Genomic DNA, 57,671 nt, shown 5'->3' on the forward strand with positions numbered 1-57,671 from the left:
AATATCAAGGAACAATTTAATCTATTCAGTAACAATAAACTATAAACGCATCAGTAATAATAAGGAATCTATATCATCACAATTAAAAATATTTTCTAATATACATAAAGTGTCATTTTCAAAAGATAAAGTAAGAGTTCTATATTTACTCTCATAAATAAACCTCCTAATAGAAATTTTTTTTGTGGATGAACAAGAAACCAAAATTAAAAGCCCAATAAGCAAGATTTTTTTCATATTATTCTCTATAATAGTTAGGATTAGTTGCTGGGGCTGGATATGTAAGTGTTTGTTTTTTACTTTCAGGTATACGATACCTAATCAGAAACATTATCTTATTTCCATTTTTTGATTATTTCGTTAATACAACTTTTAATACCGATGTAGTATTGGTTTCGTTTAAATTCAGGAATTACTTTTTCTGAAATTATTTTATTCGTTTGAGATTGTGATATTCCTTTAACTCCTGCACCCAATGTTAAAGCTATCTTTCTTTTTTCTCTACTAAATACTATCAGGATTGTCCTGCCATTGTTATTTTCATCTATATGCCATTTCTTTCCCAATTGTGATACATAATCTTGAAAACTTACATTTTCATTATACGATTTAACAGTAAGAAGTACAATTTTGTTTTGGCTTGTTGAATCAAATTTTACTAAAATTGTATTTAACTCACTAGTCTGTTCCGCTGTGAATAATCTTTCATAGTCATTTACCAGATATTTTTGTACAGGATATTGGTTTTTTTGTTCTGTACTTTTACCCGAAAGATTGTCATAATACTTTTTATAATCTAACCTGATAGTTTTGCCGTCAGGTTTATATACTGTTATAAAATATTTTCCCTTATGTTTAGAAATCGAATCTCCAACTGAAATTTTATCCCAAAACTTATTTACAATAGATACCGATGTATTAGATAGCTTTAGCATAGGTGTGTTGTGATTTGAGGAATCTATATATTTTTTAGTTACTACACCCGAATATTCGCCATCTTTGCTGTAGCTCAACATGTCAGAGTAAAAGTCTTTGTCAACTTCCAGCGTATTTCGTAAATAGAAAAACAAGCCAATAAATAAGACTATGCTAATTATTTGAAATTTATTGTTCTTTGAAAATCCCATACACCAATTTTAGTTTTATTATATGCTGCCCTCTACACTCAGTTTTATTCATTTCTTTGGTGATTTAAGTTTGTTTTTCGCTTTCCGGTGTATGTACCTAATCAGAAGCTTTACCTAAATCTTCCTTAGAGAAGCCTGCTTTCAATATTTCTGTCGTATCTGTTACTTCTTCATTGAGCATAGGTCGTATAACACCGACGTATTTGTCAGAATATTTGATTTTATAAAATTTACCTATATTCTTTGAAAACTCTTTGGGTAGCCTACCACCATTAACTCTGTATTTTAAACCTTTCATGAAGTATATAAAGAAATTATCATTGGTTTTTGGATAATTTTTTCGAGACACATATTTACCAATAGTGACTTTACCATTCTTTTCAAGTTCTCTATCGAAGTTCCATGCTCTAATGTTTGCAAAAATTATTAGGCAAACTATCCCTAAGACAACCGTAATTGGAATAACTTTTGGCTTCTTATTTGTCATATTTAAGCTAAAATAACTTTTAAATTAACACAATACCATAAATTCTATTTTTCATTTTACTATTTTTAGGTTCCTTCAATAGCTTTGGAGCCACATTAGAAGCTGTTTAAATGTAAAATTACTTTTTGATTTAAGCTTTTTTTGCTTTCCGGTGTACGATACCTGAGTGAAAGATTGCTAATTTATATCTCCTTCTCCCCAAAGGATTTTCTTAATCTTGCCATTGCTTTTGTTTATGAATACTATAGGGGTTAAACCTGCAAATTCAGCTATATCTACAGACTTTACCTCCCATGTTTTATTTGAGTTAGTCAGCTTGGCTTTAAACGGGCGCATGGATTCAAATTCTGCCACATCCATTACTTTTTTCAGTGTGTCTTCTGCTTTCTTTATGGCCGAGGCTTCATCAGGAATTGCGTCAACTTTTACCGTTTTACAAAATGTGAGTGATAGCGCTAAATAAATGTATATAAATTTTTTCATGTCTTTTCATGTTGGTTTGGCGGTTTTAGGGATACTGTGTGTTTACCTAACACATCAAAATCACACTGCCGAAAGATAGCTGTATAACGATGTGCTGTCGGGCAGGCCCAGCTTTTGGGCAATACGCTCCTTACGCTTACGGGTAGCATCGGGTGATATGTTCAGCATTACCGAAATTTCCTTCGCGTTAAGGTTCATATATACGTAGCAAATGAAGCGGATATCGTTAGCGTTCAGGTCGGGGTGGGCGGCTTTAAGGCGCGACAGGAATCCCTGGTTGACCTCCTCAAAATGCACCAGGAAGTTATCCCACTCATTATCGTTGCGCAGCGAATCGCGCAAAAAACGGATGTGTTTTTTTATGGCGGGTATACGTACCAGCTCCGGCTCACCCGAAAGTAATTTAATAACGTCCTCTATCATTTGGTACTTGCCCGATGTGTGCAGCGCCTGCGACGATAGTTTGCGGTTTTTGTATTCTATTTCGTTTTTCAGCTGTTCCTGTTCCAGCAGTATGCGGTGCTGTTCTTCGCGGTGGTGCTGTTCGGCAAGCAGGGCGTCGCTTTCGCTGCGCGCCAGTTGCAGTTGCAGTTGCTGGTTGCTGTTTTCGGCTTCCAGTTCGCGCTGTTTGTGCCTCATGGAGCGGTTTCTCAGTATAAAAAACACCAATAATAACCCGGCGGTAAGGCAGCCTGCCAGCGCATAGAACAATCGGCGTTCCTGGGTTATAGTGGCCTCCTTTATGGCTATCTGGTTGCGGTAGTCCTGCAGTTCAAATTTTACGCGGTTGTTTTCAAAAATGCGCCCGTTCTTAATATTGTTCAGGCGGTTTTGTATGCTAAAAATGCTGTCTTTAAATGCTATAGCCTGCGCATAGCTGCCTTTTTTCTGTGCTATTTCAGATAGTAATTCAAAGATAGAAAGACGCACAGAAAGATCGGTATTGCATTGCAGCGCCAGGTTAGCGTATTTTTCTGCAACGGCAAAGTTTTGCAGGTACAGGTAGTTTTTAGAAATAATCATGTGCAGCGTTACCACATCGTTATTGCCCTTTTCGTTTGGCATACTGTTTAGCAGGTCGTTTGCCATTTTTAGTGAAGCAGCGGTGTGGTGCAGCATCATTTCATCTTCGGCAAAGGCTATCTGTACCAGCGTGTATGTTGCAGGGTACTTTTTGGCCATTGGCAGCGCCTTTTCCAGGTAGGAAACGGATTCTTTTATATCGCCCAGTTTGTTCTTTACCAGGGCAAGGTTAAGCAGGTACACCGCAGTAGATTCGTCGTTTTTAGACTCGCGCGATATGTTGTAGGCTTTATTAAAATACTCAAAAGCCTTGTCGTACTGTTCTTCCTGTCCGTACAGTATGGCTATGTCGTTTAGGGCGGCCATTTCCAGTTCGGTATCCTTTATTTTTACCGATGCGTTGTATGCCTCCAGATGGTATTTTAGCGCGGTGCCATAATCCAGCATTTCGGCGTAGCATACCCCTATAATGTTTGTGGCGTTTATAAATTGTTTTGGCAGGTTGTTCTTTTCGGCTATCTGCTGGGCACGAAGCATAATTTCTATGGCTTCGTGGTATTTTCTGCGGTTTGTTTTTTCCTTACCTACCCCTATAAGCGAATCACAATAATGCACAACGTCCTGTGCGTGTACAAGCGAGCAGGCAAGCAGCATTATGTAAAGCAGTGTGGTTTTCATTCGGTGTTTATTTTAAGGGTGTTAGGGGATAAACGCCAAATATAGCCATACTAAACCTTTGAGCAAATAAAAAGCCCTTAAAATTGTAATTTGTAGGTTTTTATTTAAAAAAGCGGGCTGCCCATGGGCAGCCCGCTTCGGTTGTGGGGATTAATAACAGCCGGTATAAACTTAGTTGATGCTTCCTATAAGGGTGCCTACGGCAAAATCGCTCTGGCTGCAACCATCGGTGCCGAAAAGGCCGTCGCTGCCCTTACAGGCGGCATAATTCCAAAATGCTCTGTCGCGGAATAGTGGGCCTTTCCCCGGGCTACCCCAGTTACCATTAAAGTTGAACTCTGTTTTCTCGCAGCTTATAGGCTGCAGGTTGTTCCATGTGCTGGCTTCGTCGCTGGCGTCTGCCGGGTTACGATAGTCGCCATAATAGGTACACGCATAACCGATGAAGCTAATGCTGTTGCCAAAATGGTACATACCGTGGGCATATTTACCCACATAAGCCACCGGGCGTGTGCCTGTGGCTACATTTCGCCAGTCTTTAGTATACCAGCCTGCATGCTGAAAGTACGTAACCGTAAGTATTTTGTTTGTTGATTTTTTAAACTGTACCACTATGTGTTCCAGGTCGTAGTCGTGGCCGCCCTGCCCGGCCGAACATGGTTCCTGGCGCTTGTATATAAACCAGTATTCTACAAATGCCTTATCGCTGTCGGTAGGGTGGTTTTGCACATCGTAATATGTAGGGAAGTTAAGGCTGGTAGGTGCAGTGGCATTGGTCAGTGCCAGGGTGCCGCCACAGGTAATGCTTGCAGGGTTAGTGCTTGCCCAAATGTCTTCTACAGAGGTGGGATAATCGGGTGCTGCCTGGTCAAATTTTACCAGTGGTGCAAAGGCAGCGGCGTAGTTAGCGGCAGTACTGCCTGTTATCTTGGTGCTGCTTTCGGTACAGCCACAGTTAAGAAAAGTGTTAGTGTTTACCACGGCGTTTGTGGTGTACTTGTCTACAATCACGCTGTCTGAATCGGGGGTAGAGCACGCAACAAACACAGCCAGGTCGATAACAGCCAGCAGTACAAAAGGTTGTTTTTTCATTTTAAGATGTTTAGTTAATGAATGATATTGTGTTGTGGATGTGGCCGCGCGACCTGTTACAAAGAAACTTTATAAGGGCAAAAAAGCTGTTTCGTAATAGTTTTGAAAACATGAAAAAGGCTTTACGGAATTACTGCCTGTGTTGTGGCAGGGTTATGCCAGTGTAGTCAAATTTACTACAGTACTTTACATAAGAGGAAAGTGGTTAAAAATGCGGCGATTGGTTTTTTGTTTTTAAGTCGAATCAGAGCTTTGGATTGTTGGATTTTTAGAAGGTTAGACTTTTAGATTCTTGTATTCCCGCGATATAACTGAGGAAACGTAAAATCATGATAACCGGCGGGTAAATTTACGAAATGCCGTATTTTTTAAAGATATTGATTAAGTTTAAGTTGTTGCAAATCAGTTTTTTAGTAAATTAGGGTTCTTTTTTGGTATTATCATTACAAGTTTAAAAATCAATTAAAATATAATATTTATGAGCACATTAAAACTAAAAGACGGAACAGAGATTTTTTACAAAGACCAGGGACAGGGACCGGTACTAATGTTTCACCACGGGTGGCCGCTATCGTCTGACGACTGGGATGCACAGGTAATTTTCTTCCTGCAAAAAGGCTTCAGGGTTATAGCCCACGACAGGAGGGGACACGGCCGTTCGAGCCAGGATATTTACAACCACACCATTGAGCAGTATGCTTCAGATGCGGCTGAACTGGTAGAATTCCTTGGCTTGACCGATGTTATCCATATTGGACACTCTACAGGTGGTGGCGAGGTTATCCGCTATGTAAACAAATATGCTAACGGCAGGGCGAAAAAAGCGGTACTTATCAGCGCGGTTCCGCCAATTATGGTACAAAGCGAAAACAACCCAGATGGTGTTCCTCTTGAAGTTTTTGATGGCATAAGGGAGCAGACCCTAAACAACAGGCAGCAGTTTTACATTGACCTAACAGTTCCGTTTTACGGTTATAACAGGGAAGGTGCCGATATAAAAGAAGGCATACAAAGGAACTGGTGGAGACAGGGAATGATGGGCGGAATCGTGGCGCATTATGACGGTATCAAGGCGTTTTCTGAAACTGATTTTACAGAAGACTTAAAAGCGGCTGATATACCGGTGTTGCTTCTTCACGGAGAAGATGACCAGATTGTGCCTATAGCCAATTCGGCTTTAAAATCTGCCAAGCTTCTTAAAAACGGTAAGCTTATTACCTATCCGGGCTTCTCTCACGGTATGCCTACTGTAAATGCAGCAACCATTAACAAAGACCTTTTAGACTTTATAAACGAATAAATTACCAGGTCGAAACCTTTTTTATTATCCCATAACAAACCCGTTGTACGCTCTTCATTAAAACCATGGAAGTGTACAGCGGGTTATTTGTATTTGTAATAACTATTTTGTGCAACATACCCCTAACTCCTCTCAAGACTATCGTGTGGACACAAATCGCTTTGTGAACTTTTTTGCTTTCCAAAGGAAAGCCTTCGTGTTCGTATTAAGCATAATTTAGGTCTTTTGTGCCCTTTGTGAAAAACTTTGTGCCCCTTGTGGTAAAAAATTCCTCGCAAAGCCGCTAAGTCGCAAAGATGTCTTCACACGATAGCTCTCAAGAGGGGAATAGCTTCACTCTTGCCTATTAAAGCGACTATTTTTTACGCCCGAGTAAGCACACCTCTTAAAAGGGGGTAGGGGTGTGTCTTCAAAATCAAGACATTTTAAAAGATTTGGCTAGATCTAAAAATCCAAAGATCCAGTCATCCAATTATCTAAAAAATCAATACCCTTTTAAATCTAAAATATTGTATTACCTTTGCGCCGTCTCAAAGGGGTGCCCTAAATGTTCGGGCTGAGATCATACCCAATGAACCTGGGCGGGTAATGCTGCCAAGGGAACAGGCAATAAGCGGAGTGCACGCCGCCGTGCCGAGAAATTCATTACTAATTATTAAACCAAAAGAATAATTGCCCCTTTTATTCGTAAATATTATTTTACGGATGAAAAACTATTTTTCTAAAACTTCCGAGCGGCTGAGCTTCTTAGCTCCTAAGCAACTGCTTTTCTTACTTCCGGCAGCGGCTTTTGCACAGCAGCCTGCCACTACACAAAAAGATTCTACATCTACTAAGCTCGATGAGGTGCTGGTACAGGCGGTTCGCGCTAACAATGGCAGCCCGGTAACCTTTAGCAACGTAACAAAAGAAGAACTTGCCCCGCGAAACCTGGGACAGGACATTCCGCTATTGCTAAACTACCTGCCCAGCGTGGTAACCACTACCGATGCCGGTAACGGTATAGGCTACACCGGTATACGTGTGCGTGGTGCCGATGCCAGCCGCATTAACGTTACCCTGAACGGTATACCGTATAACGATGCCGAATCGCATGGTACATACTGGGTAAACATGGGCGACTTTGCCTCATCTGCCGAGAGTATTCAGTTGCAACGCGGTGTAGGTACCAGTACAAACGGTGCGGGTGCGTTTGGTGCCAGCCTTAACGTACTTACCGATGCTTATAAAGAACACGCGGGTGGCGAAATAGCCAACTCATTTGGTAGTTACAATTCGCGTAAGCATACTGTTAAGTTCAGTACCGGTTTGCTAAACGATCATTTCGAACTTGCCGGAAGGCTGTCAAACATAGAAAGCGATGGCTATATAGACCGTGCTTCCAGCAGCCTGAAGTCGTTCTTTTTACAGGGAACGTATGTAAACGGCGGTACACTTATTAAGGGTATTGCTTTTGGCGGAAGCGAAAAAACCTACCAGGCATGGAACGGTATTGATGCAGCTACAATGGCGTCGAGCCGTACCTATAACTATTCGGGGTACTATATTGATGCCGACGGAAACCAGCGTTTCTACAAAAATGAAACCGACAACTACTGGCAAGACCAGTACCAACTACACTGGAACGAGCGCTGGAGTGACAACTGGAGTACTAACCTTGCGGTATTCTATACTATGGGTAAGGGCTACTATGAAAACTACCGCGATGATGCTACCTTACCGGCTTACGGCATACAACCGCTTATCGTAGGTAGCGAAACCATAGGTGTTTCGGATGTTATAACGCAAAAATGGCTGGATAACGACTTTTTTGGTACTACGTTTTCTACCAATTATAAGAAAGACAACTTCAGCGCTACCCTGGGCGGCGGCTGGAACAAGTACGAAGGTGCGCACTTTGGTAAAGCCATTTGGGCGCAGTACACACAAAACACGGTGCCCGATGACCGTTACTACGACAACAACGCTACCAAAACCGACTTTAACGTGTTTGCCAAGGCAAACTATACACTGGGTGGCAGCTTCAGCCTGTTTGGCGACCTGCAATACCGTACCGTGCATTACAAAGCCGATAACGTAACCGAGGATAACGAGTATGTAATTCCGGCAGATGATACCTTTAACTTCTTTAATCCGAAGGCCGGTATTACCTATGCGGTAAATAACGATAACAGCCTGTACTTTAGCTACGGCCGTGGTAATAAGGAACCGCGCCGCAGCGACTACGAAAACGGCAGCACCAAGCCCGAAAGCCTTAACGATTTTGAGTTGGGTTGGCGCTTTAAGAAAAACCGTAGCAGCATAAACATTAATGGCTACTACATGCGCTATAAAGACCAATTGGTGCTTACCGGAGCCATTAACGATGTGGGTTCGCCTATTTATGCCAATAGTGGCGACAGCTACCGTGCAGGTATTGAGGCTGAGGCTACCATATATGCTGCAAAATGGTTTGTAATAAAACCAAACATTGCGGTAAGCTCTAATAAGAATATTGATTTTTATAACGAAGGCGATGCCGGGGTACAAAACCTGGGCAATACACAGATAGCCTTTTCGCCATCGGTAATAGCGGGTAACCAGCTGGTGTTTGTACCGTTTAAAAACTTCCAGGCGGCGCTGCTTTCTAAATATGTGGGCGAGCAGTACATGGATAACCTGGAATCGGCTAACGCAAAGCTGCCGTCGTATTTTATAAACGATATTAACGTGGCATACGAGTTAAAGCTGAAATCGGTATTTAAGTCGATAATGTTTAGCGCACTTATAAACAACGTACTGAATAAGGAATATGTGTCTAACGGTTATATGTGGGGCGACCCATACTATTACCCTCAGGCCACGCGTAATTTCCTTGTGGGCGTAAACATTAAGTTTTAACCGCAGTAACGTTGTTTATATACAACCGAAAACCCTTTTTAGCCAGCTAAAAAGGGTTTTCGAGTATTATGTCAAAAGCAATATAGTTGGCATCCATAACATCGTGGCCGGTGCCTACAAGGTCGTTCATGTAGCCCAGGTCAAACACTACGGGTAACGACTTTGGCTTTAAGGTATAATACAGGCAAAACCTGCTCTCTTTGTATTCATAGTTTCCCCAACCCGCCGCATCATCATAAGGAACCGAAAACAAGGCTTCGGCGCTGGCGGTAATACTGCTTGTTTTGCTGTTGTCTATGGTTGCGGTAAGCTGCGTTTTTAGTCGGGTGCGCAGTTGCAGGCTGTTTTCTATATCGCCAAATTCGGGGTTAAAAAACTTACGCAATTCCTGCCTCAGGGTATTCTTCCATTTAAAGTTGCCGAAGGTGTTGCTGTGGCTTACCCTGCCATACGTGCGGAATTCCTGGTGTATTTCGGCATCGTCCGGGTTGCCTATCAGCGCTGTGTAGTGGTACTGCCTGCGGTAGCTCAGGGCATAGCTGTATTGCCATGCGGTGTTTATCTTGTGGTATACTTCCTCGTTTACTACATAAATGGAGGGTTTGTCCAGCGGGTTTTCACCGTCGGGGCCGCTAATCCTCCCGGAGCCAATATAGGTGAGCGAGGTGTTTTTTTCGTTTATTTTTTGCCGAATCCCGGCAGCGTTCCAGTAAGCGGAGTTTGTGTCTCCCAGTCCGGGCGGACTCAGTTGTGCATGGCTATAGCTGCTGCAAACAATTGCAGCGGCAAATAGTAGTAATCTCATAAGCGTTTCGTGTCGTGTAATTTACAAAGGTCGGACTCTTTAATTTTCTTTTCTATTAAAGAAATATTAAAAAATGAAGGAAAGTTTTTGGATAAATGTTTTCATGATAAAAATCATATCTGTATAATTATTTGTAAACTTTTTGATGTCGATAAATTTTTAAATAGCTGTAAAACAATATTATGTAACTTTAAATTTGTAAACATTTTTAAAATAAGTTTTTTTAAAATGTTTTTCATTTTACTTTTGTAAAACAATTTCGACCTAAAGTTTTCATTTATGAGTACATCCAATATAAAAACAACGCCTGTTACCTATACTCAGGAAGAAGCTGTTAAGGCATCGCTTGAGTATTTTAAGGGCGATTCCCTTGCTGCTACAGTGTGGGTAAATAAGTATGCCTTAAAAGACAGCGACGGTAACATTTATGAGCGTACGCCCGATGATATGCACTGGCGTATAGCCCGCGAAGTGGCCCGTGTGGAAAAGAAATATAAAAACCCACTTACAGAACAGCAGGTGTTTGACCTGATTAAGGATTTTAAATACCTGGTGCCACAAGGCAGTCCTATGACCGGTATAGGCAACCCGTACCAGATAGCATCGTTAAGCAATTGTTTTGTTATTGGTAACGATAACGGCGACTCGTATGGCGGCATTATGAAAACCGACCAGGAGCAGGTGCAGCTTATGAAACGCCGTGGGGGTGTGGGGCACGACCTGAGCCACATTCGCCCGAAGGGTAGCCCGGTAAAAAACTCGGCACTTACCTCTACCGGCCTAGTGCCGTTTATGGAGCGTTTTAGTAACTCTACCCGCGAGGTGGCGCAAGACGGCCGCCGTGGTGCACTGATGCTTTCGGTGTCTATAAACCACCCCGATGCGGCTGATTTTATAGATGCCAAAATGGAGCAGGGCAAGGTAACCGGAGCAAACGTATCGGTGCGTATAGACGATGCATTTATGCGTGCAGTTAAGGCCGACGAAAACTACATTCAGAAATATCCGGTATTCAGTGCGGTGCCGGCGTATTCAAAAAATATCAATGCCAAGGCGCTTTGGGATAAAATCATCCATAATGCTTGGAAATCAGCGGAGCCGGGCATACTGTTTTGGGATACCATTATAAAGGAATCGCTGCCGGATTGTTATGCTGATTTGGGCTATAAAACCCTTTCTACTAACCCATGTGGTGAAATTCCGCTGTGTGCGTACGACTCATGCCGACTGTTAGCTATCAACCTGCTGAGCTATGTAGAACAGCCGTTTACCAAGCAGGCTTCGTTTAACTTTACGTTGTTTAAGGAGCACGTGGCTGCGGCACAACGCATTATGGACGATATTATTGACCTGGAACTTGAAAAAGTAGATGCTATCCTTGCTAAAATAGATGCAGATCCTGAAAGCGACGAAATAAAACTTGTAGAGAAAAACCTGTGGCTAAACATTCGTCATAAGGCATACGAAGGCCGCCGTACCGGTATAGGTATTACTGCCGAGGGCGATATGCTTGCGGCACTTGGCCTGCAATACGGCAGTGCCGAAGGTGTAGATTTCTCTGAAGAAATACACAAAACCCTGGCGCTTGAGGCGTACCGTGGTTCGGTAAACCTGGCTAAAGAGCGTGGTGCTTTTGGTATATACGACACCGAAAGGGAAAAGAATAACCCGTTTGTGCTGCGTATTAAAGAAGCCGATAGCCAACTGTACTATGAAATGGCTGAGCACGGCCGCAGGAACATTGCACTGCTTACCATAGCGCCTACAGGTACTACAAGTTTAATGACGCAAACCACCAGCGGTATAGAGCCGGTATTCCTGCCGGTGTATAAGCGCAGGAGGAAAGTAAACCCGAACGACAAGGACGTGCGTGTAGACTTTGTAGATGAGGTAGGCGACAGCTGGGAGGAATATGTGGTATTCCACCACCGTTTTAAGGAGTGGATGGAGGTAAACGGCATTGATACGTCTAAAAACTACACCCAGGAAGAATTAGACGAACTGGTTAAGGAATCGCCATACTATAAATCGACCAGTAACGATGTAGACTGGCTGAACAAAGTACGCATGCAGGGCCGTATACAAAAGTGGGTAGACCACTCTATATCGGTAACCATAAACGTACCAAACGATACCCCTGAAGAAATGGTAGCTAAGCTGTACATGGAGGCGTGGGAAGTAGGCTGTAAGGGTGTTACCGTGTACCGCGACGGTTCGCGTAGCGGCGTGCTTATTTCGGCTTCTGAAAAGAAAGAGGAAAAAGCTACTGAAACTGCCGACGGTCTTACGCCGTTCCCGTTAAAACGCCCGCAAACGCTGGATGCCGATGTGGTGCGTTTCCAGAATAGTAAAGAAAAATGGATTGCCTTTATCGGCTTGGTAGACGGCCGTCCGTACGAGATATTTACCGGTCTTGCCGATGACGAGGATGGTATAGCCATCCCGCGCTGGGTAAACGACGGGCTTATCATTAAAAACAAAAACGAAGACGGTACCAGCCGTTACGATTTCCAGTATAAAAATACCCGTGGCTACAAAACCACTATAGAGGGGCTTTCGCATAAATTTAACCCGGAGTACTGGAACTATGCCAAGCTTATTTCGGGCACGTTAAGGCACGGTATGCCTATAGAAAAAGCGGTAGACCTTATTAACAGCCTGCAGCTGGACAGCGAAAGTATAAACACCTGGAAAAACGGTGTGGCCCGTGCCCTGAAACGCTACATTGTAGACGGTACTACGGCGCATGGGCAAAAATGCAGCAACTGTAACAGTACTAACCTGATTTATCAGGAAGGCTGCCTTACCTGCAACGATTGTGGATCATCTAAGTGTGGTTAATTATTAATTATCTATCCGTTTTAATAGTAAAAGTCCGTTTCCTGTTATGGGAGGCGGATTTTTTGCTTTTGCTAAAGCCACGAATTACCCGAATTAAGCGAATTTTATGAGGGTTGGGGTTTTATTAAGGGTGAATTTGTGGGGATTTGTGAAATTAGTGGCAAAACGAATAAGTGCTTGCCAAAAGTTTTGCATCTTTGTAATGATACCATTTTTACGATATGCGAGGTTTGTTTTTTTATATTATAGTGTTGCTTTCGGTTACTGTTAAGGCTCAGACCAATGATTTAGTGGTGGGGAAGTCTAAAGACTCTATAGTGCCCGACCCGCATTATCGTGAAGACCAGTTTTATGCCTCTCTTACCTACGACCTTATGTACAAGGCGCCTAAGGGCTATTTGCAGTACTCGGTTCCGGTGGGGATTACGGTGGGTTTTTTGCGCGATTTTCCGGTAAACAAGGCGCGGAATAAAGCGATAGCCATAGGATTGGGGTATTCATACTCTAATACCAAGCATAATTTTGTGGTGCAGGAAACCGTCGGAAAGCCTGATTATAGCATTATTTCTAAAAGCGAATTCGATAAAAATAAGATGGTATTGCATTATCTGGAAATGCCGCTGGAACTGCGCTGGAGGACGAGTGACTCTATAAGCCACCAGTTTTGGAGGATATACACCGGGGTGAAGCTGAGCTACCTTGTGTCGGGTAAAACGCAGTATTATCCTTCGGGAGCGGCCGATGTTAAGATAACAAATGACCCGAACATGAATAAACTAATGGGCGGCGTGTACATAGCTGCCGGCTACAATACATGGAACTTTTATGCGTATTACGGTTTTACGCCATTGTATGATAATGCCTATATGGATACGGGAACCAAGATAAACATGCATCCCATAAAGCTGGGGCTGATGTTTTATATCCTATGATAAGACGTTTGTTTTAAGCCGGGCTTGCTAACTGTATAGCCATAAAAACCATAACCCCACCTGTGGTACTATACCCAATAGTGTGCCTATGATGAGTTCGGTGCCGGTATGGGCTTTTTCCTGCAATCTTGAAGTAGCTACATAACCACAGCAGATAACCATGGCGGCCACTACATATATCATTCTTACATGATAGTATATGGATAGGCTAATGATGAACATGGTGAAGGCAGCTATACCCATCATGTGCAGGCTTGCCTTTACATGGCGCAGTACAAGCGCAAGCGCACCAATAAAGCTGATGAGCAGCCCGATAAAGAAAAAGTACAACTCCTTAATGTGAAACTCCTTAAGGCTGTATTCTGCAAGCATAAGCAGCAGCATGCAGTTAATGGCAAGTGGTAGCCTGCGTTCTTTTTTGTCTGAAAGCATTTTTGTAGAAACCATGCCTAATGAGCGCAACAGGTAAAATATAGATACCGGGAGCAATACCGTAAGTATAAGCACCTGGATGAAAATCAGGTACAGCTCGTTGTTAGAAAAATACTTTCCGGCAAGCAGAAAGTAGAACAACGTAGCATACGAGGGTATGAACATGGGGTAAAACAGGTACGAAAAAAAACGGATGAATTTTTCCATACCTTATATTTTCTTGCGCATGCGTGCCACCGGAATATCCAGTTGCTCGCGGTATTTGGCTATAGTACGTCGGGCTATAGGGTAGCCGCGGTCTTTCAGTATATCGGCCAGTTTATCGTCGGGTAGCGGTTTGCGTTTGTCTTCTTCGGCAATAACCGTTTCCAGTATTTTCTTTATCTCAATAGTACTTACGTCTTCGCCCTGGTCGTTTTTCATGGCTTCGCTAAAAAACTCCTTAATCAGCTTGGTGCCATACGGGGTTTCTACGTACTTGCTGTTTGCCACACGGCTTACGGTACTAATATCCAGCCCTACCAGGTCGGCAATGTCTTTAAGGATCATGGGTCTCAGCTTGGCTTCGTCGCCATCCAAGAAGTATTCCTTTTGGTATTCCATAATTGCGTTCATGGTTACAAACAGGGTTTCCTGCCTCTGGCGAATGGCGTCTATAAACCACTTGGCGCTGTCCAGTTTTTGCTTAATAAACTGCACGGCATCTTTTTGCTGGGCGCTCTTTTGGCGGCTGTCCTTGTAGCTTTGCAGCATTTCCTGGTAGTCCTTGCTTACGTGTAGCTCCGGAGCATTACGCCCGTTAAGGGAAAGTTCCAGCTCGCCGTCTACTATTTTAATACCAAAATCGGGTACTACGTGTTCTATAGGTTTGGCGTTGCTTTCGTAAGCGCCTCCCGGTTTAGGGTTTAGTTTTTCAATTTCGTCTATGGCGCGACGCAGGTCATCCTGCTTAATGTCAAATTTTTGAAGCAGTTTGTCGTAGTGTTTTTTTGTAAATGCCTCAAACTGGTCTTCTATAATTTTAATGGCAAGCTCTATAGATGGGGTGGGAGTTTTGCTCTTAAGCTGTAGCAGCAAACACTCCTGTAAGTCGCGTGCACCCACACCTGCCGGGTCCAACTGGTGAATGTAGTGTAGTACGTGTTCTACCGTGGTTTCATCGGTATAAATGCCTTGGGTAAATGCCATATCGTCTACAATATCGGCCACGCTGCGGCGTATGTAACCCGTATCGTCTATGCTGCCCACAAGGAATTCGGCTATTTCGCGCTCGTCATCGGTAATAATAAACGTGTTTAGCTGATCCAGCAAGCTCTGGTGGAAACTTACCGTAGCGGCAAACGGCAGCGAGCGGTCGTCGTCATCGTCGCTGTAGTTGTTAGCCTGTAGTTTGTACCCCGGTATTTCGTCGTCGCTCAGGTATTCGTCTATGTTTATCTCGTCGGCATCTATGCGTTCGTTGTCATAGTCGTCGTACTCGTCATAGTCGTCGTTGCCGTATTCGTCCTGATCGTAATCGTACTCGTCTTCCTTACCGCCTTCCAGCGCAGGGTTTTCTACCATTTCCTCTTTCAGGCGTTGTTCAAAAGCCTGCGTAGGCAGCTGTATCAGCTTCATAAGCTGAATTTGCTGAGGTGAAAGTTTTTGCGATAATTTAAGCTGTAGGTTTTGCTTGAGCATAATAAAAACGGACTATTTGTATAGGATAAAGATACAAAAAACCGTTTTTGGCTACTGCGTTTTTTTAGAAAAAATTAATACGAAAAGGAATTGGGTATAATTTTTGAGGAGAGGGGTTTTGCTTGTATGGAATAAAATATTATTTATTCCGGTTGTCTACTATAATCTGTAAGCTGTCGCCTGTAGGTATACCTTCTTTACTGTTTATCTGCAAAAGGTGTTTTCCGGTTTTAGTTTCTGAAATCTTTAACAGGCGTTCTATTCCCGGCAGCGAGTCGATTAAGATGATTGTATCTGCTTCAACGTGGTAAATGCCGTCACTGAATTTTTGTGCAAAATAATTGCTTTCCGAAACGTAAACACCGCTTGTTTTAAAGTCGATGGTGTAGCTCTCGTTAGCATCTCCGCTATGTGCAACTTTAAATAATGTAGGTTGGTTTAATGCGTCTTTTTTTATTATTACAAAAAGTGTAGCGATAACAAAGCCCCCTGAAATAAAAAAAGTTGCCATTCGGTTGCTGTGCGGGAGGCGTTTTTTATATGCAATAGAGTCTGATGCAATGGCATAAATAAGCGCGATGGTAAATAAAGCAAAACAGAAAAGCACCATGTAGTTTTCTGCAAGGGGCAAAGGGTTTGCCGATTTAACAGCCAGCCTAATAAAAAAGCAGCTGAATACAATACAGGATAATAAACGTACAATGTGCATACTGCGTTGATTTATTTCAAAAATACATAAAAAAACCTCCCGAATAGGGAGGCTTCATATATCTTAAAACTCAGCGTTCTGCGGAGTCCTTGGGAACGGAATCACGTCGCGGATGTTACCCATGCCGGTAACAAACAGCACCAGGCGCTCAAAGCCCAGTCCGAAACCGGCGTGCGTAGCCGTACCGAAACGGCGGGTATCCAGGTACCACCATAGCTCTTTCTCGTCTATGCCCAGGTCGGCAATTTTTTGTTGCAGTACGTCAAGGCGTTCTTCCCTTTCAGATCCACCCACAATTTCACCAATACCCGGGAACAGGATGTCCATAGCGCGTACGGTTTGCCTGTCTTCGGCGGTGTTATCGTTCAGCCTCATGTAGAATGCCTTAATTTTCGCCGGGTAATCGTATAGGATTACAGGGCACTTAAAGTGCTTCTCTACAAGGAAACGCTCGTGTTCGCTCTGTAGGTCGGCGCCCCATTCTTCAATGATATAGCTAAATTTTTTGTTTTTGTTCGGCTTGCTCGCTTTCAGGATGTCTATAGCCTCCGTATAGCTCACACGCTTAAATTTATTTTCAAGAACAAAGTTCAGTTTTTCAAGCAGGCCAAGTTCACTGCGTTCTGCGGCAGGCTTGGTTTTTTCCTCGTCGGCAAGACGCTGGTTAAGGAATGCAAGGTCATCGGCACATTTATCAAGCGCGTACTTAATCACGTACTGAATAAAGTCCTCGGCAAGGTCCATGTTGTCGTCCAGGTTGTTAAACGCAACCTCAGGCTCTACCATCCAGAACTCGGCAAGGTGGCGGCTGGTGTTACTGTTCTCAGCACGGAACGTAGGCCCGAAGGTATAGATTTGACCCAATGCCATAGCAAAGGTTTCGCCCTCAAGCTGACCCGATACGGTAAGGTTGGTCTCCTTACCAAAAAAGTCTTGCTTGTAGTCTACTTTTCCTTCCTCGTTTAGCGGTGGGTTGCCCACAGGAAGCGATGTTACCTGGAACATTTCGCCTGCGCCTTCAGCATCAGAACCCGTGATAATAGGTGTGTTTACATACACAAAGCCCCTCTCCTGGAAGTACTGGTGAATGGCAAACGACAGTACCGAACGCACCCTCATAATAGCGCCAAACACGTTAGTACGCACACGCAGGTGGGCATTTTCGCGAAGGAACTCCAGTGAGTGTTTTTTAGGCTGCATCGGGAATTTTTCCGCGTCGCTGTCGCCCAGTATTTCAAGCTCTTTTACCTGAATTTCATACTTCTGGCCGGCACCCTGGCTGGGTACAAGCGCACCTTTTACCGCTACGGCGGCACCGGTGGTAAGGCGTTTAAGGGTTTCGGGTGCGGTGTTTTCAAAGTCAACTACCGCCTGTATATTATGAATTACAGACCCGTCATTTATAGCTAAGAACTGGTTATTCCTAAAGGTTCTTACCCATCCTTTTACAAGGACATCATCAATCGGCTTGGTGCTGTTCAGCAGGTCTTTAATCTTTGTCAGTTTCATTTTTGTTGTAAATTAATCCTCTTTGTTTAGAATTATGTGTTGCAAATGCCTGCAAATGTAGTAAAAAGCGGAAAATTTTTTAATGTAGCAATGTGGTAATTTATCAATTTACCCACTATGTTTTTTGCATTAACACCCTGAGCCTTTTAAAAGAAGTACCTTTGCGGGCTAAACATTAAATCTATGAACTGGATATTACTGGTTATAGCCGGCCTGTTTGAGGTAGGTTTTGCATCGTGCCTGGGTAAGGCCAACGAAAGTACGGGCATGGTAGCCAAGTACTGGATGGGCGGGTTTTTCCTGTGCCTTACCATAAGTATGGTGCTGCTGTATAAAGCCACGCAAACACTGCCCATAGGTACGGCATACGCAGTATGGACGGGCGTGGGTGCCGTGGGTACGGTACTGGTGGGTATTTTTGTGTTTAAAGAACCGTCGGATTTTTGGCGCCTGTTTTTCCTTACTACGCTAATTGCTTCAATAGTGGGGCTGAAGTTTGTATCGCATTAGGGCTTGAAAAGATTTGTAACAGTAGGCTTACCATTCAACATTCTCTGTGTAGGGTTTGTCTAAATAATCCTTGAAATTCCTTATTTTATTAATTGAAACAGGCTTGTGCGGTTTTTTTAGGTCAATAGTTAAATGCCAGATTGCCGATGCTTCATCCCAGGGGTCGGTCAGGATTTGGGTACTGTAGTCGTCTATAGCTCTTAATTCAAAAATGTGTTTTAAATCCTCTATAACCCTCAGAGTTTTATCAGTGTATGTTTTAAGAATTAAAACTTCTCCACCTACTAAGCACCAGTCGTTGTTTTTTCCAATGAGTCCACAAGTGGGGTCGCTGTAAAACTCGAAAATTCCAAATTCTTCTTGAGTGAGTTTATTAATGCAGTAGGAGTTTTCAAATATGTGACCCACTACCATAACAGTATTCTCAAATAATATTTTAAAGTTTTCGTGGTCTTTTAAGCGCCCGTTATACGGTTTCATATTTGTCTTGGTGTGTGTTTAATGTAAAAACAACATATCAGTAAATTTATAGTCTCACTTGTGAAACTCTTTAGTTACCTCAATCTTCCCGATAATATTGTTGTTGAATTCTTCAAGGTCTTCGGCAGGAACCCAAAGTTCATTGTGTTCTATGTTGCCTACGTTTTCAACCTTATATTTCTTTAGATACTCCGTGTTTACGGCAAACCTCAGTACATAGCCGCTGCCGTAGTGGGGTACATTCCAGTCTCTTGAAATCTGAATGGCATATTCTTCATTCAGCACGGGGTAAAATATAGGCTGTTCCGGTAACCTTGGTGGAAATTTTTTCCAGCCTGATTGTTCAATCAGGTCTAACTCAAATTTATTGACCGGTCTGTATAGGTAGGTGGTTGAATCGGTGTTTGTAATGTTCATGATTTTATATTGTAATGATTGCTTTAATTGTAGAGACTGAAGGTAGCGTTGAATTTTGGGGCAAACTGATGTAATTTGTTATTATCTTGTTTTTATTGTTAATCTTTCGTCATTAAGCCAGTCGTTCAGATGCTTAAAATATTGGTGTCTTGGAACATATATTATTAATACTTGTTTGTGAGTTATCCGGTTTAAAGCTTGTATAATAAACTCGTAAAAAGCACTAATGTTATAGATGTTACCTATATTGAGAATTATCTCTTTTTTGTCTAAAGGGATAAGATTAACTAAATGTCTTACATTTTCTCTGCCAAATATATTTTTTAAGTCGATATTCAATTCAAAATATAAATCATCTTCAATATTTAATATTGTTTCATCAACAGTAAATTCCAGTATATTAAATCCTCCTGATTTGATGTGCGAGGCGGTCATTTTTGGGAACTCATCTAAAAAAGTTTTAAGAATAAAAGACCCAATATTATTTTTTGCATTAGCTTTAGAGGCGTCTAATTGTGATAATGGATTAAAAAGTTCACCATTATCAATGAGTAATATTTTATTCTTCTCTATTTTTATTTCATAACTAGTTGCTTTACCGTATTGATAAGCATTATCCATTAATTCGTATACCGCAGGCATTAAATAGCTCTTAAACTTTTTTGAAAGTCTTTCATTAAGTTTAGGCCTTGAAAAGAATGCATGGAAATGATCTTTTGATGAAAATCTCGTTAGTTTAACAGAATCAAAATCTATTTCTGGAACGAATGTTCCAGAATAAAAATGCTTTAAGATTGCTGGCCTGAAGGCTATCTCGCTTTCAATGTCATTCCATGACCATACACTTATTGAAAATGGTAAATTCTTAGCATCGTTCAATGTGCGACAATACTCCTGTATGTTATTATCTCTTGAAGCAGTTGTGGCTATTGTAAAGTGATTAATTTTTGGATTAAAATTTATAGCTTTATTGCATTCTGATAATAATTCGTTAGGAGCCAGCACTGAACCGAGCCGACTATCTTTATCTTTGCATTGTACGGCATGATATCTTTTATCATATATGGGTCTGCCAAAAATATCCACTCCATTTTGGGCTTGTCCTTGTCTTCCGTTTTTTTGAGTTTCATTATCGTTCCATATATCCATCCACAATCTATGACATATTGCTTCGAAATCTTGCCAGTTAGAAGGTATAGGTAGTCTTAAATCCATAAATTTTATAGTATGTTGAAATTAAATAGAGTAATCATAATTTATAAATATACGTTATATTTAGTGTTATAATCCTACAAAAAAATCCTCAATAAAATAACGGGAAAAACCCTAAAACAAATTCAGCACATACGACACCTTAATCGATACGTTTTTATCAAAATGCGGCAGTTGGTAAGGGCCATAGCGGTAAAATGCGTTGAAGCCCAAGCCTTTAAAAATTTCGTTTAGTTCCATGCCGCTTTCGTAGTAGCCTTTTTCCAGGGTGTTAAAGGGCAGCCCCAGGTGGTCTTGCTTGTTTTCCATATTTCCCCACGCAAAGCGCGTTACCAGCATGGGCGACAGCTTAAGGCTGCGGTATACCGTAAAGCGCGTAAAACCGTGCTTCAGCTGGGCAGTAATGTAGCGGCTGCTAAAAAACTCGTTAAAGTACATGGTTTCAAAACTGTTTTTTCCGGCAAAGGTTATACGTTCCAGTATGCCGTCTTTCAGCAGGCTGTTTGGCGATGTGCTGTACAGGTGCGTCAGTGGGGTGTTGCCGCTGGCAAGCCCGGTTTGTACCAGTGCGGTGGTTATTTGCCCGTTCAGGTACTTCTTTTGCACATCCATGCGCAGGTCTATTTTGTTAAAGCTGAAATCGCCATCCCATATCCCCTTAAACGCCTTGGTGTACTGAAACGCAAACTTAGGGTAGCGCTTATCGGTTTCCATGCGTCCGTCGGGGGTTTGCATAAAATCGCTAAACGGGTTCCATTGCAACGACACCGATGCTGTGGTAAGGTTAAACCGCGTAAACGGGTAGCCGTTGTGCATGTATACGTAGTCAAATTTTGGGTCTATGCTGCTGTGGGTTATCTGCCACATGCTTTCGGTATACGGTATCAGCTTGGTTTCTATATACCCCTGCCAGGTTTTGTGGTTGTAAAACGTGGAAATGTTTATGGGGCGCGGGTCGTATATTTTAAACACGCGCTTGTCTGTAGCAAAAGAGGTGCTACCTATTTCGCGTATGTCGTTAGTGTACGAGCCGCCTATCCAGGTATTGGTAAACTTGTCTACACGCAGGGCGCTGCCCCCGCTGTATTTAAACTGCCCGTCCTTGGTGCCGTATGCACCATACCCGCTAATGCGGAAGGTTTCGGCAAAACGGTTGTTTGTAATGCCACCCAGCCCCAGCCTGAAGCCTTCGTAGTTGTTGTATTTTACAATCTGCCTCAGGTCGGCGTCAACAAAGCCCAACGGCAGGTAGCCGTTAATAATGCGCCTGCCCAGCACAATGCGCTGTTCCCAGTTTTCGCTGGCTACAAGGCTGTCCAGCGCGGTGTAGGTGGTAACGCTGCGGCTGTCCAGGGTATCGTTCCGGAAACGGTTCCAGTAGTCGTCGGGGCGGTTTATGGCCTCTTCCTGTATTTCGGTTTGTACCTCCCGGCGCCGTATGGCTATGGGTATGTTAAATTCCTTGTCGAAATTGTCTGCCTCAGAGTATACGTACAGGTAGTCTGTAGGTTCTTTTTTCCGGTTAGGATCCTGGTTGTCTGCGTTGTCAAATTTTATGGTTTCGCCCAGTATCTTTATGTCGCGGTTGTTGTTGCCTTTGCTTATTTTCAAGGTTTTACGCTCCGGGAACCACAACTCCTGCCCGGGCTCAAATTCAAAGTAATGGGTAGAGGTTATGTCCAGTACATTTTTTACGCGCAGTATGGCCTTGGCTATGCCATAGGTGCTGCGGTCTATGTACAGTACGCCTTTTAGTTTCTTTTTTCCGCTGCGTTTTGCGTCAAAGTAAATCATGTAGGTGGGCCTGCCGCTAATGTTTACGGTGTCCAGCAGTTTGTAGTTGTATTCGCTTAGGGCGTCGTTTGCCAACGGGCCGGCATATTTGGTTTCAAAAATTACGATGTTGTTTGTGTACACCGAGTACGACTGCAGCGTAAGCCCTATAAACTCGTACAGTGGTTTTTTAAATCCTGCCATGCGTGTGGCAAGTACCATTTCCTTTAGCCCCTGGCTTTTGTTGTAGCTAAACTCCGAAACCTTTTCGGTTTGGTACAGGTGCTGCTTGTTTATAAACTTCTTAAACTTATAGGTGGCCGAGTCTATTTTTTCTACAAGCCTGCCAGCTTTTTCATACTGAAATACTGTATCTATACTGCTTTTTATAGAATCGGGGTTGGCGGTAATTACAAGGCGGTCGTAGGTTTTGTAGCGGTAACTTTCCAGTTTTTGCTGGGGGTCGTTAACGGGTTTGCGTTTTATGGCCTTGGCTATAATATCATTTGCCGGGTTTTTGGCGTTTATTACCACTTCGTGTAGTGTGGTGGCTTTAGGGGCTAAGAGCACGGTGTAAAATACGTTGCCCTCTTTCAGTTTTGTTTTTTGGGGAGAATACCCGGTATAGCTTGTGGTAAACTCGTTTGCCGTTACTGAAAGCACCAACTTACCGTCTACATCGGCTACGTGGTTTTTTGCGGCACTGGTTATAGTGGCAAAGGGCAGGGGTTTGTTTGTTTCGGCATCCCGTACGGTTATGGTAATAGCGTTCTGCGCCCCCACAGAGAGCGTAAAAAAGAAAAGCAAGAACGAAAGGATTTTTATTGTATTTCGCACGGGCTAATAATCGTAACGTGAATCAACTATAGAAGTTATTCTTATGGTTTTGTCTTCTACACGATATAAAATTTTGTAGTTCCGAACTATAATTCTCCTGTATCTGTAATGGATTTCATCAAACTGATATTGTTCTGGAAAAACAATGGCTTCAGGTGCCGAAATAATTTCTTCACGTATTTTTTGGGTGGTTTCTTTTGAGTTTTTAAACAACAGGCTGTTGTAGATGCTTCTTAAATCTGCTTTGGCTTCATCTGACCAAATTACGAAGAGAGACTGTGGCATCTTACCAGGATTCCATTTCTTTACGTAAATCTTCCTGTGTGGTAAATCGCCCTTCTTCAATATCTTTCTCTCCGCGTTCAATCTTAGCATAATACTGGTCGCGCGTCATTGGTTCGCCCAGTACGGTATACGCTACAATTTCATTTTCATTAGGGGTGTCGTTCTTTATGGCCAGCAGTTTGTTAAACACGGCTTCGTCAGTAAGGTGCATCACCCAGTCCAGTACTTCAAGTTTTTTGGCGGCATCCATGGCAATTATTTTAGATATGTAAATATAACGACATTTTACCTAAAATATGATAAATAAAAATCCGCCCCTGCGGGGCGGACTCTGTATGCTTGCTGTATAACAGGTGTTATACCTTCATTATCTCTGCTTCTTTAAGTACAAGCAGTTCGTCTATCTTTTTAATGAAACTGTTTGTAAGCTCCTGTACGCTTTCTTCGGCACCTTTACAAACGTCTTCGCTCATGCCGTCTTTTTCAAGTTTCTTGATTTCGGTATTGGCATCCTTACGTGAGTTACGGATACCAATCTTAGCATCTTCAGCTTCGCTTTTGGCTTGTTTTACAAGGTCGCGGCGGCGCTCCTCTGTAAGTGGCGGAACGTTTATAATAATGCTTTCGCCATTGTTCATTGGGTTAAACCCAATGTTAGCAATAAGGATAGCTTTTTCAATGTCCTTTATAAGGTTGCGCTCCCATGGTGTTACGGTTAGCGTACGTGCATCGGGTGTGTTTATGTTAGCCACCTGGCTTAGCGGAGTAGAGGCGCCGTAGTAGTCTACGCGCACACCACCCAGCATGGCTGGTGTAGCCTTACCGGCACGAATGTTAAGGAATTCCTTGTCAAGGTGAGCAAGGGTGTTTTCCATGCTTTCCTGTGTGCTGTCCAGTATAAAATCTATTTCTTCCATAGCTTTTACGTTTCGTGTTTCTTTTTTCTAAAAAATATTAAACGTTTACCGTAGTACCTACAAGTTCGCCTATACATACCTTTTGCAGGTTGCCCGGCTTGTTCATGTCAAATACTATAATTGGCAATTCGTTTTCCTGACTTAGGGTAAAGGCTGTAGTGTCCATTACATTAAGGCCTTTAGCTAAAACTTCGTTAAATGTAAGTGTGTCGTATTTTGTAGCCGATGGATCTTTCTCCGGGTCGGCAGTATAAATTCCGTCTACGCGTGTGCCTTTCAGTATCACGTCGGCATCTACTTCCACGCCCCTTAGTACGGCAGCGGTATCTGTAGTAAAGTACGGGTTACCGGTACCTGCACCAAATATTACTATACGGCCTTTTTCCAGGTGGCGTACAGCGCGGCGTTTTATATAAGGCTCGGCAATAGCTTTAATTTCAAGCGCAGTTTGCAGGCGGGTTTGCATACCGGCGTCTTCCAGTGCACCCTGTAGTGCCATACCGTTTATTACGGTAGCCAGCATACCCATATAGTCACCCTGAACCCTGTCCATGCCATTTGCAGCACCCGATACACCCCTAAAGATGTTACCTCCGCCTATTACAATGGCTATTTGTACGCCTTTATCGTGGATTTGTTTAATTTCGGCGGCATATTCGGCAAGCCTTACAGGGTCTATACCATATTGCTTTTCGCCCATTAGCGCTTCTCCGCTAAGTTTTAACAGGATTCGGTTGTACTTCATAGGTGTTGTTTTTGATGGTGCAAATATAACAATATTTGTTTCGAACTGAATAAATTTTGGAAACAGCCCGGTTATAAAATAATTACGTCTTTGTATGACTTTTTGGCGGCTTCGTACCCTATGTTAAATATCTCGTCCATCTTAGCCTTGTTGGTTTCAAAGGTGTTGTAAAAAGCCAGTTCCTCCGGGTTTATTACCCAGTCGCACAGCATAAACTTGTGCATGTTGCTGTTAGCCGAAAGCAGTTCGTATGCCCGTGCGGTTACTGCCTTTATGCTGCTCAGGTGTTCTTTTTCTATTTTTTGTATGGCACTTACATAAATGCCTATGTTTACATCGCAGCGGCCCTGCAGTATATCGGTAGGGAAGTGGTTTACTATGCCGCCGTCGCCATACAGGCGGCCTTCAATTTCGTAAGGGGAAATAATACCCGGAAACGCGGCAGATGCCAGTACGGCATCGGCTATTTTAATTTCGTCTCCAAAAATGCGCAGCTTGCCCGATACCAGGTCGGTGGCGGTAAGGTGCATTTCATAAGGCAGTTCGCCCAGTGTGGCCTCGCCAAAAATGCTGTGAAAATAATCGCGGAAAGCGCCCGAATCTATAAACCCCGGCTTGCGGAAGGTAAAATGCTTCCAGTGAAAAAAGTAAATAGACTTAAAAAACTCCAGTATCTCCTCGGGCTTTTTGCCCCAGGCGTATAAAGATGACACTATGGCACCGCTGCTGGTACCTGCTATGGCATTTACCTTTATGTTGTTTTCTTCAAGGAATTTAAGCACTCCGGCGTGTGCTATGCCTTTTGTACCCCCGCCGGAAAGGGTAAGGCCAATGGTTTTTCCTTCAAATTTCATGTTCGGTTTTTGATTTGCCTGACTAAATTACAGTTTTTTAGCAAATGGGCTTTTTTTTGATAGTATATTATTGAGTTAATTTAAGCATACTATAAGATATGATAACTACTGAATCCCTTATACAAAACAGCCTTACACAGGCTTTTGATTATGCCGGTTACCGCAAACACGCTGCCGATTTACTGGCACAGGGCATGAGCACCGGACATACCCAGAGTGAGGCGCTTACCCACTACAGCTCGCTAAACGATACCCGTATGAAACGCCTGGATAAAACACTGGTAGTGCCTGAGGAAATTACCCAGAAATTGCAAAACCTGGAAAAAAGGTACGAGTTTGTGGTAATAAGCGAAGGCTGGTGTGGCGATGCCGCGCAGATAGTGCCGGTACTGAACAAGATGGCGCTTGCTACAGATAAGATAGACCTGAAGCTGGTATTGCGCGACGATAACCCTGAGCTGATGGATGCTTACCTTACTAATGGTGCCCGCTCTATACCAAAGCTTATTGTGGTAGATGCCGAAACAAAGCAGCCCATAACCAGCTGGGGCCCAAGGCCGCAGGAAGGCGCAGCTATTATTATTGAAAATAAAGAAAAATATGGTGTGGTAACCGATGAGGCCAAAACCGAATTGCAACTGTGGTACACCAAAGACAAAGGCCTGAACACCATGAATGAGGTAGCGGCTTTACTGAAATAACAGCCGTAATGTAACCGGGCGCTATGCAGGGCAGGTTTTAAACATTACAAACATAAAAACAACTTTAAAAGTCTTGTTGCCGTTATGGGCAGCAGGACTTTTTTTATGGATTATTGGCAGTATATCGCTACTTTTATAAAAACAAACAAAACGCTTTTCTTATAACACCATGAAACTAAAAAGCCTATTTGCTTTTGCCTTGCTGTGTGCAGGGTTTGCTTATGCGCAAACCCCCAAGAAAAACCACAAGTACATAAACCCGCTTATAGGTACGCAGCGCATGGGGCATACCTACCCGGGTGCTACGGTGCCCTTTGGCAGTGTGCAGCTGAGCCCCGATACCGATACCATAGCCTACGAGTTTAATAAAAAGTATAACGGCGAAGTGTATAAATACTGCGCCGGTTACCAGTACGACGACAAAACCATAGTCGGCTTTACCCATACACACTTTAGCGGCACCGGGCATAGCGACCTGGGCGATTTTTTACTGATGCCCACCGCAGGGCCACTGCAACTTAACCCCGGTACTGCCGATAAGCCCCTTAGTGGGTACCGTTCGGCTTTTTCGCATGAAAATGAATATGCCGAGGCTAATTACTACAAGGTAAAGCTGGACGACCATAACATCCTTGCCGAACTTACCACAACCACCCGCGTAGGCATGCACCGCTACACTTTTCCTAAGGCGGAAACAGGGCATATAATAGCCGATTTTATGCACGGTATTTACAACCACAACAACAAAAACGTGTGGACGTTTGTTCGGGTAGAAAACGATACGCTCATAACAGGGTATAGGCAAACGCGTGGCTGGGCGCGTACCCGTACGGTATACTTTGCTATGGCTTTTAGCAAGGCACCAAAAAACTACGGCGCGCAGACGTATGATAAGGATAATATTTACAACGGCTTTTGGCGGAAGTTTGATCAAACGAAAAACTTCCCGGAGCAGGCAGCGCAAAACCTGCGCATGTATTTTGACTTTGATGTGGCTGCCGGGGAACAGGTGCTGGTAAAGTTTGCCCTGTCGCCGGTAAGTACAGAAAATGCCGTGGCTAATATGAAGGCTGAGGTGCCGGGGTGGGACTTTGACAAGGTGAAAACCGATGGGCAACAGCTTTGGGACAAAGAGCTGGATAAGATAAAAGTGGAAACACTTACCGAGGCAGATAAAACCAATTTTTACACCGCCATGTACCATGCCTTTATTAACCCTACCACCTACATGGATGCCGATGGCAGCTATAAGGGGCTCGACCAGAATGTGCACAAGGCAGAAGGCTTTACAAACTACACTACCTTTTCGCTGTGGGATACCTACAGGGCGCTGCACCCGTTGTTTAACGTGATTCAGCCCAAACGGAATAGCGACATGATAAACAGTATGCTGGCGCATTACACGCAGAGCGTGCATAAGGCACTGCCGGTATGGAGCCATTATGCCAATGAAAACTGGTGTATGATAGGTTACCACGCGGTATCGGTCATTGCCGATGCGGTGGCTAAGGGCAATACAGGTTTTGATACCAAGCTGGCGCTTCAGGCGGTTGTAGATGCTTCTAACCTGAGTTATTATGACGGGATAAAATATTACACCGATTTGGGTTATGTGCCCGAAGACCGCAGCGGGGCATCGGTGTCTAAAACATTAGAATATGCCTATGACGACTGGTGCATAGCCCAAATGGCAGGCAAGCTGGGTAATAAGGAAGTGGCTGCAAAATACGCTGCCCGTGCCGAAAGCTACACTAACGTTTGGGATAAGGAAAGCGGTTTTATGCGTGCCCGTATGGCTGATGGCAGCTTCATGAAAAAGTTTGATCCGCTGGATACGGGAGAGAAAGGCTATATAGAAGGTAATGCCTGGAACTACAGCCTGTATGTGCCACAAAACCCCGATGAGCTTATAAAGCTACACGGTGGTAAGGAAAAGTTTGTGCAGCACCTGGATTCGCTGTTTACCATGCAGCTGCCTGATAAGTACTTTGAACATACCGAAGACATAACCCGCGATGGTATTATAGGCAACTATGTACACGGTAACGAACCCAGTCATCATGTGGCGTATTTGTACAACTACGCCGGCGCGCCCTGGAAAACCCAGCAGTGGATTCGTACAATACTTAATCACCAGTACAAGCCCGCACCAGACGGACTGGGTGGTAACGACGATACAGGCCAAATGAGTGCGTGGTACATATTCAGCAGCCTTGGGTTTTATCCGGTAGCGCCCGGCAGCGACGAGTACCAGCTGGGCAGCCCGCTTATAAAATCGGCAGTACTTAATCTGGAAAACGGTAAAACCTTTACCATTACAGCTAAAAACCAAAGCGCTAAAAACGTGTATGTACAAAAAGTGGAGCTTAACGGCAAACCGTTACAAGGCACCACGCTAAAGCACAGCGATATTATGAATGGTGGTGTACTGGTATTTTATATGGGTAGTAAACCTAGGAAATAAATTACGGTAATAACGTATTTCTTTTGTTCTCGTCTTCTGCTATTTCTTTAATAACGAGGTTGCGCTTTAGTAGAAAATTATGCATGTACCGTTTAAGAAAAAGGGCATCGGCCAGGCGTCCGAGTATGCCCAGTGGGCTTTCGTAGTAAAAAAGGTCGGTCATTAGTGTCACGCCGTCTTTTTCCTTAAAAAGATGCTTGTGTTCCATTACTTTAAAAATGCCTCCTTCCGGTACCATTTCATCGGTAAAGCTTTTGTTTTGTTCAAAGGCGGTTATGCGTACGGTAAGATGTTGGGTAATCCCGAAATGCCGTGCCTTCCAGGTAACCGTTTCGTTCAGTTCCATAAGTCCCGATGTGCGTGCCCATACATCACTCCGGTCTAGTGGTGGTACGGCTTCTTCATTAGTATGCGCTGCCGATATTTTGTGCAGGTCAATGCTTCGGCTGAGGTTAAATACAATTTCAGCCGGAGCGTTAATGGCAGTATGCAGTGTTATTAAGGGCATTAGTTATACACCCGTATCACGTTGTTGCCCAGTATTTCTACACGGTACGATTTTAGGGGGTATTTTACTGCTGTGGTAGCCTGGCCTGTAAACAGGCTGTACTCTACGCCATCGCAGGGGCAGGTAACATTTACGCCGTTTTTCTCCAGCACAGAGCAGCTGCTTAGCTCCTGGTTAGGGCAGCTGGCTTCCCAGGCGGCCCATCCGCTGCCGGTGTTCATTACAAAAATACCGTTTATGCCTATGCCGTCTATGCCTATGTATTTGGCATTACCTGTGTACAGCAGGTCGGTGTACGATGGTAAGGTCATGTCTATGTTTACGGTAAAGCTGTAACCGGGCAGGTAAGGGTTGCTGTTGTTAAAGTTGTCTGACGAGCAGCCGGCAAACCCTACAATGCCTGCTATGGCTACTACAAGTATTAAAAGTTTTTTCATTGCAATTTTTAAATTCCTGAAGAAATATTATGAAACAAATTTAATTTATTTAACTTTGGTATCTGCTATTATAGCGATACAAACAGATTTATTAAATAAATATTATCTTTGCATAGAAGAAAATCCCGTTTATATGGGATTTTTTCTATTTATATAAACGATGAAGTTATGAGTACAGTATCTTATTACACTGCTGAAGGACTGAAAAAATTAAAAGATGAGCTGGATTACCTGAAGAGTGTGGAACGCCCTAAAGCCAGCCAGGCCATTGCAGAGGCAAGGGATAAGGGCGACCTTAGTGAAAATGCTGAATACGATGCAGCAAAAGAAGCGCAGGGACTATTAGAAATGAAAATTTCTAAAATGGAAGAACTGGTGGCTAACGCCCGTATTATAGACGAATCGCAGCTTGATATAAGCAAGGCGCTGGTACTTAGTACCGTAAAAATAAAGAATCAGGCAAACGGCATGGAAATGAAGTACACGCTTGTAGCCGAAAGCGAGGCTAACCTGAAAGCCAATAAAATATCGGTTACATCGCCGATAGGCAAGGGGCTGCTGGGTAAATCAGTAGGCGAAGTGGCCGAGATAAAAGTGCCAAACGGTACCCTTAACTTTGAGGTGCTGGAAATAACAAGAGACTAACTTTTATAAAGCAAATCCATGAGCTCTATATTTACCAAAATAGTAAACGGCGAAATACCAGCTTATAAAATAGCTGAGGACGACAGGTATCTTGCATTTTTAGATGTAAACCCAAATGCAAAAGGGCACACCCTGTGCATACCTAAGCAGGAGGTAAACAAGATATTTGACATGGAAGAAGACCACTACCTGGGCCTGATGCAGTTTAGCCGCAAGGTAGCCATAGCGCTGGAAAAGGCTGTGCCGTGCAAAAGGGTAGGGGTAGCAGTAGTGGGGCTTGAGGTTCCGCATGTACACGTACACCTTATTCCGCTGAATACTATGGACGAAATGCGTTTTATAGATAAGGTAAAATTAGAAAAAGAAGAGTTTGAGTCGCTTGCAAAAGCGATTGCCGAAAAATTATAACCTTCTTGTTGAGATATTCATAAAAAGCCGGGCATGCCCGGTTTTTTTTATTTAAAAATTTTGTGGTTTTTGCCGAAAATCTATCTTTGCAATGTTTTTATGACCAATTAACCATTTATTAACTTTTAAGACCAATACAACCAACCGTACACTGTTTTTTGTACAGCCAATTTTATTACGAAACTAAATAACCTTTTACCATGGCTTCTCGCTAATGGTACCGATAAATCTTTATTTTTTAACCAATTAATTATTAAACGAAATGAAAAAAGTTTTTGGACTTTTGGCAGTAGTTGCCCTTATGACTTCTTGTTCTGATGACGATTCATCTTCTGTAACAGTAAGCGAAGCTACACTTTCTACAGGTAAGTGGTATTACAGCAGCTCTAAGTATTCTGCTTTAGGACAAGGTGTAGACCAGGCTTACGAGCACCAGTGTGCTTCTTCTAAAGATTATATTATGTTTGCTGATGGCGTATTCTCAGACAGCTACCATGATTCTGGCTGTGATGAGTATGTCGATACAGCTGCGTACACAATCAGCGGTAAAACAGTTACAGTAGACTATGGCGACGGAGATACAGAAACGTACACTGTAACAGCTCTTAGTTCAACTAAGCTTGTTCTTGAGACTTCTTATACTGAGAGTGGTATGACAGTAAAATATACTGATACTTATACATCTAACTAATAAGATTAAAGTTGTTTATAGAAAAGTGCCGCACGGTTTTACCGGCGGCACTTTTTGCTTTTATACCTTTTGCATGCTTACCTGCATGGTGGTGCCTTTGCCTACTTCGCTAAAGGCTACTTTTATGCGTCCGTTGTGGTATTCTTCCACGATACGCTTGGTTAACGAAAGCCCAAGCCCCCAGCCACGCCTTTTGGTGGTAAAGCCGGGCTCAAACACCTTGCGGAACTGCGATTTCGGAATGCCTTTTCCGGTATCGGTTACTTTTATTTTTACATACTTTTCGCTCTCAAAAATATTCACGCTCAGGTTGCCTTTGCCTTTCATGGCGTCTATGGCATTTTTCACCAGGTTTTCTACCGTCCAGCTGTGCAGCTCCGGGTTTAGCATTACCATAACCGGGTGGTTTGGTGCATTAAAGCTAAATTCTACCTGGCGGCTGGCCCGGCTTTTCAGGTATTGGAACGATTTTTCGGTTTCGGCTACTATGTCGCGTTGTTCCAGTATGGGTTCGCTGCCTATTTTGCTAAAACGGTCGGCTATGGTTTGCAGGCGCATTACGTCTTTTTCCACTTCGGTTACGGTGGTTTCATCTACATTGTCGGCACGCATTATTTCTATCCACCCCAGTAACGATGATAGCGGAGTGCCTATTTGGTGGGCGGTTTCCTTAGCCATACCTGCCCATAGCCTGTTTTGTGCCCCGGCCTTAGTGGCGCGGTAAAAGTTAAATACCACAGCCCCGAATAGCACAATAATAGTTACTAGGGCAAAAGGGTAGTATCGTAATAGATTGAGTAATGTAGAGTCGCCATAGTATATAATCTGGTCTGAATCTTTAAGATAAATTGGAGGGTTTTGGTTTTTAAAATCCTCAATGTATTCTAATGCCTTTTTTTTGTCTTTTTCAATATTCTCAATGATGTTGATGGTTTGTATAGAGCTTTGATTCTTGTTTGTGAGTATAATAGGTATGGTGGACGCGCTATACTGTAATGTAAGCTGAGGTAGTGTAAGGTCGTCGGTTAAAGGGTCGGCATTATTTATGGTTTGTATAGATGTAGCGTAAAGCTCCATTTTGTTGCGCTCTTCGTCTTTAAAAATCTGAAACAGGTAATAGGTGTTCCATACTATAAACAGTACTATAAAACAAGATACTGCAATAATCATCCAGCGGGTAAAGGTCCTTTTGTCGGAAATCTGCATACAAATTTATTTTCGCCTTAAAGATAGTAAAACTAAGCGGGCTAAGGCATCTGCTGTTACAACGCTTTTTTAGGGCAGGATATTTTATTAACAACCTTTGCCCAACCTGAAATTGGTACGGTATAAAAAGTATCTTTGCTTAAACAACAAACACACTAATGCTTACCATAGACCCGAAAGAAATGCCCACGCCTAAGCTGCACGGATACCTGCAAAGCTCGGTGGGGCCCAGGCCTATAGCGCTGGCCAGTACAGTAGATGCCGACGGAGTGCCGAATGTTTCGCCCTTCAGCTTCTTTAACCTGTTTAGCACAAACCCGCCCATACTTATTTTTTCGCCATCGCGCAGGGTAAGGGACAATACAATAAAGCATACCCTTATTAATGCACAGCTGAATAAGGAAGTGGTAATAAATGTGGTGAATTATAACATGGTACAGCAAACATCATTAAGCAGTACCGAGTATGCCGAGGGGGTAAACGAGTTTGTAAAAGCTGGGTTTACCATGGAACCGTCTGAGGTGGTAAAGCCGCCGCGTGTAAAGGAAGCCCCGGTACAGTTTGAATGCCGCGTAAACGATATTATAGCGCTGGGCGACGGCGGTGGTGCCGGTAACCTGGTAATATGCGAAGTGCTGAAAATGCACATTAGTGAAGAAATTTTAGACGAAGCAGGTAATATAGACCAACATAAAATAGACCTGGTATCGCGCCTGGGTGCCAACTGGTATTCACGTAGTAACGAGGGGCTTTTTGAGGTAGAAAAACCGCTTACCACACTGGGTATAGGCGTAGATGCCATACCTGATTTTATAAAGCAAAGCACCGTTTTTAGCGGTAACGATATGGGTAAGCTGGGTAACGTACAGGCATTGCCTACTGCCGAAGAAATAGCTACATTTGTAGAAGGCAGCTTTGAGGCTAAAGCGCTTTTAAGTGCTGATGATGAGGAGAAAAAACTACGCCGCGCCAAGGAATACCTTGACGAAAACGAGGTGACAACGGCCTGGAAACTGTTGCTGGCTAAGGCGAAATTATAAGAAACAATTTTTAATAGTAACGATGGCTGCCCGCAGAGGCAGAAAAAAAACAAAGATTATGGAAGTAACAGGAAGGATCAAAATGATCGACGAAACCAAGGCGTTTGGTGCAAATGGTTTCAGGAAGAGGGAAGTGGTAATAACTACCGATGAGCAGTACCCGCAACACATACTGATAGAGTTTACACAGGACAAATGCGACCTGCTGAACACCTACCAGATAGGTGAGCCGGTAAGGGTTTCCATAAACTTAAGGGGTCGCGAATGGGTAACCCCACAAGGAGAAACAAGGTATTTTAACTCTATACAGGGTTGGAGGATAGAAAAAGGTGGCGATGCCCCTCAGCAAGGGTACGGCGCTCCGCAGGGCTATGGTGCGCCTCAGGGTTACGGTGCTCCGCAGGGTGGTTATGGCCAGCCGCAGCAAGGTTACGGTCAGCCACAACAGGGCTATGGTGCTCCGCAGCAGGGTTATGGCCAGCCACAACAAGGTTACGGCCAGCCTCAGCAGGGTTATGGTGCTCCGCAGCAAGGTGGTTTTAACCAGCCTCAGCAGGGTTTCCAGCAGCCGGCTACGCCACGCGATGCTTTTGAACCTGCTACAAACTACAACGAGCAGGAGCACGACGATCTTCCGTTCTAAGATACAAACGCAGAATTTTATACAAAAGCCCATACTGTTTAGTGCAGCATGGGCTTTCCTTTAGGATATTAACACAAAAAAATGACGCATATCATGTGTTGTAAATTGTGTTTTAGTTACATTTGTGTCCTAACTGTTTCGATTTACAATAATTAAAAACACAGACTATATGAATTTTGCAAAGAAACTTTCGATAGCAGCCGTTGCTGCGCTTGTTTTTGCAAGCTGTAAAGATACTGCCAAAACTGAGGCTACTGCCGCTAACGACGAGGCTGCTGCAACCGAAACCAAAGCCGTAGCTGCTAACATGGAAACTACTACGTTTAAAATAGATGGTATGACCTGCCCTGAAGGTTGCGCTAAAACCATAGAAAGCAAACTTGGTGGCATGGAAGGCGTGGAAAACGCTAAGGTGGATTTTGACAGCAAAACTGCTACCATTTCTTTTGACCCTGCTAAGCAGACTCCGGAGAAGTTTGTAGAAACCGTAGAAAAAATTGCCGATGGTGCTTATAAGGTTTCTGATGTAAAATCATCTGGAGACAAAGCGTACTACGATGCTTCGGCATACGATAAAGGCAAGAAGAAAAAAGCTGCCGCTAAAACCACTGCTGCTAAAAAAGATGCTAAAGCTGCGCCATCATGCTGCGCTGCACATGCAGATGATAAAGCTGCTGCCGATGCTAAACCTGCCACAGGTGAAAAGAAAGCCGGATGCTGCTCTGCCGGTGCAGATAAAAAAGCATCTTGCCACAGCGAAAAAGGCGGTAACCTTTAATAGCAAAATAAGCAATATTACATACAAACAAAAAGCAGCCTTAGGCTGCTTTTGTTGTTTTATAACGATAATGAATTTTAAGTGTAAATCTGTATAACCCTGTTGACTCTTTGTAGCTGCTTTGTGTACACTTTGTATACATAAAGTATACGCTTTGTATACGCATTGTAAACGGGGGTGTTAACCCTTTTTAATCAAAAAAGCTCAACTTTAAAACTTAAATTTATTACTGCCTCCAGTGCAGGGTTTCCATAAGGTTTCGCATGTCTTCTTTTATGTAAGCAGCTGCCGGCATCACCGAATCGTAGTTTGGCTTGGCATAAAAGTACAACGAAGCCGTAAGGAAATGACGGGTACTGTCTGTTACGTAAAACTGGGCGTTTGTAGCCGCATCGCCACCCACCTGAGAGAACATACCGAATACTTTAGCGTGTTCATTTACAAATGGTTGTGCGTTTATGTTGTCGGCTTTAATCACGTGGTCATACGTAAGTTTTTCGGCATCGCGCAGCAGTAGCGGCAGGTTGTTGTTTACGGGCTTGTAGGTAAGGTATACCGTAGCCTTCATTTTAGGATATTCCAGGGTTAGGTTGCAGTTACCCTGCTCTTTTACAGTAGCAAAAGAGTTGTAGTCGAACACAAACGGGCATCCTGATTCATAGTGTTTTAGCGTTCCCAGCTGGTAGTCCAGCCTTAAAAAAGCTTCGGGTTTTGGCTTCGGGTCTTCCCCGCAGCCGGTAAGCAATAGCCCGCTAAGGCCTAGTAATATTGATGCTAAAAGCTTATGTGTGCGTTTCATGCAGCGTAACCTTAATTTGTTTTATCCGCCTGTTATCTACAGATTCGACGGTAAAGATATTGCCATTAAAATTAATTTCCTGTCCCTTTTCCGGAAAATTACCGTTTAGGTCTACTAAAAATCCTCCCAGGGTATCGGCTTCGCTTTCGGTATCTTCAAATGCTTCCTCGTCCAGGCCGGTAATACGGTAGAAATCCTTTAGTCCCACCTTGCCGTCAAATAAGAAGTTGCGTTCGTCTATGCGGCTGTATATAATATCCTCATCATCAAACTCGTCGCTTATATCGCCTACAATTTCCTCCAGTATGTCCTCCAGGGTTATAATGCCTGAGGTTCCGCCGTACTCGTCCACTACCACAGCCAGGTGGCTTTTCATGTTTTGGAACTCCTTAAGCAGGTTGTCCAGCATTTTGCTCTCGGGTATGTAGTAGGGCTCGCGTAGTATCTTCTGCCATTCAAAGTTTTCCTGGTTAATGTAGGGCAGCAGGTCTTTAACGTACAATACTCCTTTTATAGTATCTATGTCCTCTTTGTATACCGGTATTCGCGAAAAGCCAGCTTCAGTAATTTTGGCTAATACCTCGCTATACGGGCTGTTTATGTCCAGCGCAAAAACATCTATGCGTGGGGTCATTACCTGTTTTACATCGGTACTGCCAAAGCTTACAATGCCTTCCAGTATTTTTTGTTCTTCCTGGTTAGCATCGCCATAATCAGTAAGCTCCAGGGCTTGTGACAGGCGGTCTACATCCAGTTCTGATTGCGGAGGAGTTATCTTTTTGTTGAGCCATAGCGTAATGTTTCGCATGGGGGTGCTTATTGGGGTAAGCACCTTGTCTAATACAAAGAGCGGATAAGCTATGCGCGACGCAAATATGCGGCTGTTTCGGGCGGCGTATACCTTGGGCAGCACTTCGCCAAATAGCAGTATAAGTATGGTAATTATGGCTACTTCCAGCACAAAGCGAAGGCTGGGCAGCGGTACGCCCGAAAGGCAGTCCATCCTGAAAAAATACAGGATAACCGAAAGGTTAATAAAAGCGTTTGTTATAACTATGGTAGCCAGTAGTTTTTTTGGTTTTTCCAGTAGTGTGGCTATAAGCGAACCCTGGCGCGGGCTGCGCTGTTTTATACTGTTAAGGTCGTCTGCAGAAAGTGAAAACAGTGCTACCTCTGTGCCGCTGATTATGGCCGAGCAAAAAAGCAGCAATACTATGCCGGTAAAGCCTGTAACAAGGCTGTAGTCTATACTTAATATGCTCGTGGGGCCGGGGTCGTCCAAAATATGGGGTATTGGTTATACATTAAAAAGGCAAATCGTCGTTTTCGGGCATTGCAGGCATATCGTAGGCAGGGCGGGCTTCGGCAGTATGTGGCTGCTGGTTTGCCTTGGCAGGATCGTACTCTTTCTTGGTGGTAAGGAACGTAAACTCGGTCACCTGAATTTCGGTGGTGTACTTTGTTGTACCGTCTTCTCCCTGCCACTGGCGCGATTTTATGCGGCCCTCTATATATATCTTGTCGCCTTTGCTCAGGTACTTTTCACAAATTTCGGCAGCCTTGTTGCGTACTACCAGGTTGTGCCATTCGGTACTGGTAATGCGCTCATTGGTCTGCTTATTAATGTATACCTCATTAGTGGCCAGCGGAAAACGCCCTATGCAGTTGCCGCCTTCAAAATAGTGCAGCTTTACGTCGTCGCCCAGGTGGCCTATGAGCATTACTTTATTTAAGGTGCCGTTCATTTGCTGTTGTTTTTATTTTCGGGTAAACCCAAATATACTAAAATAAAGCTTCAGTACCAATGCCTTACTGCAAAATTATGCAGCACTATGGGTAGTGGGGTGCTTTTAAGTTGCTCAGGGTCAATGCTTCCCGGCAGGTTTTGTGGTGTGCTTACTTCCCAAAAGCGTATGTGCAGCTTTTGGTGCGACAGCTTGTGTATTACCGGGTCGGTATTCAGAAGGGTAATGTTTTTTGGCTCAAAGCCAAGTTTGTCGAACCCCTTTATTAGTGCTGTTGTTTCGGCTTCATCAGTAAGGGTTTCGGTTTCCAGCAGCGGAAACTCGTACAGCCCGTGCCATATACCTTTTTCGCTGCGGCGATTTATTAAAAGGCGGTTTGCGGCATCCTTTACTATAATATAGTTAAAGTAACGATTGGTTACTTTTTGCTTTTTCAGTTTTATGGGGAGTTCGCCCACGCGGCCGGTAGCGTGTGCTATGCACTCCTTATTAAGGGGGCAAACGGTACAGTCGGGGTTTTTTGGTACGCATTGCAGTGCGCCAAACTCCATCATGGCCTGGTTAAACTCGCTTGCCTGCCCGGTGGGCATGTGGGCTGCGGCTATGGCGGCAAACTCTTTTTTAGCCCCCGGCGAAGATATATCTGTAGTAATGCCAAAGTAGCGGCTGAGTACACGGTACACGTTTCCGTCTACCACCGGTACGGCCTCTCCGTAGCATATAGATGCTATGGCTGCGGCGGTATATTCGCCCACACCTTTCAGGTTTAACAGCCCTGAATAGCTGTCCGGGAAAGTTCCGCCCATGTTGTGGGCTACAATTTTTGCGGTTGCATGCAGGTTTCGGGCACGGCTGTAGTAGCCTAATCCCTGCCATAAATGTAATACCTTTTCTTCGGGTGCATTGGCTAAATCTGACACCGTTGGGAAGGCTTCTGTGAATTTCAGGAAATACGGAAGTCCTTGTGCTACACGGGTTTGCTGTAGCATAATTTCGGATAACCATACCGGGTATGGGTGGGGTGTTTTGCGCCAGGGCAGGCTGCGCCTGTTTTGCAAATACCAGTCTATTAATAACTTAGAAAATGTCATTGTTATGCGATGGTTTGCAAAATTAAAAGTTTATGTTATTAAATTTTAATAGATTACCTTGAATAATTGTTTTTTTAATTGTTATATTTGCACACTCAAAAAAATACATACAATATAAATTCTTAGAAAAAATGACGAAAGCAGACATCGTAGCGAAAATTTCTGAAAAACTTGGACTTGAGAAAGGTGATGTTCAAGCAACAGTTGAGTCGTTCATGGAAGAAGTGAAGAGCTCACTTGAGACCGGAGATAACGTTTACCTTAGGGGTTTTGGTAGCTTCATCATCAAAACACGTGCTGAAAAAACAGGAAGGAACATTTCCAAAAATACTACAATAAAAATACCTGCTCACAACATCCCTGCATTTAAACCTGCTAAGATATTTGTAGACGGTGTTAAAACGAACACTGAAGTAAAAGCAAACTAATTTATTAACCACAAACACCTTTGACAATATGCCAAGTGGTAAAAAAAGAAAAAGACATAAGGTAGCTACTCACAAACGTAAAAAAAGAGCGAGAGCTAACCGTCACAAAAAGAAAAAGTAGTGTAAACTACTTTTTTCTATTTTAGACCATAAGATGATGGATAAGAGACAACAGACTTTTTGGCTGTGCCAAAAAAAGCGCAAACCAAGTTGTCTTTTCGTCTATTATCTATTATCTTTAGGTCTTAATGAAAGTTCATTGAAAAAAGATTTCAGATTTCAGAGTTCAGAATTCGGAATTAGCTTCACTCGGGCTGATTGCTGAAAGCTGAGGGCTGAAAACTAAATCGCCGGGTACAACAATTGCCTGTAAAACTAATTGTTTAATCCATCTGCATACAGTTAACAGTTAACAGTGTACAGTTTACAGTAGAGAAGTTTCCTAAACTGTGACCGTAAACTGTGAACCGTAAACTTAAAACAGATAAAAATGTACAGCGTGAACAAAGAACTGATTATCCGTTCGGGTTCTGAAGCCGTAGATTTTGCCTTATTAAAAGATGGAAAACTAATAGAATTACACAAAGAAAAGGAAGACAAAAGCCAGTTTAACGTAGGTGATATCTTTATTGCTAAGATACGCAAGCCCGTTCCGGGGCTAAACGCCGCCTTTGTAAACGTAGGGTTCGAAAAAGATGCATTTTTGCATTACCACGACCTGGGGCCAAATCTGCCTTCTTTGCTGAAATTCATTAAACTTGTAAGCGCAGGTAAACAAAAAGATTATTCTCTTAAAAATTTTCCTTTTGAACCGGAAATAGACAAGAACGGAGCCATAGCCGATGTGCTTAGTGCTAACCAAAGTGTTCTTGTACAGGTAGTAAAAGAGCCTATTAGTACTAAAGGCCCACGCATAAGCTCAGAGCTTTCGCTGGCCGGCCGCTATGTGGTACTGGTGCCTTTTAGCGACCGTATTTCCATTTCTCAGAAAATAGAGTCTAAAGAGGAAAAAGACAGGCTTAAGCGCCTCGTGCAGAGCATTAGGCCAAAAGGATTCGGCGTTATAGTACGTACTGTAGCCGAAGACAAAAAAGTAGCAGAGCTGGACAAAGACCTGCACAATCTGCTCGAAAAATGGACCGCCATGTGCAAGAGGCTACAGGGCGCCCATCATCCCAGCAAGGTACTGGGAGAAGTAAACAAAGTGTCGTCTATATTACGTGATGTGTTTAATGATACCTTTACGGGGATTTACACAGACGATGAAGACCTTTTTTACGCCACGAAGGACTATCTGCAGGAGATAGCCCCGCAAAAAGCAAATATCGTAAAGCTGTACCAAAACAAGGATTTGCCACTGTTTGAAAAATACAACATAGAAAGGCAGATAAAAACCTCGTTTGGAAAAACGGTATCCATGAGCAAAGGTGCGTACCTTATTATAGAACACACCGAAGCCCTGCACGTTATAGACGTAAACAGCGGCAACCGCTCTAACAAGGCACTAAGCCAGGAAGATACCGCCCTTGAAGTAAACCTTATAGCCGCCGCCGAAATAGCCAGGCAGCTACGACTAAGGGATATGGGAGGGATTATTGTGGTGGATTTCATAGATATGAACAACCCGGATAACCGCAAAAAACTGTTTGATTTCCTGAAACAGGAAATGAGCGACGATAAAGCTAAACATAAGATCCTGCCACCGAGTAAATTTGGCCTGATACAAATTACACGGCAAAGGGTGCGGCCTGAAGTAAAAATTAAAACCAGGGAAGAAAACCCTATGGGCAATGGGGAAATAGAAGCTCCGATACTGGTTATAGACAAAATAACGGCCGACCTAGAAAGACTTATACGGAACCACAAAAAGCTGGTGCTAAATGCCCACCCGTTTGTGGCCGCATACCTTACAAAAGGTTTTCCTTCCATTCGTGCAAAGTGGTTCATGGAGCACAAAAAATGGATAAAAGTAATACCACGTGACGCTTACACGTATTTAGAATACCATTTTTATGACAGCAAAGGAAACGCTGTTTCAGAATAACAAAAACCGCTCTTACTGTGTAAGGGCGGTTTTTTTGTTTCCGGTAGAGACGCATTGCATGCGTCTTCCATAACAGGATTAATAGTGTTGTGAGACGCATGCAATGCGTCTCTACGGTGGGCTGTACTTCGGTATTAATGTGATGTTTATACTAAAGCGTTGTGTTTTAAAGTTATTATATTCGTACACAAAACCGACCGATATGAGATACTTCTTTTTTGTTTTATTGTTGTTGCTGTTTTCCTGTAAGAAAGATGAACAGTCTGCAAACTATAAACATGTTAAACATATATCCAGTATTGTGGATAGCCTTAAAACAAACGCTCAGGTAAAAGAATACTTGGCTACTAAGGTAGATACTAACCTCAGGGGGTTTGATATGCCTCCGTTAGACCAGATGGGTATTACTCCTTTTGGAGGCAAGAATGACAGTATATTCCGTTCGTCTTTTAAAAAATATGGTGTTACACGTAATTTTTATAAAGCTGATTTCGATAATAACGGTTATACTGATATGCTTTTATTAGGAGGATATGGTAACTCGTATTCTTCTTTCGTTGTTATGAATAATGGCAATAGTGATCCAAAAGTACACTTAATGGGAGCGTTCGATTATCTTTTTATCCCAAAACTAATTTACAGAAAAGGGAATCCGCTTATAGAAATACATGGAGAGAAACCTGACTTTAGCAAAAAGAAAATTTCATTTAAACAGTTTCATGACACATTACATTGGGAAAATATCGGTTTTGCAGGGGAGAACCAAAATCCGAAAGAATATAAAATTGAAAAGATTCAATTTGTTGAAGGAGGCTGTTTTGGAACATGTCCGGTTTTTGAAATACATATAGATGATAAGGGAAAAGCTTTTTTCTTTGCTGAGTTTTATAATTTTAGTCATGATCATTGGGCCAAGCCTGAAGACAAGGTTTTTGTAACTACCCTTGGTAATAAAACCTATAACGAAATAAAGTCATTCTTAAATTATATTGATTTCCCTACACTGCAAAGCAATTATACAGTTTTTCATACTGATGATGCCACTTGCGATTTAATAGTTACTTATGATGGAGGTAAAGTAAAAAAAATCAGTGATTACGGAATGTTAGGCTCTCACGAACTTGTAGCTTTATATCAATATTTCCGTGACCTCCGCTTTAACCAAAAATGGATAGAAACCCAGGAACCAAAAGGAATGCGGATTAATACGTGGATGAAAGACATGGAGTAGCCCCGCACTTTTGTATAACCATTCCGCGCTTTTGTATAAGTCGGCAGGCGTACCCTCGTCCTACCTTTGTCATGTAACATTTAAAAACAAAGTACTCATGTCAAAGACAATATTTATTACAGGAGCATCAAGAGGATTTGGTAAACTATGGGCAGAAGCTTTTTTAAAACGCGGCGATAAAGTAGTAGCTACCGCACGCAACACAGACTCTCTGGCCGACCTTGTAGCCACTTATGGCGACAACATTCTACCCCTACAACTTGATGTAAACAATCGCGCCGACAGCTTTGCAGCCGTGGCCAAAGCCAAAGGGCACTTTGGTACTATAGACGTGCTTATAAACAATGCCGGGTATGGCCTGTTTGGCTCAATCGAGGAAACCAGCGAAGCCGATGCCCGCCAGCAGATAGAAACCAACGTATTTGGCCTGCTTTGGGTTACCCAGGCTGCGCTGCCCATTATGAGGGAGCAAGGCCACGGGCACATTATACAGGTAAGCAGTGTGCTGGGTATTGTTACCCTACCGTTACTGGGTATTTACAACGCATCTAAATGGGCTGTAGAGGCCATTAGCGAGTCGCTGGTGCAGGAAGTAAAACCATTTGGTATCAATGTGTCGCTTATAGAGCCTAACGGCTATGCTACCGACTGGGCTGGTGCCAGCGCTACACAAAGCGAACCTATAGCCGCATACGACGAACACCGTAAATCATTTGGTGAGGCCAGCAGCCAGGAAGGCTTCTTTGGCGATCCTGCCGCTACATCTGATGCCGTGCTGAAACTGGTAGATGCAGAGAACCCTCCGCTACGTTTATTCCTTGGTAAGCACACCCTGCCTTGGGCAAAACAGGTGTACGCCGACCGTATAGCCGAATGGGAAGCCTGGAATGATGTTGCCGTTGCAGCCCACGGTGCATAATACGCATTGTATTTTTCCATAACTTTATAGGGCTTTTCCATGTCGGCCGGAGCTTTGCGCAGTGGAGACATCTCTTTTGGAGATTCCTCAATTTCGTTACACTTCATTCGGAATGGAAGAGCCTTTTCCATGCCGGCCGGAGCTTTGCGAAGTGGAGACATCTCTTTTGGAGATTCCTCAATTTCGCTACACTTCATTCGGAATGGAAGAGCCTTTTCCATGTCGACCGGAGTGCAACGCAGTGGAGACATCTCATATATTTTTAATTACCATGAAACACTATAAAAGCATTATAGAACTAAGCCGCGATACCGGCTGCCCGCCACCCGAAAACCCTATGCTGGGGCTTATACTATGCGAAAGGCTGGTGGACTGTAAAATAGGCGAAGGCGCGTTTACTACCGACTTTTACACCATAATGTTTAAGAAGATGAAAGCAGGCGTTATTAGTTACGGGCGTACCAAATACGACCATGAAAACGGTTCGCTTATGTTTATAAAACCCAACCAGATTGTAGAGATTAAAGACCTGGAACTGGAGGAAAAAGGGTTTATCATTTACATTCACCAGGATTACCTTAACGGGCATGGCCTGCATGAGGAAATTAAGAAATACAGTTTTTTCGACTACGAAACCAATGAAGCGCTGCACCTTTCGCCGCGCGAAGAGGAAATTATATGGGAACTGTATTTTAAAATTGAGGATGAAAACAACGGCAATCAGGACGAATACACCCGCGAAATCATCCTTACGCACATCGACTCTATACTGAAGTATTCGCAGCGTTTTTACAAGCGGCAGTTCCTTAACCGTACCGAAATGTCGGGTGTTACAGTATCAAGGTTTAACAAGCTACTGGCGCATTACCTGGAAAGGGGCGTGCTGAGCAAAGACGGACTGCCTACAGTAAAAGCTATGGCCGACGCGCTGAATACTTCTGCTCGCTACCTGAGCGACCTGCTGCGGCAGGAAACCGGAAAAACCGCGCTGGAACTGATACATATTTTCCTGATAGGGGAGGCTAAGAACCTGCTTCAGGAGCCTGATAAAACCATAGCCGAAACGGCCTATACCCTCGGCTTTGAAAATCCGCCGTATTTTACCCGCCTGTTTAAAAAGGAAACAGGGTTTACACCTGCGGAATACAGGAAACAATTGCTGAATTAATGTTGTGGTTTTTTCCATTTGCTTCGCCTGTTCGGGTCATCCCCTCGGGTAGGGCGTAGCATCGGCGGAATGTAGAAATCTCATGTTAAAAGAGTTTTGATAAGATTTAACACCTTTCAATGAGAGGGTATTAACCCATCGTCAGCTCCGGAGGAGCGGCATGTCTTTAGTAAAAATGAATGATTTGGCAAGAAAAGGAGTTCCGGAGGAACGGTATATAATCATATAAATATGCCGCTCCTCCGGAGCTTTGCTTACCATGGACTGTTAATAGCTATAGATATGCCACCCCTCCGGGGTTTACTAACATACAAAACTAAGGTTTTGAACATTTATAGCCGTGACCCGAAAAAGCGACGTAAATGAAATTTTAGGATTGTTCCCTAAAGAAAAGCAATTTACATTTCTGTAAGCATCTTCTCAAAATCAGCATCGTCATGGATTTCCATTTTTTTCTTGATGCGGTATTTTTTGGTGATTACGCTTTCGTGCGAAATTTGCAGTAACGATGCTATTTCCTTGTTGCTCAGGTTCAGCTTTAGCAATGAACAGAATTCAATATCATTCTTGGTGAGTTTGCCGAAACGGTTTTGCAGCGAGGTGCCAAATTCAGGGTGCAGGTGGTTAAAGCGGGTTTCAAACTGTTTCCAGTAATCTTCCTGCTTAGATAGTAACTGTAGCTCTTTTTTCAGGTCGCCCACGCGGCTTATTTCGCCTGTATTACATTTGTCTATAATCTGGTTCAGGCTATCCTGAAAATTAGCCATACGCAGCGCTGTACTGGTTAGTTCGCGCTGTTTTTCGTCTATCACGTCCTTTTGTGCATTGGTCAGTTCCTGTTCGTGCAGGTGCTGGCGGGCTATCATTTCTTTTTCGCCCTCCAGGTTTTTCAGTTTTTCTTTTTGCAGCCTGTTTTGCAGCCAGTAACTGCGCAGTGCCAATGAAATAAGTACAATAAGCAGTCCGCCCGCTATAAGGTACACCCATAGCCCAATGCGTAATGATTTGTTAGTGGCCTCAAGGGTGTTGTTTTTTTCCCTTTGTACCTCAGTCTGAAACTTAGCCTGCATTTCGTGTATGGTTTCCTGCTGGCTGGCGCTTTCAAGCGAGTCTTTAATGGTAATGGTTTCCTGGTAGGCTGCTACGGCCTTATCGGTGTTTTTTGTACCGGTGTAGGTGTCGGCTACCGCTTTTTTATAAATAATACGGTCATCGGCATTACTTTCTTCAAACAGTTTCAGGGGTTCCACGCGGTTTATTACCTCCAGGGCTTTTTTATATTCCCCGTGTTTGTTTAGTATACCTATGTACTCGCCTGCTATACGTACCACCCGGTTAGACCCCGATGCTATAAGCAGGTCGGTAGCTTTTTGGTACGCCTCCACAGCCTTATTGTGGTGGTTTAGCCATTCTTCGGCGTTGCCCAGTTTTGCCAGGGTTATGCCCAGTATGGTTTTGTCGCCAAAGCTTTCCATACCCTTTATAGACTCCTGCAGGGCGGTTATGGCTTCGTTTAAGCGGTCTTCGTGTATGTAGGCTTCGGCCAGGTTACCCAGTGTAAGGTAGTAGTTTTTCATTTGCCCAAGCTCTTTAAAAGCAGAAAGGCAATCATTGTACAGGTCTATGGCAAAAGTGAAGTTGCGCTGTGCCAAATAGGTGTTGGCCAGTTTTTGTTGCAGTGCCGGCAGCTTTTCCCTGTTTTTCTCTTTCTTCAGGATGTCTATGGCCATTACCAGGTGCTTAACCGATTTGTCGTACTCGCCTTTAGTGTTGTATACGCTGCCTATTTCTCCATAGTCTACAGCTATGCCTATGTTGTTTTTTATTCGGCGGTTAATTTCCAGTGCCTGGTTAAGGTAGCTTAGTGCAGTGTCAAATTCGGCCTTGTTACGATAACCTACACCAAGGGGTATAAGGCTCCCTGCTTTTTTTTCGGGGTAATCTTCAAGGTAGCTTATGGATTTTTTCTGGTAGTAAATAAGCGAGTCGTTATTGCCGCGCATGCCAAAGTAAATGCCATAAATATTGTACATGCTTCCATAAACGGTGTCATGGAGCACGGGTTTAGAAAGTACTTTTTTTACTATGGCCAGTGCGCTGTCGGGTTGTTTAAAAACAAGCCTTCGGGCGTCTTTTTCGGCTTTGGCTATGTCGCAGTGGGCATTTTGTGCGAAGCCTAAATGCATAACCAATGCTGCAATAATCAGGAGAATTTGCTTCATAGTTCCCGGAATTTTACCCAAGTGTGAAAACGGTTAAATTCGCGAAAGCCAATTTAACAAAATTTTATGATTTAAAAAATAAATATGCAGACTTTAAAGTTCTGAATTTAAACTATCAATTTTATCAAAAATTAATTGATTTTCATATCCTTTACGCATTAGCAGGTCGGCAAGCTTCTTCTTTTTTTTTGGTAACGAAGCCTCTTTTATCTTTTCCCACTGTGATTCGGCGAGCAAATTAAAGCTTTCAATGTACTCATCTTCGTTAATTTCCTTCAGGGCTTTGTCTATGTTGTATTTAGAAATACCCCTAAACTTCAGTTCCTGTACTATACGGCGGCGTCCCCAGTTTTTTATGCGCCATTTGCCACGGGCAAAACTACAAGCAAAACGTTCTTCGTTTAAAAAGCCGTGCTCTATAAGGTGGGCCATAATGTGGTCTATGGCCTGCGGTATCATGCGGAGGCTTTTTAGCTTTTGCAATACCTCATCGTGGCAGCGGTCCTGGTAGCTGCAATAATATTCCAGCTTACGGATAGCTTCTTCAACGGTATAAGATGTATGCCCTGTATCCATGGGGGTAAAGATAAAAAAAATCCCGCCGGGCGGGATTGTTGTACTGTGCAGTATTAGCGGTTTTTTAAACCGTTTCTACGGGCAGGTGCAGCCTTTTATGGGTGCGAATTACGGCTTCGCGGTTTTTGTAGTCTATCCATGCCTGGCCTTTTATACGGCGCATAAGGCTGTCAAAATAGCGCATTACCGTAACATTGTACGCAGCCTTAACAAGGTTTAGCGGCTTCCGCGGGAATGCTCTTAAACTCATGCTGAATCCCGGTGTTATATACTTCATGTAGTGCCAGTATCCTTCGGGCATGTACAGCATTTCGCCGTGTTTCAGTTCGCATACCAGTCCGTGTGCCTGTTTCAGTGCCGGCCATTTATCAAAATCGGGATTATCAAAATCAATGTCTTCCCTCGATATTAGCGCATGCGGCACCTTGTAAAGGAACGGCGTTTGATTCGGCTCAAACAAAATACAGCGTTTTACCCCATTAAAATGGAAGTGCAGTATGTTGCTGAAATCAATATCATAATGGATGAATACCTTACTGTTTTCGCCTCCAAAGAATAGCATGGGCAGTTGTTTTACCAACTTTAGTCCCATATTGGGCCACCTAAAATCATCTTTAAGCGCCGGTACTTCTTTCATCAGGTTGTAAAGAAAAATGCGGTAGTTAGTAGGCTTGCTGTTCAGCAGGTCTATGTAGTCGGCCATTTTCATTTTGGCATGAGCCTCATTAAAACCATCCTTGTGCGAAACGGGCCTGTCATCGTATAGCGGAACCGTTTTATCTCCGGCAAGGTTTTTAATATATTGCAGTTTCCACTTTTCGTATGCGGGCCATTCTTTTGTGAGTTGCTCTATAACCAGTGGTTTCTGTTTTTTTACATAATTATTGTAAAAATCTTCTTTTGAAATAGTTTTTACGCGTTCTATTTCGGTAAGTTGTAGTGGCATATCAATCATCCTCAAGTACACTACAAAATTACTAAAGGGTTATGTTATCGTAAATATAACAAATATTAAAGTTATCTAAAAATTGAGGGTTCCCGGGCTAAGGTTCATCGACTGATAACGCCCTCCTGACGTGCTTTAACGGGTAGTAGTCTAATAATTCAGGTGTAAGTGCTATGCTTATATACCTTTGGGTAACAATATTAGTTGTGCCTTAAAAACAGATAATAAAAGCGGGGCTGCTTACCCCGGAAAAATCCCACAATTATGAAAATAGTAAAAGTAAAAACCCTGCACATTTTTAATAACGACTGCGATGTGCTAAGAACCATTAAGGTGGTAACTGTATGTGGCAATACCATATTTACCCGTACTATAGCCCACCTGTAGTACTTTTACTAGCTTTCAGGAATTGTAAAAAAATAACCCCACAGACACATTCTGTGGGGTTAAATAAATTTAGGTAGTTTACTTACCTTATTTTTTTACGATGATAAACTCTGTACGACGGTTTTTAGCGTGCTCTTCTTCAGTACAGTTTTCACCACACTTAATAAGAGGTTCTGTTTCGCCATAACCTTTTCCGCTAATGCGCTCCGGAGCTATACCCTGAGATATTACGTACTGTACCGTAGCTTTTGCCCTTTCGTCAGATAGTTTAAGGTTGTACTCGTCGCTACCGCGAGAGTCGGTGTGTGCCTTAACTGTAATTACCATTGTAGGGTTTGTTTGCAGTATCTGTACCAGTTTGTTCAGCTCAAATGCTGCATCCTGGGTGATGAAGCTCTTGTTAAACTCAAAGTAAATGTTGTTCAGCATTATCTTGTTGTCTACAATAAGCCTGCTTAGCGGCTTAAGCGGCGCAGGAATTTCTGTGCGGCCTCCTTTGTTTGCAGGTAGCTTAAAGGTGGCGTTCTCATAGCCCAGCGCTTCGGCTTGAAGTACAAATGCCTTGTTACAGTCTACGCTATAGGTTATAACACCGTCTGTAGCAGTGGTGCGGGTCTCTATTACGTTGTTCTTTTCGTCAAGTATGGCTACTTTGGCGGCAGGTATCGGTTTTCCGGTAGACTCGTCTGTTACTACAACCACAGCCTCTACACCACAAACCGGTATGGCCTGGTAAAGGTTGTCCTTGCCGGCACGGTTACTGGCAAAGAACCCTATGTTATGCGTAACGTTAAAGTTAAATGCAAAATCGTCAAACTGGGTGTTTACCGGCTGGCCCACGTTTAGTGCCTCTCCATCGTGCTGAAGGTCTATTACAAAAATATCAAGGCCACCAAAGCCCTTACGGCTGTCTGATGCAAAATACAGTTTGTTGTCGTCTGTTATAGACGGGAAGTTTTCCCTGCCCTCAGTGTTTACTTTAGGCCCCAGGTTTATAGGTTCGCCGTAGCTGTTAGCACCTTTTATTTCTACTTTCCAAATATCGGTGCTACCGCCCATAGAGCCTTTTCGGTTACTGGCAAAGTAAAGCCACTTACCGTCTTTACTAAGGCTGGCGTTACCGGTACTCCAGTCTTTACCGTTAAACGGAACCGGTTTTATGTTAGTCCACTTGCCGTCTTTTTTCTCAGCGCGAAACAGGTGGATAAGGCCTGTGCGTACACCGCCTTCGCTTTTTTCAAATGTACCGTTTTTAAAGCTTTCGCTCGAAAAGTACATTACCTTGCCGTCTGCCGATACTGTAGCGGGGCCATCATGCCACTGGGTGTTTATTTCGCTTATGGCTTCGGGCTTGCTAAAGGTGCCGTTGTTGTAGGTGGCACTGTACATGTCCAGGTAAGGCTCTTCGTTTCGGCCGTATTTTTTACGCAGTATGTTTCTTGAGCTGGTAAAGTAAAATGTATTATCGTCAAACAATACACCACCAAAATCAGAGTATTTTTCGTCGTTTATGTCCAGTATCTTTTCATCAAAAAGCTTTGCCTGGCTGCGCAGTTTTGGCAGGTAGTTAGGATCCTGGTTAAAGGCTGCTGCACGCTGGTCGTTTGGTGCCAGCTTTGCAAACTTCTTCATTTGCTCGTTAGACTCCTCGTATTTACCTTCTGCCTTAAGCATTTGTGCATAACGGAAATACGTTTCGGCATCCTGCTTGCTTTCTACGGCTTTGGCATACCATTTTACGGCTTCCTTAGAGTTAAATACGTTAAAATAACTGTCGGCCAGCTGTTTGTATACGTATGGGTCTTTTTTCTTTTGTGCTATCTTAAGGTACTCTTTAGCAGCATCTACATACTCAAAACGGCTGAACAGCTTATCGGCTTTTTCCGTTTCGGCATTTTGCGCAAAAGTAACCTGTGCGGCCATAGCAAAGGCCAGTGCAATGTATAGTTTTTTCATTTGTTTGTTCCGTTGGTTAACGATGGCGTTAAAGGTAAAAAAAAATGCGTATTGACATAGTGCCCCACAAAAAAATGATGGGTTGTTATTTCACTGCAAAAAAAAGTCCCGCATGTGCGGGACTGTATAATTGATACCTTTTTGTGTATGAAATGCTTATGTGTATTTCATGCAATTGCTACACGCTTTAGTGCGGGTTGTGCGCCGCATCGTCTATGGTGTTTATTTTTTCTACCTTATCTTTCCAGTACTGCATTAGTGTAAACGAAACCACCATGCTGGCTGCCAGTCCTTCCAGGAACAGGCTTGCGCCAAACTGGTAGGGTGAAGGGGTATGCCCGCCAAAAATGTAGGTGGCATGCAGTTTTTCCAGATACGTTTGGCCGCCCTTATATACGGCATATTCCATAAAGCAGAATACGCTTAGTACAAGTCCGGTAAAAGACGTAAGAAAAGCAGCGCCCAGGTTAGTAAAATAACCGTCTATACCCTCTCTGAAATTTCCCTGTAGTGTACGGTTTACGCCATAAAATACAAAGGCAAAGTTTAAGAGCCTGAGGTAAATGTTCCTTGAAAGGCCAAGTGCATCCATAATAAGGAAGTAAATGCCTATACCCAGAAAAATGATAATCCCGTTTGTTATAATTCTTGAAGTTTTCATGATTTCCGTGCTTAAGGTTACTGATGTATTTAACTTCTCTGTAAAGAATAAGTAACCCTCCCGTAAGCTATCGTGTGGACACATTTTGGCGGCTTTGCGGCTTTGCGAGAAATTTTTCACCACAAGGTACACTAAGATTTTCACAAGGTACACAAAACACATAATTATACTCAATATGGACACGAAGGCTTTCCTTTGGAAAGCTAAATAAGCCCACAAAGTGACTTGTGCTATACGATAGCCCCATAAGGGGTGCTGCTCATTCCTTCTTCGAATTTACCTATTAAACCCCGGAAAGCAATAATAATTAATACAAGTTTAATACTTTGACTGTGATGTGGTTAAAGAATATCTAAATCTGTTACGATTCTTTAATCTTCTTCATACAGTAGTATCCACGGTGCATGGCCGAAGTAATGGTAGTCTGCCGAAGCCAGGTCGGTTTTGGGGTTTATAAGTGCACGGTACTCTCCTTGATTTACCGATGTTTCGCTGTGTGCATACACCGCAGCTTCTATACCCTTTGCTGCAAAGTGCTTTTTTATACGCTGCGCCATTTGCCAAATCATGTCGGGGTGGGCAGCCATAACCTGTAGCTGTTTCGGGGTAAGGTTGTCTATAAGGTTATAGCGCAGTTCTTTGCCGGTGGCTTTGTCTTTTATTTCAAAGTTAGTGTGTCCGGTCCTGCTGCGCAGCATCATGCGCCAGCTTAGCCGGTGGCCTTCTTCCGTCCACAGTACATCGCCTTTTATAAAGTAATGTCGCAAAGGGAGGAATAACTGAAGTAAAAGATAGGGTACAAAGAAATACCGGAACACGGTTTGTCCTGTATAGGGCACATCGGTAACTATGCGGGGTTTATGCTTAAAAAAGATTCTGCTTATAGTGGCAGGCGGGTACAGGAAAACAGCAAAGCTAAGCGCAAAGAACGGGAAGATGCCTATTTTTAAATTTATGCTGTTAAATACATGAAAGATAATCGATGCCACGAGTGCTATGGTACGGGTGCGTTTGTACAGCATAAGGGGCACCACAAGCAAATCAAACGCTATGCCTGCCCATGCAATAAATAGGGCAAAGCCTTGTGAGGTAATAACCTCGGCTGTAATGCCGGTTCCGGCCTCGTTAGCTAACAGCTGGTGTGTAAAACTGCCGTTTAGCCAATCGGGGTAAAGCTTAGCTATTGTGGCAAAAAAGTACACGGCGCTTATCTGTGCCACCATAACCCAGCGGCACCACGCGGGCATGGTGTATTGTTTAATTTCGGGGTGTTGTGCGGCATCAATGCTTTTATAGCGGTTAGCCGGCATAAAACACATTATAAGGCTTATAAGCAGCAGCAGGTAGTAGTGGTTGTTGTACGATGTTTTTTGCATAAAATACACCGCGGCCCACAGTACTGTAAAGCTAATTATGCTAAAACGGTACTTGTACCCCAGCATAACCATTATGCCTAAAACCGACATTATAATAAAGCAGATGTACATGCCGTAGCCGGGTAGGGGCTGTAGCCACTCCATACCTATATGGGAGAAGGTAAATTTTGGCTCAATAAAATTTTGCGTTACCCAGCCTGTAAGCACTGCCCCTAAGGTTTCGCAGGCTAAAAGGAAACCAAAGAATATCCTGAAGAGCACCAGCGGTGCATTATCCGTTTGCCCGTACAGGAATTTTCTCATAGGTTTTTAAAATAGGCAGTAGCGTTTTCTTTGTCGTTGTGTAGCTGGGCTTTCAGGGCATCCAGCGAGGGGAATTTCTGTTCGTCGCGCAGGCGGCTGTGCAGGTTCAGTTTTATCTCTGCATTGTATATGTCGGCATCAAAATCAAAGAAGTTTACCTCTATGGTTTGGTACGTACCATCAACAGTGGGGCGCACGCCTATATTCAGCATGCCGTAAACCGTTTTTCCGTTTATTTCGGCAGATGCGGTGTATACGCCATTGGCAGGTATCAGTTTGTAGTCTTCAAGGGGTTTTATATTGGCAGTAGGGAAACCTATAGTGCGGCCCAGCTGCTTGCCCTGTGTTACGGTACCGGTTATAAAGTAGGGGTAACCCAAAAATTCATTTGCCAGCTGAATGTTTCCGGTAGCCAGTGCATTGCGCACCTTGGTAGAGCTTACAGGGGTTTGCTGCACTTCGTATGCCGAAATTTGTTCTACTTCAAAACCATATTCCTTACCCATTTCTATTAAATCCTGGGTGTCAGCCGTGCGGTTTCGCCCAAAACGGTGGTCGTGGCCTATTATTATTTTGGCTACGTTCAGCTTATCTACCAGTATGTCTTTTACAAACTCTTCGGCGGTAAGCCTGGAAAATTCAAGGCTGAAAGGATGTATTATAAGGTTGTCTACACCTTCGGCTTCCAGTAATGCGGCTTTTTCGGTCATTGTATTCAGCAGCTTAAATTCGCTGCCTTGTTGCAGTACCATACGCGGATGCGGAAAAAATGTAAGTACCACGCTTTCGCATTGCAGTGCTGCCGATGCCTGGCTAAGCCTATGCAGTAGTATTTTGTGCCCTGTGTGTACACCGTCAAAAGTACCCAGTGTAACTACGGTTTTTGCTTTGTGGGCAAAATCCATTATATCGTTGTAGACCCTCAAAATCTTTTTTCTTGTTATAGTGGCAAATTTAAGTTATTGCCTCAATATTCATTTTGTAAGAATGCAATAATTACCTAAAACCTTCAAATTTAACATAATTTGTCGGTGAATTGTACGAAATGTGTCGCCGAAAAACGTTAATAATCTGTTATCTTTGCCCCCTATTGATTACCTAAACACTATTAATGTAATGAAAAAACAATTCCTATTATGTGTAACCGCTATGCTGGGACTAACAGCTGGGTATGCGCAAACCAAAAGCCTGTGGGCAACCGTTACTCCTGAACGGGCGGCTGCAATGGGCGAGGTGAAGCCGGCTTTTAGCGAAGCAAAGAATATTACTTTGGTTACACTTGATGTTGCTGGCCTAAAAACCATACTGGCTACAGCACCACAACGTTTTACAGGACAACAGGGTGTAGTAATTACCCTACCTGCTGTAGATGGTACTACAGAACGTTTTAAAGTTGTGGAAGCGTCTAACTTTTCGCCGGCACTACAGGCGCAATTTCCTGAAATACGCTCGTATTCAGGTCAGGGTATAGACGACCCTACAGCTCACGTAAGGCTTAGTATTTCTCCTGCAGGAGTACAAACTATGGTACTAAGGGCTGACAAAAAAACAGAATTTATAGAGCCGTATACCAGCCAAAGCGAAGTATATGCACTATTTAATTCGGGTGCAAAACGCAAAAAAGGTGCTCTGCCGTTTACCTGTACTACCCAGGAAGACATGAGCCTTTTAAAAGCGTCGCAAAACCTTGCCAATAAATCGGCACTGTCTAACACTATGCAGTTTAAAACACTTAGGCTTGCGCTGTCTTGTACAGGTGAGTACGGTGCTTACTTTGGTGGCGCTACAGGTGCTCTTGCTGCTATGAACGCTACCATGACCCGTGTAAACGGTGTGTATGAGCTGGATCTTGCGGTAAACCTTATAATGATAGACAACGAAACGGACATTATCTACACTACGGCTTCATCAGATCCTTATTCTAATGCTTCGTCTATGGGTAACTGGAATGATGAGCTACAGGCTACACTTACCAGCGTTATTGGTGAGGCTAACTATGATATAGGTCACCTTTTTGGTAAAACTGGTGGTGGTGGTAACGCAGGCTGTATAGGTTGTGTGTGTACTAACAACCAAAAAGGTAGTGGTATTACTTCTCCTTCCGATGGTATACCTGAGGGTGATACGTTTGATATTGACTACGTAGCACACGAAATGGGCCACCAGCTTGGTGCAAACCACTCGTTTACTTTTAGCTGGGAAGGTACCGGAACAGCAGGTATATCTGCACAGACTGAGCCTGGTAGCGGAAGCACCATTATGGGCTATGCTGGTATAACAGGTACTACCGATATACAAGCACACTCTGACGACTATTTTACATACAGCAACCTGTACCAAATTCAGTATAACCTGAGTACTAAAAGCTGCCCTGTAACTATAGATCTTACAAATGCTGATTTTACAGTAGACGCAGGTTCTACTTACAGCATACCAAAAGGTACTGCTTTTGTGCTTACTGCTGCCAATACTGCAAACAACCCTTCAAACATTACGTACTGCTGGGAACAAAACAACCCGGGTTCTAACAGTACTTCAGGTGATAACAGTTTTGCACTAACCACTAAAACTGCAGGTCCTATATTCCGTTCATTACCTCCTACATCGTCTCCTACACGTTATTTCCCTGCATACAGCAGTGTATTAAGCAACACGCTTACATCAAACTGGGAAAGTGTATCTGGTGTGGCCAGGACGCTTATTTTTACGCTAACCGGTAGGGATAATGCCGATGGTGGCGGACAAACTAAATATGATAACGTAAACATTGTTGTAAAGAGCGTAGGTCCGTTCCAGGTTACCTCTCAAAACGATGCCGATACTTCATGGGCTTTAAACAGCCAGCAAACCGTAACATGGGATGTGGCAGGTACTACAGCTAACAACATTAACGTATCTCAGGTAAACATACTACTTTCTACAGACGGTGGCGAAACATGGGCATACACACTTGCATCAGCTACAGATAATGATGGTAGCGAAACTATTACCGTACCTTCTGGTGCTTCGGGTACTAACTGCCGTATCATGGTACAGAGTGTGGGTAACGTATTCTATGCCCTTAACCAAAAGAACTTCCCTATAGGATATACAGTAGTTACTAATTGTAATACATTTACTAACAGTACCGGTCTTACTATTCCTGATAACGGTTCTGCATATACAAGCCAAACCCTTGCGGTATCTGGCCTTACAGGTACTATATCTGCAGTAAATGTGTATGTTAATGCTACGCATACTTATGTAAGCGACCTTATTATTAATGCAGTTAACCCTGCAGGTACATCGGTAAGCCTATGGAACCAGCAGTGTACCAGCAACCAGGATATAGACGTTACTTTTAGCGACAGTGGTAGCGATGTAACTTGCGATACTCCTACAACAGGTACATACAAGCCACAGTCAGTGCTTTCTGCGTTTAACAACGCTACTTCGCTAAACGGTAACTGGAGGCTGCGTGTAAGGGATACTTACAGTGGCGATACCGGTACCATTAACAACTGGTCGCTTGAAATTTGTACACAACAGGTTACTGCTGCTATTGCAGATTACGGCCTTACTGATTTTACACTGTACCCTAACCCTAACAACGGTTCGTTTACAGTACAGTTTACATCTCAAAGCCAAAACGATGTGCTTGTAATGGTACACGATATACGTGGCAGGCTTGTATACAACAACAAGTTTGACAACACCGGTCTTGTATCGGGTACTGTTAACCTTAACAATGCTGAGCAGGGTGTATATCTTGTAACCGTACAAGATGGTAACCGCAGCGAAACCCGTAAAGTAGTAGTGAAATAATTCACTCCCGCTATATAAGACAGAATGGCGCCCCGCAAAGGGCGCCATTTTTGTTAGTTTGTGGTAGCTTTTTGGTCTAATTTAAAAATAAATAATAAATTAGCTTTAAATCAATCCAATTATGAAGACAGTAATACAAATCCTTTTTATCTACATGATTTTTTTTTCTGCAGCCTATTCACAGGCACCTGCGGATTTTGCTATAATATCGCCAAACAGTAGTTTGCAGTGGCAAGGTGCTTCACAGCATACCATATTATGGAATGTGGCCAATACTGCTAATGATGTACCGTATGTTGATATTTTGTTATCTACCGATGGAGGTGTTACTTATACTGAACCCCTTGCCTTAAAAGTGCCCAATGATGGGTCAGAAATGGTTATAATTCCGGATATTGCCGGTGTTGCAAACAAGATAAAAGTGAGGAAATATAATGATGATTCATTTTCTGATGCATCGGATAATGATTTTATCATCACAGCAGC

General features: G+C 43.2%; 53 protein-coding genes and 1 pseudogene (1 of these 54 running past the window's edge). 21 read left to right on the forward strand and 33 right to left on the reverse strand.

Translation table 11 applies throughout. From position 1 onward, the window contains the following. Nucleotides 1-335: 335 nt before the first annotated feature. From ACLI1A_RS00005 to ACLI1A_RS00025, 5 genes are all read right to left on the reverse strand, one after another. Nucleotides 336-1,127 (reverse strand): TPM domain-containing protein, encoded by a 792-nt coding sequence (locus ACLI1A_RS00005; RefSeq protein WP_411404777.1) that lies wholly within the window; start codon nucleotides 1,125-1,127, stop codon nucleotides 336-338. 97 nt (nucleotides 1,128-1,224) lie between these two features. Continuing rightward, nucleotides 1,225-1,614: a hypothetical protein gene (locus ACLI1A_RS00010; RefSeq protein ID WP_411404779.1), complete on the reverse strand. Its 390-nt coding sequence runs from the start codon at nucleotides 1,612-1,614 to the stop codon at nucleotides 1,225-1,227. Between the two features lie 177 nt (nucleotides 1,615-1,791). Beyond that, nucleotides 1,792-2,097: an NTF2 fold immunity protein gene (locus ACLI1A_RS00015; RefSeq protein ID WP_411404781.1), complete on the reverse strand. Its 306-nt coding sequence runs from the start codon at nucleotides 2,095-2,097 to the stop codon at nucleotides 1,792-1,794. 60 nt (nucleotides 2,098-2,157) lie between these two features. After that, nucleotides 2,158-3,798 (reverse strand): transcriptional regulator, encoded by a 1,641-nt coding sequence (locus tag ACLI1A_RS00020; RefSeq protein ID WP_411404783.1) that lies wholly within the window; start codon nucleotides 3,796-3,798, stop codon nucleotides 2,158-2,160. 171 nt (nucleotides 3,799-3,969) lie between these two features. After that, nucleotides 3,970-4,890, reverse strand: a complete 921-nt coding sequence (locus tag ACLI1A_RS00025; protein WP_411404785.1) for a hypothetical protein — start codon at nucleotides 4,888-4,890, stop codon at nucleotides 3,970-3,972. 478 nt (nucleotides 4,891-5,368) lie between these two features. On the opposite strand from ACLI1A_RS00025, the gene ACLI1A_RS00030 reads away from it, so the two are divergent. Further along, nucleotides 5,369-6,190, forward strand: coding sequence for an alpha/beta fold hydrolase (locus ACLI1A_RS00030; protein WP_411404787.1), 822 nt, complete (start codon nucleotides 5,369-5,371; stop codon nucleotides 6,188-6,190). A 705-nt stretch (nucleotides 6,191-6,895) separates the two neighbouring features. Continuing rightward, nucleotides 6,896-9,070, forward strand: coding sequence for a TonB-dependent receptor (locus ACLI1A_RS00035; protein ID WP_411404789.1), 2,175 nt, complete (start codon nucleotides 6,896-6,898; stop codon nucleotides 9,068-9,070). A 46-nt stretch (nucleotides 9,071-9,116) separates the two neighbouring features. Here the strand turns inward: ACLI1A_RS00035 and ACLI1A_RS00040 are convergent, their stop codons facing one another. Then, a complete protein-coding gene (locus tag ACLI1A_RS00040) occupies nucleotides 9,117-9,875 on the reverse strand; it encodes a DUF2490 domain-containing protein (protein ID WP_411404791.1) in 759 nt (252 codons plus the stop codon). Between the two features lie 279 nt (nucleotides 9,876-10,154). Between ACLI1A_RS00040 and ACLI1A_RS00045 the strand changes: the two genes are divergently transcribed. After that, nucleotides 10,155-12,716 (forward strand): adenosylcobalamin-dependent ribonucleoside-diphosphate reductase, encoded by a 2,562-nt coding sequence (locus ACLI1A_RS00045; RefSeq protein WP_411404793.1) that lies wholly within the window; start codon nucleotides 10,155-10,157, stop codon nucleotides 12,714-12,716. A gap of 221 nt (nucleotides 12,717-12,937) precedes the next feature. Then, on the forward strand, nucleotides 12,938-13,648 hold the full coding sequence (locus ACLI1A_RS00050) for a porin family protein (RefSeq protein WP_411404795.1): 711 nt from the start codon (nucleotides 12,938-12,940) through the stop codon (nucleotides 13,646-13,648). Between the two features lie 27 nt (nucleotides 13,649-13,675). Here ACLI1A_RS00050 and ACLI1A_RS00055 read toward each other — a convergent pair whose 3' ends face one another. From ACLI1A_RS00055 to asnS, 4 genes are all read right to left on the reverse strand, one after another. Then, nucleotides 13,676-14,287, reverse strand: a complete 612-nt coding sequence (locus ACLI1A_RS00055) for a hypothetical protein (protein WP_411404797.1) — start codon at nucleotides 14,285-14,287, stop codon at nucleotides 13,676-13,678. 3 nt (nucleotides 14,288-14,290) lie between these two features. Beyond that, nucleotides 14,291-15,760 (reverse strand): RNA polymerase factor sigma-54, encoded by a 1,470-nt coding sequence (rpoN, locus tag ACLI1A_RS00060; RefSeq protein ID WP_411404799.1) that lies wholly within the window; start codon nucleotides 15,758-15,760, stop codon nucleotides 14,291-14,293. 139 nt (nucleotides 15,761-15,899) lie between these two features. After that, on the reverse strand, nucleotides 15,900-16,271 hold the full coding sequence (locus tag ACLI1A_RS00065; RefSeq protein ID WP_411404801.1) for a hypothetical protein: 372 nt from the start codon (nucleotides 16,269-16,271) through the stop codon (nucleotides 15,900-15,902). A 261-nt stretch (nucleotides 16,272-16,532) separates the two neighbouring features. Further along, a complete protein-coding gene (gene asnS, locus ACLI1A_RS00070; RefSeq protein WP_411404803.1) occupies nucleotides 16,533-17,978 on the reverse strand; it encodes an asparagine--tRNA ligase in 1,446 nt (481 codons plus the stop codon). A gap of 183 nt (nucleotides 17,979-18,161) precedes the next feature. Here asnS and ACLI1A_RS00075 point away from each other — a divergent pair, with 183 nt between their 5' ends. Next, nucleotides 18,162-18,488, forward strand: a complete 327-nt coding sequence (locus ACLI1A_RS00075; protein ID WP_411404805.1) for a DMT family transporter — start codon at nucleotides 18,162-18,164, stop codon at nucleotides 18,486-18,488. 27 nt (nucleotides 18,489-18,515) lie between these two features. On the opposite strand, the gene ACLI1A_RS00080 is transcribed toward ACLI1A_RS00075, so the two are convergent. The 9 genes from ACLI1A_RS00080 to ACLI1A_RS00120 form a co-directional block, all read right to left on the reverse strand. After that, nucleotides 18,516-18,968, reverse strand: a complete 453-nt coding sequence (locus ACLI1A_RS00080; protein ID WP_411404807.1) for a hypothetical protein — start codon at nucleotides 18,966-18,968, stop codon at nucleotides 18,516-18,518. Nucleotides 18,969-19,022: 54 nt separating this feature from the next. After that, nucleotides 19,023-19,385: an ADP-ribosylation/crystallin J1 gene (locus tag ACLI1A_RS00085; protein ID WP_411404809.1), complete on the reverse strand. Its 363-nt coding sequence runs from the start codon at nucleotides 19,383-19,385 to the stop codon at nucleotides 19,023-19,025. A gap of 81 nt (nucleotides 19,386-19,466) precedes the next feature. Then, nucleotides 19,467-20,600 (reverse strand): hypothetical protein, encoded by a 1,134-nt coding sequence (locus ACLI1A_RS00090; RefSeq protein WP_411404811.1) that lies wholly within the window; start codon nucleotides 20,598-20,600, stop codon nucleotides 19,467-19,469. 111 nt (nucleotides 20,601-20,711) lie between these two features. Then, entirely contained in the window at nucleotides 20,712-23,177 is a 2,466-nt protein-coding gene (locus ACLI1A_RS00095) for a DUF5686 family protein (protein WP_411404813.1), read from the reverse strand. 33 nt (nucleotides 23,178-23,210) lie between these two features. Next, the gene (locus ACLI1A_RS00100; protein ID WP_411404815.1) at nucleotides 23,211-23,492 is read right to left on the reverse strand and encodes a type II toxin-antitoxin system RelE/ParE family toxin; all 282 of its coding nucleotides are present in this window, start codon (nucleotides 23,490-23,492) and stop codon (nucleotides 23,211-23,213) included. A gap of 1 nt (nucleotide 23,493) precedes the next feature. After that, entirely contained in the window at nucleotides 23,494-23,742 is a 249-nt protein-coding gene (locus ACLI1A_RS00105) for a hypothetical protein (protein ID WP_411404817.1), read from the reverse strand. Nucleotides 23,743-23,848: 106 nt separating this feature from the next. Further along, nucleotides 23,849-24,409 (reverse strand): ribosome recycling factor, encoded by a 561-nt coding sequence (gene frr / locus ACLI1A_RS00110; RefSeq protein WP_411404819.1) that lies wholly within the window; start codon nucleotides 24,407-24,409, stop codon nucleotides 23,849-23,851. A gap of 37 nt (nucleotides 24,410-24,446) precedes the next feature. Then, a complete protein-coding gene (gene pyrH, locus ACLI1A_RS00115) occupies nucleotides 24,447-25,154 on the reverse strand; it encodes a UMP kinase (RefSeq protein ID WP_411404822.1) in 708 nt (235 codons plus the stop codon). A gap of 71 nt (nucleotides 25,155-25,225) precedes the next feature. After that, complete coding sequence (locus tag ACLI1A_RS00120; protein ID WP_411404824.1) at nucleotides 25,226-26,008, reverse strand: patatin-like phospholipase family protein; 783 nt, start codon at nucleotides 26,006-26,008, stop codon at nucleotides 25,226-25,228. Nucleotides 26,009-26,106: 98 nt separating this feature from the next. Here ACLI1A_RS00120 and ACLI1A_RS00125 point away from each other — a divergent pair, with 98 nt between their 5' ends. Continuing rightward, a complete protein-coding gene (locus ACLI1A_RS00125; protein WP_411404826.1) occupies nucleotides 26,107-26,709 on the forward strand; it encodes a thioredoxin family protein in 603 nt (200 codons plus the stop codon). Nucleotides 26,710-26,857: 148 nt separating this feature from the next. Then, nucleotides 26,858-29,173 (forward strand): annotated as a pseudogene (locus tag ACLI1A_RS00130) (GH92 family glycosyl hydrolase); the annotation flags it as partial. 1 nt (nucleotide 29,174) lies between these two features. Here ACLI1A_RS00130 and ACLI1A_RS00135 read toward each other — a convergent pair. Next, the gene (locus tag ACLI1A_RS00135; RefSeq protein WP_411404828.1) at nucleotides 29,175-29,681 is read right to left on the reverse strand and encodes an SRPBCC family protein; all 507 of its coding nucleotides are present in this window, start codon (nucleotides 29,679-29,681) and stop codon (nucleotides 29,175-29,177) included. After that, nucleotides 29,681-30,118 carry a Rieske (2Fe-2S) protein gene (locus tag ACLI1A_RS00140; protein WP_411404830.1) on the reverse strand — a complete coding sequence of 146 codons (438 nt, stop codon included), beginning with the start codon at nucleotides 30,116-30,118 and terminating at the stop codon, nucleotides 29,681-29,683. Before ACLI1A_RS00140 ends, ACLI1A_RS00135 begins: the two co-directional genes overlap by 1 nt. A 168-nt stretch (nucleotides 30,119-30,286) precedes the next feature. Between ACLI1A_RS00140 and greA the strand changes: the two genes are divergently transcribed. The 3 genes from greA to ACLI1A_RS00155 all read left to right on the forward strand — a co-directional run bounded on the left by greA (nucleotide 30,287) and on the right by ACLI1A_RS00155 (nucleotide 31,862). After that, a complete protein-coding gene (gene greA, locus ACLI1A_RS00145; protein ID WP_411404832.1) occupies nucleotides 30,287-30,763 on the forward strand; it encodes a transcription elongation factor GreA in 477 nt (158 codons plus the stop codon). Between the two features lie 18 nt (nucleotides 30,764-30,781). Further along, on the forward strand, nucleotides 30,782-31,171 hold the full coding sequence (locus ACLI1A_RS00150; RefSeq protein ID WP_411404834.1) for an HIT family protein: 390 nt from the start codon (nucleotides 30,782-30,784) through the stop codon (nucleotides 31,169-31,171). 262 nt (nucleotides 31,172-31,433) lie between these two features. Further along, nucleotides 31,434-31,862, forward strand: a complete 429-nt coding sequence (locus ACLI1A_RS00155) for a lipocalin family protein (protein ID WP_411404836.1) — start codon at nucleotides 31,434-31,436, stop codon at nucleotides 31,860-31,862. A 60-nt stretch (nucleotides 31,863-31,922) separates the two neighbouring features. On the opposite strand, the gene ACLI1A_RS00160 is transcribed toward ACLI1A_RS00155, so the two are convergent. Then, complete coding sequence (locus ACLI1A_RS00160) at nucleotides 31,923-33,068, reverse strand: sensor histidine kinase (protein ID WP_411404838.1); 1,146 nt, start codon at nucleotides 33,066-33,068, stop codon at nucleotides 31,923-31,925. A 158-nt stretch (nucleotides 33,069-33,226) separates the two neighbouring features. Here ACLI1A_RS00160 and ACLI1A_RS00165 point away from each other — a divergent pair, with 158 nt between their 5' ends. The 3 genes from ACLI1A_RS00165 (at nucleotide 33,227) to ACLI1A_RS00175 (ending at nucleotide 35,529) form a co-directional block, all read left to right on the forward strand. Next, nucleotides 33,227-34,108, forward strand: a complete 882-nt coding sequence (locus ACLI1A_RS00165; protein WP_411404840.1) for a flavin reductase family protein — start codon at nucleotides 33,227-33,229, stop codon at nucleotides 34,106-34,108. A gap of 58 nt (nucleotides 34,109-34,166) precedes the next feature. Next, nucleotides 34,167-34,751, forward strand: a complete 585-nt coding sequence (locus ACLI1A_RS00170; protein WP_411404842.1) for a DUF3127 domain-containing protein — start codon at nucleotides 34,167-34,169, stop codon at nucleotides 34,749-34,751. A 169-nt stretch (nucleotides 34,752-34,920) separates the two neighbouring features. Continuing rightward, on the forward strand, nucleotides 34,921-35,529 hold the full coding sequence (locus ACLI1A_RS00175; RefSeq protein WP_411404844.1) for a heavy-metal-associated domain-containing protein: 609 nt from the start codon (nucleotides 34,921-34,923) through the stop codon (nucleotides 35,527-35,529). A gap of 226 nt (nucleotides 35,530-35,755) precedes the next feature. Here ACLI1A_RS00175 and gldD read toward each other — a convergent pair whose 3' ends face one another. Genes gldD through mutY form a run of 4 tightly spaced genes read right to left on the reverse strand, consistent with a single transcriptional unit; the run spans nucleotide 35,756 to nucleotide 39,164 of the window. Beyond that, a complete protein-coding gene (gldD, locus tag ACLI1A_RS00180) occupies nucleotides 35,756-36,328 on the reverse strand; it encodes a gliding motility lipoprotein GldD (RefSeq protein WP_411404846.1) in 573 nt (190 codons plus the stop codon). Beyond that, nucleotides 36,312-37,610, reverse strand: coding sequence for a gliding motility-associated protein GldE (gene gldE, locus ACLI1A_RS00185; protein ID WP_411404848.1), 1,299 nt, complete (start codon nucleotides 37,608-37,610; stop codon nucleotides 36,312-36,314). Before gldE ends, gldD begins: the two co-directional genes overlap by 17 nt. A gap of 22 nt (nucleotides 37,611-37,632) precedes the next feature. Next, nucleotides 37,633-38,073, reverse strand: a complete 441-nt coding sequence (locus tag ACLI1A_RS00190; RefSeq protein ID WP_411404850.1) for a single-stranded DNA-binding protein — start codon at nucleotides 38,071-38,073, stop codon at nucleotides 37,633-37,635. A 50-nt stretch (nucleotides 38,074-38,123) separates the two neighbouring features. Next, entirely contained in the window at nucleotides 38,124-39,164 is a 1,041-nt protein-coding gene (mutY, locus tag ACLI1A_RS00195; protein ID WP_411404852.1) for an A/G-specific adenine glycosylase, read from the reverse strand. A gap of 107 nt (nucleotides 39,165-39,271) precedes the next feature. Here mutY and ACLI1A_RS00200 point away from each other — a divergent pair, with 107 nt between their 5' ends. From ACLI1A_RS00200 to ACLI1A_RS00220, 5 genes are all read left to right on the forward strand, one after another. Continuing rightward, nucleotides 39,272-39,592 (forward strand): HU family DNA-binding protein, encoded by a 321-nt coding sequence (locus ACLI1A_RS00200; RefSeq protein WP_411405632.1) that lies wholly within the window; start codon nucleotides 39,272-39,274, stop codon nucleotides 39,590-39,592. 499 nt (nucleotides 39,593-40,091) lie between these two features. Then, nucleotides 40,092-41,636: an Rne/Rng family ribonuclease gene (locus tag ACLI1A_RS00205; RefSeq protein ID WP_411405634.1), complete on the forward strand. Its 1,545-nt coding sequence runs from the start codon at nucleotides 40,092-40,094 to the stop codon at nucleotides 41,634-41,636. Between the two features lie 202 nt (nucleotides 41,637-41,838). Then, nucleotides 41,839-42,867 carry a DUF6438 domain-containing protein gene (locus ACLI1A_RS00210; RefSeq protein ID WP_411404854.1) on the forward strand — a complete coding sequence of 343 codons (1,029 nt, stop codon included), beginning with the start codon at nucleotides 41,839-41,841 and terminating at the stop codon, nucleotides 42,865-42,867. 97 nt (nucleotides 42,868-42,964) lie between these two features. Beyond that, on the forward strand, nucleotides 42,965-43,786 hold the full coding sequence (locus tag ACLI1A_RS00215; protein ID WP_411404856.1) for an SDR family oxidoreductase: 822 nt from the start codon (nucleotides 42,965-42,967) through the stop codon (nucleotides 43,784-43,786). A 271-nt stretch (nucleotides 43,787-44,057) separates the two neighbouring features. After that, nucleotides 44,058-44,954, forward strand: a complete 897-nt coding sequence (locus tag ACLI1A_RS00220; RefSeq protein ID WP_411404858.1) for a helix-turn-helix domain-containing protein — start codon at nucleotides 44,058-44,060, stop codon at nucleotides 44,952-44,954. Between the two features lie 398 nt (nucleotides 44,955-45,352). Here ACLI1A_RS00220 and ACLI1A_RS00225 read toward each other — a convergent pair whose 3' ends face one another. The 3 genes from ACLI1A_RS00225 to ACLI1A_RS00235 all read right to left on the reverse strand — a co-directional run bounded on the left by ACLI1A_RS00225 (nucleotide 45,353) and on the right by ACLI1A_RS00235 (nucleotide 48,698). Next, a complete protein-coding gene (locus tag ACLI1A_RS00225; RefSeq protein WP_411404860.1) occupies nucleotides 45,353-47,176 on the reverse strand; it encodes a tetratricopeptide repeat protein in 1,824 nt (607 codons plus the stop codon). 93 nt (nucleotides 47,177-47,269) lie between these two features. Beyond that, nucleotides 47,270-47,752, reverse strand: a complete 483-nt coding sequence (locus ACLI1A_RS00230) for a regulatory protein RecX (protein WP_411404862.1) — start codon at nucleotides 47,750-47,752, stop codon at nucleotides 47,270-47,272. A 64-nt stretch (nucleotides 47,753-47,816) separates the two neighbouring features. Further along, on the reverse strand, nucleotides 47,817-48,698 hold the full coding sequence (locus ACLI1A_RS00235; protein WP_411404864.1) for a cupin-like domain-containing protein: 882 nt from the start codon (nucleotides 48,696-48,698) through the stop codon (nucleotides 47,817-47,819). 264 nt (nucleotides 48,699-48,962) lie between these two features. Between ACLI1A_RS00235 and ACLI1A_RS00240 the strand changes: the two genes are divergently transcribed. Beyond that, nucleotides 48,963-49,085, forward strand: coding sequence for a hypothetical protein (locus ACLI1A_RS00240; protein ID WP_411404866.1), 123 nt, complete (start codon nucleotides 48,963-48,965; stop codon nucleotides 49,083-49,085). A gap of 87 nt (nucleotides 49,086-49,172) precedes the next feature. On the opposite strand, the gene ACLI1A_RS00245 is transcribed toward ACLI1A_RS00240, so the two are convergent. The 4 genes from ACLI1A_RS00245 to ACLI1A_RS00260 form a co-directional block, all read right to left on the reverse strand. Further along, entirely contained in the window at nucleotides 49,173-51,041 is a 1,869-nt protein-coding gene (locus tag ACLI1A_RS00245; RefSeq protein ID WP_411404868.1) for an OmpA family protein, read from the reverse strand. A 187-nt stretch (nucleotides 51,042-51,228) separates the two neighbouring features. Continuing rightward, entirely contained in the window at nucleotides 51,229-51,702 is a 474-nt protein-coding gene (locus tag ACLI1A_RS00250) for a hypothetical protein (protein WP_411404870.1), read from the reverse strand. Between the two features lie 371 nt (nucleotides 51,703-52,073). Continuing rightward, nucleotides 52,074-53,381: an HTTM domain-containing protein gene (locus ACLI1A_RS00255; RefSeq protein ID WP_411404872.1), complete on the reverse strand. Its 1,308-nt coding sequence runs from the start codon at nucleotides 53,379-53,381 to the stop codon at nucleotides 52,074-52,076. Continuing rightward, nucleotides 53,378-54,307, reverse strand: coding sequence for a bifunctional riboflavin kinase/FAD synthetase (locus ACLI1A_RS00260; RefSeq protein WP_411404874.1), 930 nt, complete (start codon nucleotides 54,305-54,307; stop codon nucleotides 53,378-53,380). The genes ACLI1A_RS00255 and ACLI1A_RS00260 overlap by 4 nt, the downstream gene beginning before the upstream one ends. Before the next feature lie 190 nt (nucleotides 54,308-54,497). Here ACLI1A_RS00260 and ACLI1A_RS00265 point away from each other — a divergent pair, with 190 nt between their 5' ends. Together ACLI1A_RS00265 and ACLI1A_RS00270 are read left to right on the forward strand one after the other, a co-directional pair. Then, nucleotides 54,498-57,185, forward strand: a complete 2,688-nt coding sequence (locus ACLI1A_RS00265) for a reprolysin-like metallopeptidase (RefSeq protein ID WP_411404876.1) — start codon at nucleotides 54,498-54,500, stop codon at nucleotides 57,183-57,185. Nucleotides 57,186-57,306: 121 nt separating this feature from the next. After that, nucleotides 57,307-57,671, forward strand: the beginning of a protein-coding gene (locus ACLI1A_RS00270; RefSeq protein WP_411404878.1) for a T9SS type A sorting domain-containing protein. 1,366 nt of this gene lie beyond the right edge of the window; the window shows 365 of its 1,731 coding nt (coding positions 1-365); the start codon lies at nucleotides 57,307-57,309; its stop codon lies beyond the right edge, outside the window.

The sequence above is a fragment of the Flavobacterium sp. RHBU_3 genome (assembly GCF_046613565.1).
In the GTDB taxonomy this organism is placed as follows: Bacteria; Bacteroidota; Bacteroidia; order Flavobacteriales; family Flavobacteriaceae; genus Flavobacterium.

Bases quoted from the DNA above. Each gene is read 5' to 3' on its own strand.
- ACLI1A_RS00005 (WP_411404777.1), bottom strand. From the start codon at position 1,127: ATGGGATTTTCAAAGAACAATAAATTTCAAATAATTAGCATAGTCTTA.
- ACLI1A_RS00010 (WP_411404779.1), bottom strand. From the start codon at position 1,614: ATGACAAATAAGAAGCCAAAAGTTATTCCAATTACGGTTGTCTTAGGG.
- ACLI1A_RS00015 (WP_411404781.1), bottom strand. From the start codon at position 2,097: ATGAAAAAATTTATATACATTTATTTAGCGCTATCACTCACATTTTGT.
- ACLI1A_RS00020 (WP_411404783.1), bottom strand. From the start codon at position 3,798: ATGAAAACCACACTGCTTTACATAATGCTGCTTGCCTGCTCGCTTGTA.
- ACLI1A_RS00025 (WP_411404785.1), bottom strand. From the start codon at position 4,890: ATGAAAAAACAACCTTTTGTACTGCTGGCTGTTATCGACCTGGCTGTG.
- ACLI1A_RS00030 (WP_411404787.1), top strand. From the start codon at position 5,369: ATGAGCACATTAAAACTAAAAGACGGAACAGAGATTTTTTACAAAGAC.
- ACLI1A_RS00035 (WP_411404789.1), top strand. From the start codon at position 6,896: ATGAAAAACTATTTTTCTAAAACTTCCGAGCGGCTGAGCTTCTTAGCT.
- ACLI1A_RS00040 (WP_411404791.1), bottom strand. From the start codon at position 9,875: ATGAGATTACTACTATTTGCCGCTGCAATTGTTTGCAGCAGCTATAGC.
- ACLI1A_RS00045 (WP_411404793.1), top strand. From the start codon at position 10,155: ATGAGTACATCCAATATAAAAACAACGCCTGTTACCTATACTCAGGAA.
- ACLI1A_RS00050 (WP_411404795.1), top strand. From the start codon at position 12,938: ATGCGAGGTTTGTTTTTTTATATTATAGTGTTGCTTTCGGTTACTGTT.
- ACLI1A_RS00055 (WP_411404797.1), bottom strand. From the start codon at position 14,287: ATGGAAAAATTCATCCGTTTTTTTTCGTACCTGTTTTACCCCATGTTC.
- rpoN (WP_411404799.1), bottom strand. From the start codon at position 15,760: ATGCTCAAGCAAAACCTACAGCTTAAATTATCGCAAAAACTTTCACCT.
- ACLI1A_RS00065 (WP_411404801.1), bottom strand. From the start codon at position 16,271: ATGGCAACTTTTTTTATTTCAGGGGGCTTTGTTATCGCTACACTTTTT.
- asnS (WP_411404803.1), bottom strand. From the start codon at position 17,978: ATGAAACTGACAAAGATTAAAGACCTGCTGAACAGCACCAAGCCGATT.
- ACLI1A_RS00075 (WP_411404805.1), top strand. From the start codon at position 18,162: ATGAACTGGATATTACTGGTTATAGCCGGCCTGTTTGAGGTAGGTTTT.
- ACLI1A_RS00080 (WP_411404807.1), bottom strand. From the start codon at position 18,968: ATGAAACCGTATAACGGGCGCTTAAAAGACCACGAAAACTTTAAAATA.
- ACLI1A_RS00085 (WP_411404809.1), bottom strand. From the start codon at position 19,385: ATGAACATTACAAACACCGATTCAACCACCTACCTATACAGACCGGTC.
- ACLI1A_RS00090 (WP_411404811.1), bottom strand. From the start codon at position 20,600: ATGGATTTAAGACTACCTATACCTTCTAACTGGCAAGATTTCGAAGCA.
- ACLI1A_RS00100 (WP_411404815.1), bottom strand. From the start codon at position 23,492: ATGCCACAGTCTCTCTTCGTAATTTGGTCAGATGAAGCCAAAGCAGAT.
- ACLI1A_RS00105 (WP_411404817.1), bottom strand. From the start codon at position 23,742: ATGGATGCCGCCAAAAAACTTGAAGTACTGGACTGGGTGATGCACCTT.
- frr (WP_411404819.1), bottom strand. From the start codon at position 24,409: ATGGAAGAAATAGATTTTATACTGGACAGCACACAGGAAAGCATGGAA.
- pyrH (WP_411404822.1), bottom strand. From the start codon at position 25,154: ATGAAGTACAACCGAATCCTGTTAAAACTTAGCGGAGAAGCGCTAATG.
- ACLI1A_RS00120 (WP_411404824.1), bottom strand. From the start codon at position 26,008: ATGAAATTTGAAGGAAAAACCATTGGCCTTACCCTTTCCGGCGGGGGT.
- ACLI1A_RS00125 (WP_411404826.1), top strand. From the start codon at position 26,107: ATGATAACTACTGAATCCCTTATACAAAACAGCCTTACACAGGCTTTT.
- ACLI1A_RS00135 (WP_411404828.1), bottom strand. From the start codon at position 29,681: ATGCCCTTAATAACACTGCATACTGCCATTAACGCTCCGGCTGAAATT.
- ACLI1A_RS00140 (WP_411404830.1), bottom strand. From the start codon at position 30,118: ATGAAAAAACTTTTAATACTTGTAGTAGCCATAGCAGGCATTGTAGGG.
- greA (WP_411404832.1), top strand. From the start codon at position 30,287: ATGAGTACAGTATCTTATTACACTGCTGAAGGACTGAAAAAATTAAAA.
- ACLI1A_RS00150 (WP_411404834.1), top strand. From the start codon at position 30,782: ATGAGCTCTATATTTACCAAAATAGTAAACGGCGAAATACCAGCTTAT.
- ACLI1A_RS00155 (WP_411404836.1), top strand. From the start codon at position 31,434: ATGAAAAAAGTTTTTGGACTTTTGGCAGTAGTTGCCCTTATGACTTCT.
- ACLI1A_RS00160 (WP_411404838.1), bottom strand. From the start codon at position 33,068: ATGCAGATTTCCGACAAAAGGACCTTTACCCGCTGGATGATTATTGCA.
- ACLI1A_RS00165 (WP_411404840.1), top strand. From the start codon at position 33,227: ATGCTTACCATAGACCCGAAAGAAATGCCCACGCCTAAGCTGCACGGA.
- ACLI1A_RS00170 (WP_411404842.1), top strand. From the start codon at position 34,167: ATGGAAGTAACAGGAAGGATCAAAATGATCGACGAAACCAAGGCGTTT.
- ACLI1A_RS00175 (WP_411404844.1), top strand. From the start codon at position 34,921: ATGAATTTTGCAAAGAAACTTTCGATAGCAGCCGTTGCTGCGCTTGTT.
- gldD (WP_411404846.1), bottom strand. From the start codon at position 36,328: ATGAAACGCACACATAAGCTTTTAGCATCAATATTACTAGGCCTTAGC.
- ACLI1A_RS00190 (WP_411404850.1), bottom strand. From the start codon at position 38,073: ATGAACGGCACCTTAAATAAAGTAATGCTCATAGGCCACCTGGGCGAC.
- mutY (WP_411404852.1), bottom strand. From the start codon at position 39,164: ATGACATTTTCTAAGTTATTAATAGACTGGTATTTGCAAAACAGGCGC.
- ACLI1A_RS00210 (WP_411404854.1), top strand. From the start codon at position 41,839: ATGAGATACTTCTTTTTTGTTTTATTGTTGTTGCTGTTTTCCTGTAAG.
- ACLI1A_RS00215 (WP_411404856.1), top strand. From the start codon at position 42,965: ATGTCAAAGACAATATTTATTACAGGAGCATCAAGAGGATTTGGTAAA.
- ACLI1A_RS00220 (WP_411404858.1), top strand. From the start codon at position 44,058: ATGAAACACTATAAAAGCATTATAGAACTAAGCCGCGATACCGGCTGC.
- ACLI1A_RS00225 (WP_411404860.1), bottom strand. From the start codon at position 47,176: ATGAAGCAAATTCTCCTGATTATTGCAGCATTGGTTATGCATTTAGGC.
- ACLI1A_RS00230 (WP_411404862.1), bottom strand. From the start codon at position 47,752: ATGGATACAGGGCATACATCTTATACCGTTGAAGAAGCTATCCGTAAG.
- ACLI1A_RS00235 (WP_411404864.1), bottom strand. From the start codon at position 48,698: ATGCCACTACAACTTACCGAAATAGAACGCGTAAAAACTATTTCAAAA.
- ACLI1A_RS00240 (WP_411404866.1), top strand. From the start codon at position 48,963: ATGAAAATAGTAAAAGTAAAAACCCTGCACATTTTTAATAACGACTGC.
- ACLI1A_RS00245 (WP_411404868.1), bottom strand. From the start codon at position 51,041: ATGAAAAAACTATACATTGCACTGGCCTTTGCTATGGCCGCACAGGTT.
- ACLI1A_RS00250 (WP_411404870.1), bottom strand. From the start codon at position 51,702: ATGAAAACTTCAAGAATTATAACAAACGGGATTATCATTTTTCTGGGT.
- ACLI1A_RS00255 (WP_411404872.1), bottom strand. From the start codon at position 53,381: ATGAGAAAATTCCTGTACGGGCAAACGGATAATGCACCGCTGGTGCTC.
- ACLI1A_RS00265 (WP_411404876.1), top strand. From the start codon at position 54,498: ATGAAAAAACAATTCCTATTATGTGTAACCGCTATGCTGGGACTAACA.